The organism is Bordetella sp. 02P26C-1, from assembly GCF_009763255.1.
GTDB lineage: Bacteria > Pseudomonadota > Gammaproteobacteria > Burkholderiales > Burkholderiaceae_B > Bordetella_A.
This window is the reverse complement of the sequence record NZ_WSJB01000001.1, coordinates 115,344-171,919: the sequence shown is the minus strand read 5'-3', so window position 1 is coordinate 171,919 and position 56,576 is coordinate 115,344. Positions and strand designations below refer to the sequence as shown.

52 protein-coding genes and 1 riboswitch (2 of these 53 cut by a window edge) are annotated in these 56,576 nt (G+C 61.8%); of the genes, 28 read left to right on the top strand and 24 right to left on the bottom strand.

Features of this window, described 5'->3' with window-relative positions; translation table 11 throughout:
* On the bottom strand, positions 1-56 hold the start of the coding sequence (gene phaP / locus GOQ28_RS00770; protein WP_160355032.1) for a TIGR01841 family phasin. It extends 523 nt beyond the left edge of the window; 56 of the gene's 579 nt are visible here — the first part of the coding sequence; the start codon lies at positions 54-56; its stop codon lies beyond the left edge, outside the window.
* A gap of 330 nt (positions 57-386) precedes the next feature.
* Here phaP and GOQ28_RS00765 point away from each other — a divergent pair, with 330 nt between their 5' ends.
* From GOQ28_RS00765 to GOQ28_RS00755, 3 genes are all read left to right on the top strand, one after another.
* Positions 387-1,364: a tripartite tricarboxylate transporter substrate binding protein BugD gene (locus GOQ28_RS00765; protein WP_160355031.1), complete on the top strand. Its 978-nt coding sequence runs from the start codon at positions 387-389 to the stop codon at positions 1,362-1,364.
* A 159-nt stretch (positions 1,365-1,523) separates the two neighbouring features.
* On the top strand, positions 1,524-2,234 hold the full coding sequence (locus GOQ28_RS00760) for an RNA ligase family protein (RefSeq protein ID WP_160355030.1): 711 nt from the start codon (positions 1,524-1,526) through the stop codon (positions 2,232-2,234).
* A complete protein-coding gene (locus tag GOQ28_RS00755; protein WP_442862068.1) occupies positions 2,231-3,370 on the top strand; it encodes an AAA family ATPase in 1,140 nt (379 codons plus the stop codon). The genes GOQ28_RS00760 and GOQ28_RS00755 overlap by 4 nt, the downstream gene beginning before the upstream one ends.
* Before the next feature lie 51 nt (positions 3,371-3,421).
* On the opposite strand, the gene GOQ28_RS00750 is transcribed toward GOQ28_RS00755, so the two are convergent.
* The 3 genes from GOQ28_RS00750 to GOQ28_RS00740 all read right to left on the bottom strand — a co-directional run bounded on the left by GOQ28_RS00750 (position 3,422) and on the right by GOQ28_RS00740 (position 6,053).
* The gene (locus GOQ28_RS00750) at positions 3,422-4,282 is read right to left on the bottom strand and encodes an IclR family transcriptional regulator (protein ID WP_160355029.1); all 861 of its coding nucleotides are present in this window, start codon (positions 4,280-4,282) and stop codon (positions 3,422-3,424) included.
* 150 nt (positions 4,283-4,432) lie between these two features.
* Complete coding sequence (locus GOQ28_RS00745; protein WP_160351944.1) at positions 4,433-5,230, bottom strand: competence/damage-inducible protein A; 798 nt, start codon at positions 5,228-5,230, stop codon at positions 4,433-4,435.
* Between the two features lie 19 nt (positions 5,231-5,249).
* On the bottom strand, positions 5,250-6,053 hold the full coding sequence (locus tag GOQ28_RS00740) for an EI24 domain-containing protein (protein WP_160351943.1): 804 nt from the start codon (positions 6,051-6,053) through the stop codon (positions 5,250-5,252).
* A 64-nt stretch (positions 6,054-6,117) separates the two neighbouring features.
* Here GOQ28_RS00740 and GOQ28_RS00735 point away from each other — a divergent pair, with 64 nt between their 5' ends.
* Positions 6,118-6,507 carry a thioredoxin family protein gene (locus GOQ28_RS00735; RefSeq protein WP_160351942.1) on the top strand — a complete coding sequence of 130 codons (390 nt, stop codon included), beginning with the start codon at positions 6,118-6,120 and terminating at the stop codon, positions 6,505-6,507.
* 54 nt (positions 6,508-6,561) lie between these two features.
* On the opposite strand, the gene GOQ28_RS00730 is transcribed toward GOQ28_RS00735, so the two are convergent.
* The 3 genes from GOQ28_RS00730 to GOQ28_RS00720 form a co-directional block, all read right to left on the bottom strand.
* Complete coding sequence (locus GOQ28_RS00730) at positions 6,562-7,977, bottom strand: DEAD/DEAH box helicase (RefSeq protein ID WP_202109579.1); 1,416 nt, start codon at positions 7,975-7,977, stop codon at positions 6,562-6,564.
* Between the two features lie 150 nt (positions 7,978-8,127).
* Entirely contained in the window at positions 8,128-8,463 is a 336-nt protein-coding gene (locus tag GOQ28_RS00725; RefSeq protein WP_160351941.1) for an AzlD domain-containing protein, read from the bottom strand.
* A complete protein-coding gene (locus GOQ28_RS00720) occupies positions 8,460-9,131 on the bottom strand; it encodes an AzlC family ABC transporter permease (RefSeq protein ID WP_160352036.1) in 672 nt (223 codons plus the stop codon). The genes GOQ28_RS00725 and GOQ28_RS00720 overlap by 4 nt, the downstream gene beginning before the upstream one ends.
* A gap of 423 nt (positions 9,132-9,554) precedes the next feature.
* Between GOQ28_RS00720 and GOQ28_RS00715 the strand changes: the two genes are divergently transcribed.
* From GOQ28_RS00715 to GOQ28_RS00705, 3 genes are read left to right on the top strand one after another with little or no spacing between them, the layout of a single operon-like run.
* Positions 9,555-9,767 carry a zinc-finger domain-containing protein gene (locus GOQ28_RS00715; protein ID WP_160351940.1) on the top strand — a complete coding sequence of 71 codons (213 nt, stop codon included), beginning with the start codon at positions 9,555-9,557 and terminating at the stop codon, positions 9,765-9,767.
* A 34-nt stretch (positions 9,768-9,801) separates the two neighbouring features.
* Positions 9,802-10,224, top strand: coding sequence for a YybH family protein (locus GOQ28_RS00710; protein ID WP_160351939.1), 423 nt, complete (start codon positions 9,802-9,804; stop codon positions 10,222-10,224).
* Between the two features lie 5 nt (positions 10,225-10,229).
* A complete protein-coding gene (locus GOQ28_RS00705; protein ID WP_202109534.1) occupies positions 10,230-11,339 on the top strand; it encodes a YheT family hydrolase in 1,110 nt (369 codons plus the stop codon).
* Between the two features lie 92 nt (positions 11,340-11,431).
* Here the strand turns inward: GOQ28_RS00705 and GOQ28_RS00700 are convergent, their stop codons facing one another.
* Positions 11,432-12,946, bottom strand: a complete 1,515-nt coding sequence (locus tag GOQ28_RS00700) for a M48 family metalloprotease (protein WP_160355028.1) — start codon at positions 12,944-12,946, stop codon at positions 11,432-11,434.
* A 64-nt stretch (positions 12,947-13,010) separates the two neighbouring features.
* Between GOQ28_RS00700 and galU the strand changes: the two genes are divergently transcribed.
* Positions 13,011-13,844: a UTP--glucose-1-phosphate uridylyltransferase GalU gene (galU, locus tag GOQ28_RS00695; protein WP_160351936.1), complete on the top strand. Its 834-nt coding sequence runs from the start codon at positions 13,011-13,013 to the stop codon at positions 13,842-13,844.
* Between the two features lie 36 nt (positions 13,845-13,880).
* On the opposite strand, the gene GOQ28_RS00690 is transcribed toward galU, so the two are convergent.
* From GOQ28_RS00690 to GOQ28_RS00680, 3 genes are all read right to left on the bottom strand, one after another.
* Positions 13,881-14,729: a cytochrome c oxidase assembly protein gene (locus tag GOQ28_RS00690; RefSeq protein WP_160355027.1), complete on the bottom strand. Its 849-nt coding sequence runs from the start codon at positions 14,727-14,729 to the stop codon at positions 13,881-13,883.
* Positions 14,730-14,898: 169 nt separating this feature from the next.
* Positions 14,899-15,249, bottom strand: coding sequence for a hypothetical protein (locus GOQ28_RS00685; protein ID WP_160351934.1), 351 nt, complete (start codon positions 15,247-15,249; stop codon positions 14,899-14,901).
* Positions 15,250-15,747: 498 nt separating this feature from the next.
* Positions 15,748-16,737, bottom strand: a complete 990-nt coding sequence (locus GOQ28_RS00680) for a sodium:calcium antiporter (protein ID WP_160355026.1) — start codon at positions 16,735-16,737, stop codon at positions 15,748-15,750.
* Positions 16,738-16,779: 42 nt separating this feature from the next.
* Positions 16,780-16,950, bottom strand: a riboswitch (yybP-ykoY riboswitch).
* 123 nt (positions 16,951-17,073) lie between these two features.
* On the opposite strand from GOQ28_RS00680, the gene GOQ28_RS00675 reads away from it, so the two are divergent.
* On the top strand, positions 17,074-18,411 hold the full coding sequence (locus GOQ28_RS00675; protein ID WP_160355025.1) for an aminopeptidase P N-terminal domain-containing protein: 1,338 nt from the start codon (positions 17,074-17,076) through the stop codon (positions 18,409-18,411).
* 51 nt (positions 18,412-18,462) lie between these two features.
* On the opposite strand, the gene GOQ28_RS00670 is transcribed toward GOQ28_RS00675, so the two are convergent.
* A complete protein-coding gene (locus tag GOQ28_RS00670) occupies positions 18,463-18,915 on the bottom strand; it encodes a TM2 domain-containing protein (protein ID WP_160351931.1) in 453 nt (150 codons plus the stop codon).
* A gap of 36 nt (positions 18,916-18,951) precedes the next feature.
* Here GOQ28_RS00670 and GOQ28_RS00665 point away from each other — a divergent pair, with 36 nt between their 5' ends.
* The 6 genes from GOQ28_RS00665 to ruvA all read left to right on the top strand — a co-directional run bounded on the left by GOQ28_RS00665 (position 18,952) and on the right by ruvA (position 24,438).
* Positions 18,952-20,118 carry a UbiH/UbiF/VisC/COQ6 family ubiquinone biosynthesis hydroxylase gene (locus GOQ28_RS00665; RefSeq protein WP_160355024.1) on the top strand — a complete coding sequence of 389 codons (1,167 nt, stop codon included), beginning with the start codon at positions 18,952-18,954 and terminating at the stop codon, positions 20,116-20,118.
* A gap of 79 nt (positions 20,119-20,197) precedes the next feature.
* Positions 20,198-21,223, top strand: a complete 1,026-nt coding sequence (gene dusB / locus GOQ28_RS00660) for a tRNA dihydrouridine synthase DusB (RefSeq protein ID WP_160352035.1) — start codon at positions 20,198-20,200, stop codon at positions 21,221-21,223.
* A 35-nt stretch (positions 21,224-21,258) separates the two neighbouring features.
* Positions 21,259-21,498 (top strand): helix-turn-helix domain-containing protein, encoded by a 240-nt coding sequence (locus tag GOQ28_RS00655; RefSeq protein ID WP_160351929.1) that lies wholly within the window; start codon positions 21,259-21,261, stop codon positions 21,496-21,498.
* Between the two features lie 55 nt (positions 21,499-21,553).
* Positions 21,554-23,143, top strand: a complete 1,590-nt coding sequence (gene purH, locus GOQ28_RS00650; RefSeq protein ID WP_160355023.1) for a bifunctional phosphoribosylaminoimidazolecarboxamide formyltransferase/IMP cyclohydrolase — start codon at positions 21,554-21,556, stop codon at positions 23,141-23,143.
* Positions 23,143-23,697, top strand: a complete 555-nt coding sequence (ruvC, locus tag GOQ28_RS00645; protein ID WP_160355022.1) for a crossover junction endodeoxyribonuclease RuvC — start codon at positions 23,143-23,145, stop codon at positions 23,695-23,697. Before purH ends, ruvC begins: the two co-directional genes overlap by 1 nt.
* A 168-nt stretch (positions 23,698-23,865) precedes the next feature.
* A complete protein-coding gene (ruvA, locus tag GOQ28_RS00640) occupies positions 23,866-24,438 on the top strand; it encodes a Holliday junction branch migration protein RuvA (RefSeq protein ID WP_160351926.1) in 573 nt (190 codons plus the stop codon).
* On the opposite strand, the gene GOQ28_RS00635 is transcribed toward ruvA, so the two are convergent.
* Positions 24,439-25,404 carry a threo-3-hydroxy-L-aspartate ammonia-lyase gene (locus GOQ28_RS00635; RefSeq protein WP_160355021.1) on the bottom strand — a complete coding sequence of 322 codons (966 nt, stop codon included), beginning with the start codon at positions 25,402-25,404 and terminating at the stop codon, positions 24,439-24,441.
* Positions 25,405-25,537: 133 nt separating this feature from the next.
* Here GOQ28_RS00635 and ruvB point away from each other — a divergent pair, with 133 nt between their 5' ends.
* On the top strand, positions 25,538-26,599 hold the full coding sequence (gene ruvB, locus GOQ28_RS00630; protein WP_160351924.1) for a Holliday junction branch migration DNA helicase RuvB: 1,062 nt from the start codon (positions 25,538-25,540) through the stop codon (positions 26,597-26,599).
* Positions 26,600-26,611: 12 nt separating this feature from the next.
* Here ruvB and recQ read toward each other — a convergent pair whose 3' ends face one another.
* Positions 26,612-28,426 carry a DNA helicase RecQ gene (recQ, locus tag GOQ28_RS00625; RefSeq protein WP_160355020.1) on the bottom strand — a complete coding sequence of 605 codons (1,815 nt, stop codon included), beginning with the start codon at positions 28,424-28,426 and terminating at the stop codon, positions 26,612-26,614.
* An 80-nt stretch (positions 28,427-28,506) separates the two neighbouring features.
* Positions 28,507-30,000 (bottom strand): fimbrial protein, encoded by a 1,494-nt coding sequence (locus GOQ28_RS00620; protein ID WP_236844167.1) that lies wholly within the window; start codon positions 29,998-30,000, stop codon positions 28,507-28,509.
* Positions 30,001-30,291: 291 nt separating this feature from the next.
* Here GOQ28_RS00620 and GOQ28_RS00615 point away from each other — a divergent pair, with 291 nt between their 5' ends.
* Entirely contained in the window at positions 30,292-30,993 is a 702-nt protein-coding gene (locus GOQ28_RS00615) for a response regulator (RefSeq protein WP_160351922.1), read from the top strand.
* Positions 30,994-31,006: 13 nt separating this feature from the next.
* Entirely contained in the window at positions 31,007-32,422 is a 1,416-nt protein-coding gene (locus GOQ28_RS00610) for an ATP-binding protein (RefSeq protein WP_160355019.1), read from the top strand.
* A 56-nt stretch (positions 32,423-32,478) separates the two neighbouring features.
* On the opposite strand, the gene GOQ28_RS00605 is transcribed toward GOQ28_RS00610, so the two are convergent.
* The gene (locus GOQ28_RS00605) at positions 32,479-33,507 is read right to left on the bottom strand and encodes a cytochrome d ubiquinol oxidase subunit II (protein WP_160355018.1); all 1,029 of its coding nucleotides are present in this window, start codon (positions 33,505-33,507) and stop codon (positions 32,479-32,481) included.
* A complete protein-coding gene (locus GOQ28_RS00600) occupies positions 33,504-34,847 on the bottom strand; it encodes a cytochrome ubiquinol oxidase subunit I (protein WP_160355074.1) in 1,344 nt (447 codons plus the stop codon). The genes GOQ28_RS00605 and GOQ28_RS00600 overlap by 4 nt, the downstream gene beginning before the upstream one ends.
* Before the next feature lie 119 nt (positions 34,848-34,966).
* Here GOQ28_RS00600 and GOQ28_RS00595 point away from each other — a divergent pair, with 119 nt between their 5' ends.
* The 6 genes from GOQ28_RS00595 (at position 34,967) to GOQ28_RS00570 (ending at position 41,692) form a co-directional block, all read left to right on the top strand.
* Complete coding sequence (locus GOQ28_RS00595) at positions 34,967-36,730, top strand: glutamine--tRNA ligase/YqeY domain fusion protein (RefSeq protein WP_160355017.1); 1,764 nt, start codon at positions 34,967-34,969, stop codon at positions 36,728-36,730.
* Between the two features lie 8 nt (positions 36,731-36,738).
* Positions 36,739-37,572, top strand: a complete 834-nt coding sequence (gene minC / locus GOQ28_RS00590; RefSeq protein ID WP_160355016.1) for a septum site-determining protein MinC — start codon at positions 36,739-36,741, stop codon at positions 37,570-37,572.
* Positions 37,573-37,688: 116 nt separating this feature from the next.
* Complete coding sequence (gene minD / locus GOQ28_RS00585) at positions 37,689-38,504, top strand: septum site-determining protein MinD (protein ID WP_160351916.1); 816 nt, start codon at positions 37,689-37,691, stop codon at positions 38,502-38,504.
* 3 nt (positions 38,505-38,507) lie between these two features.
* On the top strand, positions 38,508-38,777 hold the full coding sequence (minE, locus tag GOQ28_RS00580) for a cell division topological specificity factor MinE (protein WP_160351915.1): 270 nt from the start codon (positions 38,508-38,510) through the stop codon (positions 38,775-38,777).
* Between the two features lie 93 nt (positions 38,778-38,870).
* Complete coding sequence (locus GOQ28_RS00575) at positions 38,871-39,107, top strand: hypothetical protein (protein WP_160351914.1); 237 nt, start codon at positions 38,871-38,873, stop codon at positions 39,105-39,107.
* A 242-nt stretch (positions 39,108-39,349) separates the two neighbouring features.
* Positions 39,350-41,692 carry an ankyrin repeat domain-containing protein gene (locus GOQ28_RS00570; RefSeq protein ID WP_160355015.1) on the top strand — a complete coding sequence of 781 codons (2,343 nt, stop codon included), beginning with the start codon at positions 39,350-39,352 and terminating at the stop codon, positions 41,690-41,692.
* A 176-nt stretch (positions 41,693-41,868) separates the two neighbouring features.
* Here the strand turns inward: GOQ28_RS00570 and GOQ28_RS00565 are convergent, their stop codons facing one another.
* The 4 genes from GOQ28_RS00565 to GOQ28_RS00550 form a co-directional block, all read right to left on the bottom strand.
* On the bottom strand, positions 41,869-42,093 hold the full coding sequence (locus GOQ28_RS00565; RefSeq protein WP_160351912.1) for a glycine zipper 2TM domain-containing protein: 225 nt from the start codon (positions 42,091-42,093) through the stop codon (positions 41,869-41,871).
* Positions 42,094-42,238: 145 nt separating this feature from the next.
* The gene (locus GOQ28_RS00560; protein ID WP_160355014.1) at positions 42,239-42,772 is read right to left on the bottom strand and encodes an isochorismatase family protein; all 534 of its coding nucleotides are present in this window, start codon (positions 42,770-42,772) and stop codon (positions 42,239-42,241) included.
* A gap of 9 nt (positions 42,773-42,781) precedes the next feature.
* Entirely contained in the window at positions 42,782-44,455 is a 1,674-nt protein-coding gene (ettA, locus tag GOQ28_RS00555) for an energy-dependent translational throttle protein EttA (RefSeq protein WP_160351910.1), read from the bottom strand.
* An 88-nt stretch (positions 44,456-44,543) separates the two neighbouring features.
* Entirely contained in the window at positions 44,544-45,476 is a 933-nt protein-coding gene (locus tag GOQ28_RS00550; RefSeq protein ID WP_202109578.1) for a DMT family transporter, read from the bottom strand.
* A gap of 222 nt (positions 45,477-45,698) precedes the next feature.
* Here GOQ28_RS00550 and GOQ28_RS00545 point away from each other — a divergent pair, with 222 nt between their 5' ends.
* A complete protein-coding gene (locus GOQ28_RS00545; RefSeq protein WP_442862067.1) occupies positions 45,699-46,325 on the top strand; it encodes a hypothetical protein in 627 nt (208 codons plus the stop codon).
* 314 nt (positions 46,326-46,639) lie between these two features.
* Here GOQ28_RS00545 and GOQ28_RS00540 read toward each other — a convergent pair whose 3' ends face one another.
* Together GOQ28_RS00540 and GOQ28_RS18705 are read right to left on the bottom strand one after the other, a co-directional pair.
* The gene (locus GOQ28_RS00540; RefSeq protein WP_160355013.1) at positions 46,640-47,575 is read right to left on the bottom strand and encodes a glycosyltransferase family 2 protein; all 936 of its coding nucleotides are present in this window, start codon (positions 47,573-47,575) and stop codon (positions 46,640-46,642) included.
* Between the two features lie 250 nt (positions 47,576-47,825).
* A complete protein-coding gene (locus tag GOQ28_RS18705; RefSeq protein ID WP_005016451.1) occupies positions 47,826-47,954 on the bottom strand; it encodes a hypothetical protein in 129 nt (42 codons plus the stop codon).
* A gap of 305 nt (positions 47,955-48,259) precedes the next feature.
* Here GOQ28_RS18705 and uvrA point away from each other — a divergent pair, with 305 nt between their 5' ends.
* The 3 genes from uvrA to GOQ28_RS00525 are packed head-to-tail and all read left to right on the top strand — an operon-like array spanning position 48,260 to position 55,990.
* Positions 48,260-54,049, top strand: a complete 5,790-nt coding sequence (gene uvrA, locus GOQ28_RS00535) for an excinuclease ABC subunit UvrA (protein ID WP_160355012.1) — start codon at positions 48,260-48,262, stop codon at positions 54,047-54,049.
* A gap of 6 nt (positions 54,050-54,055) precedes the next feature.
* Positions 54,056-55,297 (top strand): aminodeoxychorismate synthase component I, encoded by a 1,242-nt coding sequence (locus GOQ28_RS00530; RefSeq protein WP_160355011.1) that lies wholly within the window; start codon positions 54,056-54,058, stop codon positions 55,295-55,297.
* 57 nt (positions 55,298-55,354) lie between these two features.
* Complete coding sequence (locus GOQ28_RS00525) at positions 55,355-55,990, top strand: aminotransferase class IV family protein (RefSeq protein WP_160355010.1); 636 nt, start codon at positions 55,355-55,357, stop codon at positions 55,988-55,990.
* Positions 55,991-56,074: 84 nt separating this feature from the next.
* On the opposite strand, the gene GOQ28_RS00520 is transcribed toward GOQ28_RS00525, so the two are convergent.
* A protein-coding gene (locus GOQ28_RS00520) for a tRNA threonylcarbamoyladenosine dehydratase (protein WP_160355009.1) crosses the window boundary here: on the bottom strand, positions 56,075-56,576 show its 3' portion. 347 nt of this gene lie beyond the right edge of the window; the window shows 502 of its 849 coding nt (coding positions 348-849); its start codon lies beyond the right edge, outside the window — the gene reads right to left on this strand; its stop codon occupies positions 56,075-56,077.

The following is a 56,576-nucleotide window of genomic DNA, read 5'->3' as shown; positions in this document are numbered from 1 at the left end:
AACGCGTTCAAGGCGGAAAGTTGGCGGTCTAGGACCTGTTGGGGGATAGCGTTCATGGTGGTCTCCGGTGAGCCGGGCGAGCCCGGCTATAGCTATTCGTTACGACGGATAGGGCTAAACGTCTTCGGAACCAATGTGAAGCTAAGGCCGGCGACGTTTGTTGCGCTGCACAAAATCCTATTCTACGGACTTAAATCGGGGTGTCAAGCACTTTTGATGCAACGCACAAATGCCAGCGGGGCGCCCCGAGGGAGGCAGTACGGGTAATCCCACGTGACTTGAGACCTATTGTTTCTTAAACTGAGCTGCCACCGAAGAACTTTACAAAAATCCCTCTCGGTTTACGCACTATGAATGTCGCCTACCCGGCGACAACAGGAGACTTCATGACATTATTGCCCCGTACGCTCACGGCTTTGCTTGCCGCCAGCGCGCTTTTCGCAGCCGGCGCTGCACAAGCCGAATACCCCGAGCGCCCCGTGACCATGATCGTCCCGTTCGCGGCCGGTGGCCCCACCGATAACGTGGCCCGCTCGCTGGCCGAAGCCATGCGCCCGACGCTTGGCCAGAGCGTGGTGGTGGAAAACAAGACCGGCGCGGGCGGCACGATCGGCACCTCGACGGTCGGACGCGCCGAGCCCGATGGCTACACGGTGCTGCTGATGCACCTGGGATACAGCACCGCGCCCTCGCTATATAAGAATCCCGGCTATGACCCGGACAAGACCTTCGCCCCGATCGGGCTGGTGGTCGACGTGCCGATGACCATCATCGCCCGCGAGGATTTCCCGCCCAACAACATCAACGAATTGGTCGAATACATCAAGGCCAATAAGGACAAGATCTCGCTGGCCAACGCCGGTATTGGCGCCGCCAGCCACCTGTGCGGCACCATGCTGGTGGACGCGCTGGGCGTGGATTTGTTGACCATCCCCTACAAGGGCACGGCCCCAGCCATGAACGATCTGCTGGGCAAGCAGGTCGATCTGCTGTGTGACCAGACGACCAACACCTCGCAGTACATCGCCGCCAACAAGGTCAAGGCCTATGCGGTCACCAGCCTCAAGCGCGTACCCACCCTGCCGAATCTGCCCACCATGGACGAATCGGGATTCAAGGGTTTCGAGGTCGGGATCTGGCACGGCATGTGGGTGCCCAAAAACACCCCGCAACCCGTGGTGGACAAGCTGGTCAAGTCGCTGCAAGCCGGCATGGCGGATCCGAAATTCAAGGAACGCATGGCGGGTCTGGGCGCTGAAGTCCTGAATGACGAAGCAAATCCGCAAGCCTTGGACGCAAAGGTCAAACAGCAAGTCCCGCAATGGGCTGAACTGTTCAAGAAAGCCAAAATAGAAGCTCAGTAAGCAACAATGGCCGACTGCCCGGCCCGGCGGTCTTGCGTGGGATAAGCACTGCGCAAGACCGCCGGGCCGGGTTGTGGTTTCTGAGTCGCGCCCGCGCGACTCCGACCGCCTGGAGATGGAACCCGTTGGTCGTAACGGTAACAAAGTCATGAGCCCATCATGACTATGTCTCCATTCAAATATCCCACCACGCCGCATCTGCCTACCTCCCCGGGGGCGCAACGGGATGACAGGCGCCTGCGCACCGATGCCCATTTCAGCGACCGTCGGGTGATCCTAACGGTCAAAATGGACGGCGAAAACACCTCTCTATATCGTGAGGGCTTTCATGCGCGTTCGGTCGACAGCCGGCATCATCCGTCGCGCGATTGGTTGGCCCGGTTTCATGCGTCGATGGCGTATCGCATTCCCGGCGACATACGCATTTGCGGTGAAAATCTGTATGCGCGTCATTCCATCGCCTATAGCGACTTGCCCAGCTATTTCATGGGTTTTTCGGTGTGGCGCGGTCAGACGTGTTTGGACTGGGACACGTCGCTCGACCTAATGACGAATTTAGGGATTACTCCCGTGCCGCTGCTCTATGACGGGATTTACGAGCGAACCGCTATCCAGCGATTAATAGCGGGCCTCGATCTCACCCGGCAGGAAGGCGTGGTGATCCGCGTGGCAAGCGCTTTCGATCTGAAGGACTTCGGCGTGTCCGTCGCCAAGTATGTGCGACCTGGGCATGTGCAAACGGATAGTCATTGGATGCACGCGCCGGTTGTGCCTAATCGACTCAAGGATACGCGCGGCGATAAAGCGCCCACACAACAGGATGGCGCCACGGTTAGCGCGCCATCCGCAACCATCGGGCTGGCATCATGATGATGTGGCAGGACATCCAGAGCCTCGTGCCACCACCCGGCAAGCCCGCTGATTTCAATGATTGCCTGGCTGCCTTTCCCCAATTGGAATTTGCCAAGCTGGCCGAGCAGAATCCGCTTTATCACGGCGAAGGTAATACGTGGATTCACACCATGTTGGTGGTGGAAGCGTTGCTCGCGGACCCTTCCTACCAGCAAGCCAGCCGCGAAGACCGAGAGATCGTGTTTCTGGCGGCCTTGCTTCACGACGTAGCGAAGTACAGCACCACCATAGTCGATCCCACAACCGGCCAGCCGAGCCAGCCCGGTCATTCTCGCAAGGGCGCCATCGACACCCGCATCGCGCTCTGGGAAGCCGGTGCGCCATTCGCTATCCGCGAGGCGGTGTGCAATCTGATCCTTGCCCATCAAGTACCGTTTTTCGCGATGATGGGATCGCGCCGGAAGAAGTCTCCGCAATTCATCGTGCACGAGCTTTCCTGGCAAGTCAGTGTTCCGCTCTTGGGGATGCTGGCGCAAGCCGATATGCGAGGCCGTGTTTATGCGGGCCAGCAACAGGTGCTGGACAATATCGAGCTGTTCCGGGAAGTCGCGCGGGAAGAAGGCTGTTATGGCCTGCCGCGATCTTTCGCGGACGCTCACACGCGCGTGAGCTATTTCCGTGGGGCGGATGTGCATCCCGATTACCCCCTCTTTCAGCGGCCGGGCTCCAAGGTCACAGTCATGAGCGGCTTACCGGCGACGGGCAAGGATACCTGGGTGGCCCAGCATCGCGGCGGCCTGCCGGTGGTGTCTTTTGACGAAGCGCGCCGCGAGCTCGGGCTCAAGCATGGCGAGAATGACGGCAAAGCAGCTCACTACGCCCGTGACCAAGCCAAAGCGTTGCTGCGCGCGCATCGGCCTTTCGTCTGGAACGCGACGCATCTGTCGCCACAGATGCGCGATAGAACGCTGGATCTGCTGTTTGCGTATGACGCCGAAGTGGAATTGATCTACCTGGAGCAGCCACCTGCCGAACTGTTTCGACGCAACTCGCGGCGTGACTCCTCCCTGACCAATAAGACACTGCGAGCCTTGACGCTGAAATGGGAGCCGCCGCTACTGACGGAAGCCCATCAAGTGCATTACCTGACCTGAGCACCCGCGCTGCGGGCACGGCGATGTATCCGCCCCGCTACTGATGAGCCATCAAGAGGTACGCAGCAGCTGCGGCGTCAACCCGGAGCCTGCCGCGCTGCGTTCGTTGGCGGCCAGGGGCTCATACCCCAACGCCTCAGAAATCGAGCGAGCCGATTCCACCAAGGCTTGAATCCACTCGTCTTGCAGACGTTCAGCCGGCGCCGAGATCGACAGACCAGCAACGAGCTTGCCAGTGTCATCGAAAATACCGGCGGCAATACAACGCACGCCGAGCTCGAGTTCTTCGTTATCGCGCGCGTAACCATGACGCCGCACCAAGGCAAGCTCGCGTTCGAGTTTGTCGATGTCGGTCAAGCTATTACGCGTGTTGCCTGCCAAGCCGGTACGCATGGCATAGGCGCGTACCAAGCGGCTTTCCAGCGTAGACAAAAATAGTTTGCCGGTCGAGGTCAGATGCAGGGGCGCACGCCCGCCAATGGCGCGCACCACCTGCATGCCCGAGCGCTCGCTCCACGCACGGTCGATGTAGACGATCTCGTCGCCCTGCTGCACGGACAGGTTGATGGTCTGCCCGGTCAGGCGATGCAGCGCGCGCATGGCCGAGATTGCAGCTTCCCGTACATTGAGCCGACCTTTGACCAGCGAGCCCAATTCCAGCAGGCGCATGCCAAGCTGGTACAGACCATTGTCGACGCGCTCTACATAGCGGCCGACCACCAGATCATTCAGGATGCGGTGCGCGGTCGAAGCATGCAGGCCAGTGGATAGCGCCAGCTCTTTCAGGGTGACCGGGTCGGAATGCGCGGCGAGCGCGTCCAGCAGACGCATTGCCCGTTCAATCACCTGAATCGCGATTGGAGACTGGCTCGTTGACCGTTCGTTATCGGGGTCCGACACATTCGCTGTCATGGCATCGTTCACAAAGAGAGAAATGGCATCCAGGGGCTGCCGCTCCGCGCTCTATGATGGTGCAATTGCGGCGATGCAGCATTTTTGGATTTCCCGTATTGTGAAATTTTGTGGGCCGTTTGGCAACTCGGTGGTGCGCGGTGAGCCAAATCAGGGCGTCAATCGACCGCCCAGGCGCAACACCTCCGCCCGCAAGAACGCCAAGGCCTCGGCCGCCTGAGCGGGGTCGCCCTTGACGCCCAGCTCGATATGCGGGGTCTGGCCCACACTGGGCAGACTGAATGCGCTGACTTCCGTCCAACGTTGCTCCAGTGCCTGCATCACCGGCGCGATGCGCGACTCGGGCAGACCGAACGCCAGGAAGGAATGTTCGACGTGAGCGTCCGCATGATGCAACGCGGCATAACGGGTATCCAGTGTCCATTCCAGCATGGGCCACGCCATCACCGGGAAACCGGGCAAGAACGTATGGTCGCGGATAAAGAAGCCGGGAATACGGTTGTAGGGATTCGGGACGATTTCGCATCCCTGGGGAAACACCCCCATCTGGAGCCGTTGCTGGTTTTCGGGAGCCGCCATGTCGGCTGGCGCCTTGCCTTCCTGGGCCATTTCGGCCACGCGCAGCGTGATGGCTGCTTCGGCTTCGGGATGCAGGGCCAGCGGCAGATCGAGCGCGGCGGCGGCCGCCTGGCGGGTGTGATCGTCCGGGGTCGCGCCTATGCCGCCACAGCAGAACACGATGTCTTGCGTCGCAAAGCTGCGGCGCAAGGCGGCGGTCAGGGTCGCCCGATCATCCGGCAGAAACTCGGCGCCGGATAAACGCAGGCCGCGCGCGGACAGCAGTTCAATGCATTTGGAAAAATGTTTATCTTGACGGCGTCCGGACAGGATTTCGTCGCCCACGATCAGCATGCGGATCGAGCGGCTTGCAGGCAAAGGTGAGGTCATGGAGGGAGTCGCGACAGAGTCAGGCTGGAAGGACACGTTCTTCTCGCAAACGGCGCAGGGCTTCCAACCCATAATGGGCGTTGACCAGCCCAGCATACACGGGGAGGATAATCCAGGCTGGCGGCAGCAGATTGATCAGAGAGCAGATCAGGCCGATCACCCAGAAGCCGATATTATGACGTTCCAGCAAGATTCGCCGTTCTTCGGGGCTGGCGTGTTCGACAATGGCATCGACGCGCATCATGCGCGAAAACGCAAACGCCCACCAGAAAATCGACAGTACGACTCCCATGGGCGGTATCAGCCAAAACGGCAAGGTGAGCAGCCAGCCTGCGGCAAACACAGCACTGACCCAGATCGCATTCCACACGCTATAAGCCGTGGCGTTACGCCCCTGGCGCGACACGCCAGCATATTCGCGCGCGCTCACATGGCGCAGTACCAGCGGCATCACGAACACCGCGGCAATCGCCAGGCCCAGTATGCCGGATACCGGCAAGAGAATCGCGGCCGCGATCACCGGCACCAGATAGAGCTTTAGCGAGAACAGGCCGATGCCAACCAACCAGGCATCGACATCGTTGACCATTTGCCATTGCGAGGCCTGCACACTGAGCCATTCTGTCAGCGGCGTCCAGAATAGCCATAGCAGCAGCAAGGCGCCCAACAGGGCAATGACGAAAGGCAGCAACACCGCCATCAGCATGTTCGGATGGCATTGAGAGACCAAGGCGCGTTTGAAGGCTTGCGCCACGCCGGCCGTGCCGGAGGCGGCACGCTGGACGGAAGAAGAGACAGCGTACTCGGGACGAGGTGGAATCATGTCGCGGACCCGCGGGTTTACATGCCGGGTATCATAGTCTCAAACCCGTTACGCTTTCATCGACATGGCTTTACTTGAACCCGGTTCAGACACGGCTGCCTTGCGCAGCGCTTTGCAGGTCCTCCCCGCCGACGGATGCCTGGTTGCCTGTTTCTGCGCCGCATGGTGCGACACCTGCGCGCAATACCGCCCAAAATTCGCCGCCCTGGCCGAGCAGTACCCCGAGCGCGTGTTCGTGTGGATCGACATCGAGGATCACCCAGAGCTGTTGGGTGATGAGGACGTGGAAAATTTCCCGACGCTGCTAGTGCAGTTCGGATCGCGCGTGCTGTTTTATGGAACGATGCTGCCGCACATCGGGCATCTGGAAAGGCTGTTGGAAAGCCTCACGCCGCAAAGTCCGGCCGTGCAGACGCAGTTGCCGGATCTGCCTACAGCGTTATTGAGCGTCTAGCGCGTAGCGTTATCGGGCGGCCTTTGGGGGCCGCCTCGCTTGCTATACAGAAAGTTAAGCGCCGCTAGGCTTGCCGCGTCCACCCAACAGAACCGCGAGTTGACGCTTCGGCGTGCTGGGCCGCTCTTCGGGCTGGGCTTGCACCGCGGACGTGGCGGAAGGCGACGGCTCGTACGGTTTGTAGAAGAAATCATCCGCCGGCTGACGTGACGCGGTCTGACCGTAGCCGCTGCTGCGGCGATCGCGGCTGCGCGGCTCGCGCGTGTGGCTGCGAGCGACCAAGGCCTGCGGAACGTCCAGCTGGCCGCGCGGCACGGGGTGTTTGGTCAGCTTTTCGATATCCAGCAGATAACGCTCTTCTTCGGGGGTGAAGAACGCGATGGCCTCGCCCGATGCGCCCGCACGGCCGGTACGACCGATACGGTGAACATAATCCTCGGCATTGTGCGGCAGATCGTAGTTGATCACGCAGGGCACGCCCGCGACATCCAGCCCGCGCGCGGCGACATCGGTCGCCACCAGCACTTCGAGTTCGCCGGCCTTGAACGCCTCCAGGGCCTTCATGCGATCGGCTTGGCTCTTGTCACCATGAATGGACTCGGCCCTGACGCCATCGCGCTCGAGTTCACGCGCCAGACGCGCCGTACCGATCTTGGTGTTCGAGAACACGATGACCTGCTTGAGGCCCTTGGACTTCACCAGATGCACGACCGCGGCGCGCTTGGCGTCGCTCGGCATTTGATAGGCGATCTGGGTCACCGTATCGGCCGTGGCGTTACGCGCCGCGACTTCGATTTCGACCGGTTGGTTCAGATAGGTACGGCCCAGTTTGCGAATCTCGTTGCTGAACGTGGCCGAGAACAAAAGCCCCTGGCGCTGCGCCGGCAACAACCGCACGATGCGATCGAGATCGGGCAAAAAGCCCATATCCAGCATACGGTCGGCTTCATCCAGTACCAGAATGCCGACCTGGCTGAGGTTGACGGTTTTCTGTTCGACGTGATCCAGCAGGCGACCCGGCGTGGCCACCAGGATCTCGCAACCGCGGCGCAAGGCCTCTTTTTGCGGGCCGATATCCACGCCACCAAAGACCACGGCCGAACGCAGCGGCGTGTGTTTGCTATAGCGTTTGACGCTTTCATAGACCTGATCGGCCAGCTCGCGCGTCGGCGCCAGGATCAATGCCCGCACCGGATGTCGGGCAGGCGATGCGCTGGTATTGGCCAGCGGCATCAGGCGGTGCAAGATGGGCAGCGTAAACGCCGCGGTCTTACCCGTGCCGGTCTGTGCCGCCCCCATCACATCCCGACCCGATATGACTGCCGGCAACGCCTGCGCCTGAATTGGAGTCGGGGTGGTATAGCCGGTATCGATCACCGACTGTAGCAACTGTGGATGCAGCCCGAAGTCGGCGAATGTCGGTGCGGGAGTATCAGAGGTGGGGACTGCGGATTGGGTAGTGTCAGTCATCAGGATGGGCAGATGCCGGGGCAACGAAAAAGAACAAAACGAGAAAGTGCAGCTAAGCCCGGATTGCTGTGGATAACTTTATTTTAGCGCAACCGGCCATACTACCAGAGTTGCGATAGCAAAAACACATCGATCGGGACCGGATCAGGCTCAACCGGCCAGCCAGCGCAAGCCCCATAACGAGACCATGCCAACCACGATCACCAGCACGGCGCTGCGAAAGCGTAAGAACACCAAAATGCTCGCGATGGCGGCCACCAGCCGGTAATCGAACGCCGGGCCGGTGTCCGCCTTCCAGGGCATCAGGTCAGGCACCAAGATGGCGGTCAGCGCGGCGGCGGGCGCATAGCGCAATGCACGCCGCACGACATCGGGCAGGGGCAGATAATCGCCAAACACCATATAGCCGGCGCGGGTCAGCACGCTGCATACGGTGAGTAGCGCGATGGCACTATAAACGTAAATTTCGGACGGCCAGAGATTCATTTGGCGCCTTTCTTGAAAAATCGTTCGGCCAGCATCCCGGACACGATCCCGGTCACGACGGCGGCGACCAGCCCCAGGCGCAGCGGCAGCAGTTGCCCCACCCACGCCACGATCCCCGCGGCCAACATGGAAATCAGCATGGGCTTGGAATTGGCCAGCGGGATGGTGATGGCCAGCAAAGCCAGCACGGCGGCAAAATCCAGCGACCAGTCCGTGGGGACGATCCCGCCCAGATAGATGCCGACGATGGATGCAGCCTGCCACGTGAGCCAGCCCGGCACGATGGTCCCAAGGAAGAACCACAGCTGCTCGCGCGTACCCCGGTCGGCGTCATCGCCGTACTTCGACATGAAAAATACAAACCCCATATCCGTCGTGAAATAGCCTAGCCCGAGCCGACGAGGCCAGGAGAGATGACGAAAATAGGGGTGCAGCGCCGCGCCGAAAATAATAAAGCGCAGATTCACGACAAAACCCGCCATGAAGATCAACCATAGCGGCGCGCCGGCGGCGATAAGCGGCAAGGAAGTGAGCTGCGCGGATCCGGCATACATCATCAGCGTCATGGCCAGTGCCATGGACTCGGTCAGGCCCGACTTGACCATGGCCACGCCTGTGACCATGCCCCATGTCCCGGTGGCAATCAGCGCCGGCACGACGGTACGCACACCTTGGCGGAATGCCACCAAACGCTCCTGCCGGATCAATTTTGAATCAATGTTGGAACCGCTGACGGACTCACGGGGCACGGCAAAACCCTAGTAGGAACACACGGGACGGCATGGAATTCATCGGCGATAGAATCCCGCACGCCGCAGCATGGGCGCATCGTCCGATGTCGTAGGCCGACACCCGACGCTAAACCGGGCATTGTACCTCTGCTGCTTGATACAATAGCGCCTCTTGATAGGGGAACACTATGTCGATGGCGGATCGCGACAGCTTTATCCGGTACGACCGTACGCGCTTGGCGTGGCGTGACACCACCGTGGCGACGCGTCCCCTGCACGGCAACGCAGGTTTCCCCCTGACGGAACTTTTCGTAGGGTTCCCCTCTCTGGTCTCATAACTCGTCTTTTTCAGGAAAACTCATGACCGCTGCCGCCTCTGCCGCCGCGCCCGCCCAGGATATCGTTGAAGTCGGCGCTGAAGACCTGCCCGTCTATTGCCCCGGCCCGAAGGCGCCGCTCTGGAGCATGCACCCGCGCGTGTTCCTGGACGTCACCCATACCGGATCGGCCCGTTGTGCTTACTGTGGCACCGAGTATCGGCTCAAGCCCGGCACCGTGGTGCGCGGTCACTGAGACCGTCGCGTCTTAACCTGCCCGCTCCTCACTCATGTTCGCCACGCCCGAAGAAGCCGAACAAGCGTTTTACGAAGCGCTTGAGCAAGCCGACACTGTCCGCCTGATGCAAATCTGGGCCGACGACGAGGAAGTCATTTGTATCCATCCTGGCGGTTTGCGCGCGGTGGGGCAAGCGGCCGTCCATGAGTGCTGGCAGCAGACACTGGCGCCCGGGCCGCTGCGTATCCGTCCCCTACGCGTTCAAGCGCTGCAAACGATGATGTGTTCGGTCCACACCGTGGTGGAACAGGTCACCATAAACGGCCGGGGAAGCACGCAGTACGCCCATTGCTACGCCACCAACGTCTATCACAAGGGCCCCACGGGCTGGCGCATGGTGCTACATCATGCCTCGCCCGCGCCCGCCGAGGCCGAGGTGCTGGACTTGTACGACGTGCCCGAGCGGCTGCATTAGGACGGATGGTTCGCGTGTCCATCGCCCGTCTCGATACATCGCCTTGTCCCGTTCCCGCCTGGCTCCCCGACCGTCATAGCCAGACGATTTATGCTGCCTTTTTTGCGCAGCATCACAGCATTGCGTTCGTACGCCAGCGCGTAGAAACACCGGACACGGATTTCATCGATATCGATTGGACCGGGCCGGGGCTGTTCCCGCACAAGCGCGCGAACGGTCAGCCAATCGATTCGGCTTCGCCCGTCGTGTCGGGAAAGACGGCCGCAGCGCGTTGGATTACCGATGAAGACTGGCTGTCTTTGCCGCAAACGCCGGACACGCCGGCGCTATTGTTGTTCCATGGCCTGGAAGGCGGCAGTCTGAGCCGGTATGCGCAATCCATCGCGCATCATTTCCGGGCACGTGGCTGGATTGTCGCGGTCGCGCATTTTCGCGGCTGCTCCGGCACACCCAACCGGCTGGCGCGCGCCTACTATTCGGGGGACTCTACCGAGGTCGGTTTTATGCTGGATACCGTGCGGGCTCGCATTCCGCACGCGCGCTGGCATGCCGTGGGGGTCTCGCTGGGGGGCAATGCACTACTGAAATATATCGGCGAGCAGCAGAGTCAGGTGTCATGGCTGGCTGCTTGCGCGGGCGTGTCCGTACCGCTGGATCTGGTGGCGGGCGGCAATGCGCTTTCGCATGGCGTATTCAACCGGCGCGTGTATACCGCTTATTTCTTGAAGACCATGAAGCACAAGGTCCTGGAAAAAGCGCGGCGCTTTCCCGGCGCCATCGACGTGATGCGCATTGCCCATGCGCGTGACCTGCGCGACTTTGATGATGCCTATACCGCGCCGATGCACGGATTTCGCAATGCGCTGGATTATTGGACACGCGCGTCCAGTAAACCGTGGCTGGCGAGCGTGGAGATCCCGACGCTGGTGTTGAACGCGCGAAACGATCCGTTCATGCCAGAGAGCGCCCTGCCCTTGCCGCGCGAATGCTCGAGCCATGTGCTGCTGCATCAGCCTGCTCAGGGCGGCCACGCGGGCTTTCCGACGGGCGCATTTCCCGGCCATCTGAACTGGTTGCCGCAGCGGCTGCAACGGTTCTTCGAAACCGGTCAATAGCGGCTCAGCAGTGCGCGGCCGTCCGGGCCCCTATTCGGACGACCGCCCGATCTTTATCCTGATAACGGTCACGCTGGCCTTTTCGAGCCCTATCAGCCTTTAAATCGTTCAAGCAGTTCGCGCTCCTGAGCAAGGCGTTCCTTCACATCGCGAATCTGCACGTCGATCTGCGATTGTTCGTAGAAATCCTTGGAGAGATTGCGCGCTTGCTGCAGCTGCGCCTCGGCTGCGGCGTAGGCGCCGGTCAACACGTAATAACGCGCCATGTCTCGGCGTGCTTCGACGGGGTGCCCGTTGCGCTCTTCGCTATAAGCCAGCATCTGGTAGAGCCCAGGCTCATCATCGCCCCATTGCTTGATGCGCTCGCGCAGATAACTCTGCGCCTCGGCGTGGCGACCCACGCCTTGTAGTGCCTGTGCGTACGCAATGCCCAATGCGCGCTGCTGCGGCCAGCGTTTGATGGCCGCGGCGGCAAGCTGCAGCGCCTGTGCGCCGTCCTTGCGCGCCGCCGCCAGATCAATCGCCAGCCGCGCGAGCTGGGGCGAACTGCGCCCGCCCGCCTCGGCTTGTTCCAGATACCGCTGGGCCTCGTCGATTTGATTGCGTTGAAATGCCTGCAGCGCGAGCCCGTAGAAGGCCGCTGATTGCTGTACCCCCGTCAAACGGCGTGCGTCGTCCTGCAGCACTTGGGTCGCCGATCGCAGGCTGACGGCGTCACGCCCTTGAATCACGCGCATCTTGGCACGTATGTACCAATAGTCGTCGCTGTCGGTGTATTTTTCCGCAGGCAGATTGCGCACCCGGTTTTGGATATCGGACATCCGCTCAATCGACAAGGGGTGAGTGCTGGCCCACGCCCCACCCCCTGTACCCTCGTTCAGACGCGAGGCGCCCATCAAGCGCGAGAACATGCGCACCATTCCATCGGGATCGTAGCCGGCCCGGGTCAGCATCGTGAAACCGGCGCGATCCGCCTCGCGTTCGGCGTCGCGCGAAAAGCCCAATTGCTGGTTGATTGCAGCCGCCTGCCCGAACGCGGCGACACCCACGGCCAGGTTTCCGCCCCCGCCCGCCAACGCGGCAAGCAGCGCCGCGGCCAGACTGGCCATCATCACCACACCGCTCTGATTCTGTTGCGTCATGCCGCGGGCAATGTGACGCTGCACCACATGGCCGATTTCGTGAGCGAGCACGGAGGCAAGCTCCGCTTCGCTCGTCGATTGCACAATCAGGCCGCTATTGACCCCGATGAATCCCCCGGGCATCGCAAACGCGTTGATCTGCGGGTCGCGCACGCCAAACATCTCGACATCGGGCACCGCGCCGGGCGCGAAATTAGCCAGCTTGCGTCCCAGCGTGGTCAGGTACTGTGTGACTTCCGGATCGTTGATGAAGGTGGGATCCCGCCTGCCTTGGGCCATGATGGCCTCGCCCAGTTGACGTTCCAGCGCGGGCGATAAATCGGCCGAGGACGCCGCTCCCATGGAAGGCAAGCCTACAGGCTGCGCGACGGCCGGAGCCAGCGGAAGCGCCACGGCCAAGCCCAACAAGCCAGCCAGGCAGCGCATCACAAGCGGTTTGCGAAAATTCGAATAGCGGCGGTTCATGGCAATATGATAGCTATGAGCCGTAAAAGTTTTCATCAAACAATGAATATCAGCCGAGGCAGACATGCGTCCCATTCGTAAAGCTGTTTTTCCCGTCGCCGGACTGGGCACGCGTTTCCTTCCTGCCACCAAGGCGATGCCGAAAGAAATGTTGCCTGTCGTGGATAAGCCTTTGATCCAATATGCGGTCGAAGAAGCGGTCGCGGCGGGGGTAACCGATCTGATTTTTGTCACGGGCCGAAATAAGCGCGCCATCGAAGACCACTTCGACTCGGCACCCGAACTGGAATCGGAATTGGAACGCAAGGGCAAGCATGACCTGCTGGAATTGGTGCGCAATATCCTGCCTGGCCACGTTAACTGCGTCTACATCCGCCAACCGGCGCCGCTGGGCCTTGGGCATGCCGTCCTGACCGCCGCGGCCGCCGTGGGCCGCGAGCCATTCGCGGTGTTATTGGCAGACGATTTGATCGATGCCGAAACCCCAGCTCTGACTCAGTTGATCCAGGCCGCCTATGCGCAGGATGCCAGTGTGGTGGGTGTGCAGGATGTGCCGCGCGAAGACACCAACAAATACGGGATCGTGGCCGCCGAGCCCATCGACGATCGCTCCGCGCTCGTGTCGCACATTGTCGAAAAACCCAGCCCCGACCAAGCACCGTCGACGCTGGCCGTGGTGGGTCGTTATGTGCTGGAGGCCGAGATCTTCGATCATCTGCGCGCCACGCAGGCGGGCGCCGGCAATGAAATTCAATTGACCGACGGTATTGCGTCCCTGCTGAAAGAACGCCGGGTCATCGCTCACCGTTATGAGGGAAGACGCTACGACTGCGGCAGCAAGGCCGGGATGTTCGAGGCGACCGTGACGCTTGGGCGTAAGTACCACGGCCTGATCTGAGATGGAGGGCCGGCCGGTATCAGGGGCCGCCCGAGATCACGGACTCGCCTGCGAGTAACGCACGGCACGATCCTCGGGACGCAGTCTGCCTTTGCCGGACAGTCGCATCAGGGTGCCTAGCGCCACCATCAGCCCGATGACTTCGACAAAGGCGGCGGGGATCCACATCGTCAATCCGCCTATCATCTGATCGGTCTGCGCGGACATGCCGATGGCACGTCCGCAGAGTTCGAACAGCGGATAGATATCTCTTTCCGTAAACGTGATGATCGCCCCGGCCACCATCTGTGGCGCCATGGTGAGCACCGGCGAAATAACGCGTCCGCCGGGACTCATGGCCGCGGGCGGGCTGGGACGGCGATCCAGAATCAGATTCCAGTACATGAACCCACTGATCACTACCGACCAATTCATCAAACGATACAGGCGCCAGTCCAGCATGGAATAAAACTGCACCGTCGGCAGCAACCACACCAAGACCAGGAAAACGAAAAGCGCCGGTACGAAATAGGAGTTGGTCAGCACGCCGACCAGGACGCGCCCCCCTCGGGTCTGGAGAAAATCTCGCAAGCGCCTGCGCCAATGCAAGGGCAGGCCGGCGCGCATCGCGGACCCGGGGAACGCCGCCATGACCAGTAGTGGTCCAAGGTGATGCAGCACCAAGTGCTGAATGCGATGAATGAAGAACATCCGCTCGGCGTAATAGTCGACCCGCGTGTGGAGCGACAGATACAGCAGCACCAAGCCCGTCCAGAACAGCCATTGCCGGGCGAGCGTCACGCGATGGACCCGTCTGCCGCGCAAAAATAGCACGATAGCCACGCCAAACGCGGCCAGCAGGGTTGGGGAGAACTCCCAGGGGACGAGCCAAGCGAGATGATCCATGCCACCATCCGTGATGCTCGACGAGGGACGGGCTGGCCCGTGCGATGCGAGCGACGAACCATTGTAGAGCAGTGCCGAGGAGAGGTGCGGCCGGCTAGGTGCGGCCGCCAAGGCGCGGCCAGTGAGACGCGGCTCGGGGAGGCCCGGCCGCGGCACTCGTGGTGTTGCGTCAGGCGGCGACAGCGGCGTTCGTCGAACGCGCCGAGGTGCCGAAATGCACCCGCCGCACAGCGGGATGGGCCTGCAGGCGGCGAGCCTGAGACATCAGCTCCGGACGCAGCTCCGGAGGACAATTGACCGTGATGCAGGCCGAGGCGTAGTCCGCATCGCGCCCGGTTTCGATCTGGAACTGGGATACATTGAGCCCAGCTGCGCCGAAGTCGGAGCAGACTTGCTTGCGCACATCACCCAAGGCGTCGCGCGGGCACTCGAGCGTCAATCGGGATGTTCCTTGGCGACGCGTGAGCGCGCTGTTGCGGTCCACACCAGCACGACGCAGGAATAGATCAAATAAACGCATGGCAGCCTCCCGTCAAAGGTCGAAGCATTCAGGCGAATACGCACGCGTCTAGACAGCGGCACTCGATTGGCATGCGCACGCACGGCGCGGCCTACGAGCCTGCAGTCAGACAGCGGCGGTTCTGGCGGTTTTGGTGGGGAGACGCGACAAAGAACTTGTCACGGTACACCGCACCCTGCACTAACAGGATGCGGCAGAAGGAGATTCTGCTGGAGATCCTGTCAGGCAGCGACGTCGATAAAAGATCGACTACTGTCGCCGGAATCGGTATTCACAGAACGAACTCCGAATGTTGTAAACAAAACGATTTTACGCGAACTTGGCGGGTCAAACAAGGGTTTTCCCGAAAGTTTGCGTCAGGATGTGACGGCTTGGCTGGGCCGGGTGGGATGGCCATGCGACCATGCAAGTCAGCCGGCTCCTGACGCCTAGCTCCCCACCATTGCTCTCCGACCCCTGACCTCTGCCCTCATCTTTGGCCCGTGAGCCAACAGCTCATTAGACGAGGAAATACCAAGCCAGATACAGTGCGAACACGCCATAAAGCGCGCCGACGCCTGACAGTACGCCTACGCTCATGCTCGCGCGACGAAAGCGCTGCCAGAGAATGCCGATCGACACCAACGTCAATAGGCCCGCGGCAAGCAATGGCGCGTCCAGCAGCCATGGGGTCATCGCGATCCCCAGCGCACTGGGAATGGTGGCCTGAATCATCATCGCGCCGGAAATATTGGCCAGCGCCAAACGTTCCTTGCCTTGTCGCACCCAGATCAGGGCATTCATGATTTCCGGAAGCTCCGTCGCCACCGGCGCGAGCAGCAGCGCGGCTACGTGGGGCGACGCTCCCAGCGCGACGCCGATGATCTCGATCTGATTGACGAAGACATGCGAAGCGCCGGCAATGACCAGCAGCGCGAAAAACGTCTGGGCACATGCCCAGGCCATGCTCGGGCTATTGTCGTTCGGACGTATCTTCAGCGGTTCGAGGTCTTCGCAGTCCGCGCAAGCTTCGTCATTGGAGAGTTCGCGCTTGACGTACAGGGCATAGACGCCGACGAACAAGATGCCCAGCCAAGGCTTCCAGGCGAAGGCGAGCAAACCCAGACCGACCTTGAAGATAAAGATGCCCATGAACCAAGCTTGATCGCGGGCCAGACGTGGCTGGTCCGCGTTGATACAGGAGACACGATGCATGCGCCAGATGGCCAAACCGACGACCGCATAGGCCAACGTCGCCAACACCAGCGGGCCACCCATGGCCGCGCCGACGCCAATGTCTTTTTGTTCAGGCGATTCGCCAAACACCACGGCCATGAAGGTCACCGCGCTCTCTGGCAAGGCAGTACCGAAGGCCGCGAGAACCGTCCCGGTGGCGGTGGCGCCGAGATTAAGACGATGGCCGACCCATTCGATGCCGTTGACGAAGAATTCGCAGGCGAAATAAATGGTCAGGGCTGATAGAAAAAACAGCAACAGCGTGAGAATCATGGTGCAACGCCGGACGAGCAGATACCAAAGGCGCGACAACGCGGCTCGCCCGGCCAGGTGAACGCGTTGCGGCCAATGGTCTCGCCTGGCGAATCCAGCGGGCGGATGGCTCCGCGCCGGAGGCCGTCAGCGCCATGGGGTGAAACACCACCAAGCTTGTTGACGCTGACTCCTTTGGGGATCAAAGGATGGCTACTCCCCAATGACAGTGGCCCGGATTGTAGCAGGATGTGTGAAAGGAATCGCCGCCATCCGTGCTGGCGTCCCCGGAATGTCGAACGCGGTGCACATAGCGGAGTAAAGTGCAATCATTCTGGACTCTTGCGTCGGATCGACATGAACCATCCTGCAGATATCAGCCCCTTTATCACTCGTCGCGAACGCCTGTTGGACGAAATGCGTGCGGCCGGCGGCGGGATTGCGATTGTCCCCACGGCGCGCGAGGCCACGCGTAACCGGGATGTCGAGTATCCCTATCGGCATGACAGCAATTTCTATTATCTCAGCGGATTCACGGAACCGCAGGCGTGGCTGGTGCTGGTGGCGGGCCAAACCGATCGAACGATTTTGTTTTGCCGCCCGAGAAACCTCGAGCAGGAAATTTGGGAAGGTTACCGCTGCGGCCCGGACGATGCGGTGGCGCGATATGGCGTGGACGAGGCGTATTCGATCGACGAGTTGGACAAGCGAATGCCCGAGTTGCTGCTAGATCAGGCCGCGCTATACACACCGTTTGCCGCAGATCAGGCCACCGAGGCGAAGCTGCGCGAATGGCTTAAACAGGCCGAGCAACTGGGCCGTGGACGGCGCCAGCCTCCCGCGCAGCTGCAGGATTTGCGCCCTATCTTGGCCGACATGCGCCTGATCAAAGATGCCAGCGAACTCGCCGCGATGCGACAGGCTGCCCGTATTTCCGCCGCCGCGCACCGGCGCGCGATGCGGGCGACGCGGCCGGGCATGCGCGAATATCAGTTGGAGGCCGAGCTGCTGTACGAATTCCGGCGGCAAGGCGCGCAGGCGCCCGCCTATCCCAGTATTGTGGCGGCGGGCGAAAATGCATGCGTCCTGCATTACCTCGCGGGGGATACCGTGCTGCGCGATGGAGACCTGGTGTTGATTGACGCGGGGTGCGAGTACGACAGCTATGCTGCCGACATCACGCGTACGTTTCCGGCGAATGGAAAATTCAGCGGTCCGCAACGCGCGCTTTATGACCTGACACTGGCAGCCCAGCAGGCGGCAGTAGAGGTCACGGCGCCGGGACGCCCGTATGATGACGCGCATCAGGCCGCGGTTCGGGTATTGGCGCAGGGGATGCTGGACGAAGGACTGTTGACCGGCTCGCTGGATGGCGTGATCGACTCGGGCGCGTATACGCGGTTTTACATGCATCGAACCGGTCACTGGCTTGGCATGGACGTGCACGACGTGGGCGATTATCGCGAAGGCGATGCGATTGGCATGGACCGGCCCTGGCGGACGTTGCAACCGGGGATGGTGCTTACCTTGGAGCCCGGCATCTATGTCCGTGCGGCCGATGACGTTCCGACAGCTTTCCACAATATCGGCATCCGGATCGAGGATGATGCCTTGGTGACGCCGGATGGCTGCGAGTTGCTCACGCGCGGTGTGCCGGTGTCGGCGACCGAAATTGAAGCGCTCATGCGGGAATAACGTTGATTCCGACGATGCGGGAATGGCGGCGGGAGCCTCGACAGATCGGGGCTACAGCACGTATCCGTCAAGCCACCCGAGCGCGGTCCACGTGTACACCACCACCATCGCGATGGCGAATATGGTGGCGATCGAGCCGATGAGCGTGCCAAAGAGCGCGACCAGCACGGGGCCCCAGCCGGTACGCGTAACCCGCCCCTGACCGGGATGGTAGAGCCGGTCGAATTTCTCGTCGGACATCAGACTGAAGACGACGCCTTCGATAAACCCGTCGACCATGGGAATAAAGACCAGAAAAAACGCCGGGTTGTCGAACCACACCGGAAATTGCGTCGCCGCGACCAGACAGCAGACCGAAGCGAGCGTGACGAGCCACGCGTAGCGGCGTCCCAGATACCACCAATGCGCGCCCAACCAGCCTAGAAAGCAGGCCAGCAATCCCAGCACGACTTTGTTGCGCCGGCGGTCTGCGGACTGAGAAGCAAGCGTAGTAGCGGAGGTCATGAGGGAATTGTAGGGTCTGGGCGCTAGAATGGAAGTATGACTCAGCCTGCATACGATATCGCCATTTTGGGCGCTGGCCCGGTCGGCCATGCCCTGGCGCTGCTCCTGGCGCGCCAATGCCCGGATCCACAACGGATCGCATTGCTAGCCGGCACGCCGCCAGCCGCAACGGGTCCCGCGCGTGAGCCGGGCCAAGACCCGCGCGTGTTGGCCATGAATCATGGCAGTCGGGTGTTGCTGGAGTCGCTTGGCGCTTGGCCAAGCCGGGCAGCGGATATTCGCCATGTGCATGTTTCGCAGCGAGGCCGGCTGGGTAGCACGGTCATTCACCACACGGATTTCCAGGTGCCGCGCCTGGGCAGCGTGGTGCCTTACGCGGCTCTGCACGCGACGCTGCACGCGGCGGTGGCCGATAGCGGCGTGACCGTGCTGCAAGGCCCCTCCGCGCAAATGGTGAATCAGGATGGCGCGGGCGTGGAGATTCGCCAAGGCGACACGCACTTTCGCGCCCGCCTGGCGGTGCAGTCGGATGGCAGCAGCGGCACGGACCTGCGACGCGAATACGACCAGCACGCAATTGTCACCACGGCGTATGCCACCCTGCCGCGCGCTGGCTGGGCGTGGGAGCGTTTCACGCGCGAGGGACCGCTGGCGCTGTTGCCGCATCCGCTGGATGCGCGGGCCTATTCCGTTGTGTGGTGCAACGCCCCGGAGCGGGCCGCCGCGCTGTCGCAGTTGGACGAAGCTGCGTTCTCGGCCGCGCTGACCGAGGCATTCGGCACGCGGCTGGGACGGCTGTCGAGCCAGGCCGCACGACATGTGTTCCCGTTGGCGCTCAATGCCCGGCGCACGCAGGTGCAGGGGCGACTGGTGGCCATTGGCAACGCGGCGCAAACCTTACATCCCGTGGCGGGCCAGGGTCTGAACCTGGGGCTGCGCGACGCGGCGCGGCTGGCACAGGCGCTGGCCGCGTGGTCGAACACGCCCGAGGAAAGCCCGAATCCGCTACTGGCCCAGTTCGCCAATGCCCGACGCGCGGACCGGCTGATCACGGGCGGTTTGACCGATTTGATGCCGCGCGCTTTCGCCACGGGCTTGGCACCCGTCGAACATGCGTGCGGTTTAGGATTGCTGGCGCTGGATGCGGTGGCGCCGTTGCGCGCTCCGTTGGCCCGGCATCTGCTGCAGGGATTGCGCGTCTGATCGGGCTAGGCGAAGACCGAAATAAGGGCCGTATTCGACCCCAAAAAATGCCCCACTCGCCGTCGGTTAAAATGTGCGCATGCGCATCGGCCCGTGGACGCTTCCCAACAATGTTCTGGTCGCCCCCATGGCGGGGGTGACGGATCGCCCTTTCCGTCAATTATGCAAACGGTTGGGCGCGGGCTATGCCGTGTCCGAGATGGCGGCGAGCAATCCCCGCCTGTGGGATAGCGTCAAGACCTCGCGCCGGCTGAATCATGAAGGCGAGATCGCGCCCGTGGCGGTGCAAATCGCCGGCGCCGATCCGGCCATGATGGCCGAGGCGGCCGTGTTCAACGCCCAGCGTGGCGCGCGCATTATCGATATCAACATGGGCTGTCCGGCGAAGAAGGTCTGTAATCTGGCCTCGGGTTCGGCGCTGCTGCGTGACGAGGATCTGGTGGCGCGCATCCTGGATGCGGTGGTCGCCGCCTGTGCGCCCTTGGGCGTGCCGGTCACGCTCAAGACCCGTACCGGCTGGGACCGCGAACACCGTAACGCATTGCGCGTGGCCCGTCGCGCCGAGGAAGCCGGCATTGCCGCCCTCGCGCTGCATGGGCGCACACGCGCGGATCTGTACACGGGCGAAGCCGAGTACGACACGATACGCGCGGTCAAGGCCGAGATTTCCATTCCCGTGGTGGCTAACGGGGACATCGACTCCCCGCAAAAGGCCCGCTATGTGCTGGACTATACCGGCGCCGACGCCGTGATGATCGGGCGTGCCGCGCAGGGCAATCCGTGGATTTTCCGCGAAATCGACCACTACTTGCGCACGGGCGAGACGCTGGCGCCCCCCTCTTACGAGGAACTGCGCGATCTTTTGCTGGAGCATCTGGATGACCACTACCGTTTTTACGGTGAACACACCGGTGTACGCTCGGCACGTAAACATATCGGCTGGTACGTGGAAGGTCTGCCCGGCGCAGACGACTTCCGCGACCACATGAATCAGATCGACAACACTCGCGATCAATGGCGAGCGGTGTCGGACTGGTTCAACCAACTCGCTCTTAGCGGTCCGGCACACCCGGCACCGGCTGAGCAACCGCTGATGGCGGCGTGATCCGCCTCCCACCTCTACCTATAAATCTGTACAAAATGAGCAAGAACGATGTCCTGGAAGATTGCGTGCGCGCCAGTCTGGCGCGCTATTTCGAAGATCTGGGCGACTCCGAACCCCACGATATGTGGGAAATGGTGATGCGCTGCGTCGAACGCCCGGTGCTCGAAGTCGCATTGGAACGTTCGGGCGGCAATCAGTCGCGCGCTTCCGAGATTCTGGGCATTACTCGCAACACGCTGCGCAAGAAACTCCAGGCGCACAACATCCAGCCGTAATCCTCGCCCGCGCGTGCCTCGGCCCTGAACGCTTTCCTCGTTATCAACCGTCAACATGAAAATCGAAACTGCCCTGCTCTCGGTGTCCGACAAGACCGGCATCGTTGAATTTGCCCGCGCGCTGGCCGCGCGCGGTGTCCGTCTGCTCTCGACCGGGGGTACGGCTCGCCTGCTGGCCGACTCCGGCCTGACCGTCACCGAAGTCGCCGCCCACACGGGTTCACCGGAGATCCTCGATGGTCGCGTCAAGACGCTGCACCCGAAGATCCACGGCGGCCTGTTGGCGCGCCGTGACAGCGCCGAACATTTGGACACCATTGCCGAGCATGGCATCGACCGCATCGACATGCTGGTGGTCAACCTGTATCCGTTCCGCGAAACCATTGCGAAGCCGGATTGCACGTTTGCCGATGCCGTGGAAAACATCGATATCGGTGGCCCGGCGATGCTGCGCGCGGCTGCCAAGAACCACGGCACGGACGCCGGCGGCGTCACGGTCGTGATCGACCCGGCCGACTATTCGCGCGTGCTGCAGGAAATCGATCAGACCGGTAGCACCTCCTACGCGCTGCGCCTGGAGCTGGCTGCCAAGACCTATGCGCACACTGCCTCGTATGACGGCGCGATCGCCGCGTACCTGACCAGCCTGACCGAGCCCGCTCCTGCCCAGGAAGCCACGCCCGCCCGTGCCGATTTCCCGCGCACGCTGACGGTGCAAGTGCAGCAGGTGCAGGAACTGCGCTATGGCGAGAACCCGCATCAGAAAGCGGCCTTCTATGTGGACGCCAAGCGACCCGCCGGTCTGCTGGGCAACTATCGTCAGCTGCAGGGCAAAGAGCTGTCCTACAACAACATCGCCGACGCGGATGCGGCGTGGGAATGCGTGCGCAGTTTCGACGCGCCGGCTTGCGTGATCGTCAAGCACGCCAATCCTTGCGGCGTGGCCATCGCGCAAGACACGCTGCATGCCTATCAACAGGCGTTCAAGACCGACCCGACCTCGGCCTTCGGCGGCATCATCGCGTTCAACCGCCCGGTCGATGCGGCCACCGCGGAAGCCGTCAGCAGCCAGTTCCTGGAAGTCCTGTTGGCGCCCGCGTACGACGGCGCGGCGCTGGCCGTGTTGGCCGCCAAGAAGAATGTGCGTGTGCTGGAAGTGCCCATGGGCGCCGGCCAGAACGAGTTCGACATCAAGCGTGTGGGCGGTGGCTGGCTCGTTCAGACGCCGGATGCTTTCCAAGTGCCGCGCGACGCGTTGAAGGTGGTGACCAAGCGTCAGCCCACCGAGCAGGAAATGAACGACCTGGCATTCGCCTGGAAGGTCGCCAAGTACGTCAAGTCCAACGCCATCGTGTTCGTGGGATGCGGGATGACGCTGGGCGTGGGCGCGGGTCAGATGAGCCGTGTCGATTCCGCGCGCATTGCCTCGATCAAGGCAGCAAACGCCGGTCTGTCGCTGCAAGGCTCGGCCGTGGCGTCGGATGCGTTCTTCCCGTTCCGCGATGGTTTGGATGTGGTGGTCGCCGCTGGCGCGACTTGCGTGATCCAGCCGGGCGGCAGCGTGCGCGATGACGAAGTGATTGCCGCCGCCGATGAACATGGCATCGCCATGGTTCTGACCGGCACGCGTCATTTCCGTCACTGATGCGCGTCCTCGGCATTGATCCCGGCCTGCGGCGCACCGGTTTCGGTGTGATCGATGTCGAGGGTATGCGGCTGCGTTATGTCGCGAGCGGCACCATCGTGGTGCCGCCGGCGCTGTCGCTGCCGGAACGCTTGAAAGTCATACTGGACAATCTGCGTCAGGTGGCGCGCGAGACGCAGCCTGACGTGGCGGCGTTGGAAATCGTGTTTTTGAATACCAACCCGCAATCCACACTATTGCTGGGACAGGCGCGTGGCGCGGCGCTGTGCGCGCTGGCCGATAGCCAGTTGGCGGTGCATGAATATACGGCGCTGCAAATCAAGAAAGCCGTGGTCGGCACCGGCCGCGCGGCAAAAGAACAAGTGCAGATGATGGTGCAGCAATTGTTGTCGTTGGATGGCACGCCCGCGCCTGACTCCGCCGATGCGCTGGCCTGCGCGATTTGCCATGCCCACGTGGGGCCGTTGCAAGCGCGATTGAGCAACCTGTCCGAAGCGGCGATCATGGTTGGCAGTGGCCGTGCGCGCGTGCGTGCCGGACGGGTCGTTGGCTGATGACCGGTAAGTTGGTACGGGCGTAACGGTTGCGTAAGCCGCAACCGCTCACGCCGCACGATATGTCGGCGAGCCTGACGTAATCCGGTGGATGATCCCGCGTAGAATGGCCGCAAGCCGTGCGACATTGCGCACGTTTCCTATTTTTTGTTTGCTGGCTTTCGCACCATGATCGGACGCATTACTGGAACCTTGATCGAGAAACAACCGCCCACCCTGTGTGTTGACGTCAACGGCGTGGGTTACGACATCGAAGTTCCGATGAGCACCTTGTATGGATTGCCGGAGCTGGGTTCACGCGTGACCCTGTACACGCATCTGACGGTGCGCGAAGACGCGCATATTCTTTACGGCTTTGCCAGCGCGAATGAACGCAGTGCGTTTCGCGAGCTGATCAAGGTCAGTGGCATCGGCGCGCGGACGGCACTGTCGGTGTTGTCGGGTCTGTCGGTCAGCGAACTGGCCCAGGCCATTACCTTGCAGGAATCCGGCAGGTTGACGCGAGTGCCGGGTATAGGCAAAAAAACCGCCGAACGGCTGCTATTGGAAATGCGCGGCAAGCTCGGCGCCGATCTGGGCACGACGGTTCAACCGGTGCCCGATGCGCAATCCGACATTCTGAATGCGCTGTTGGCCCTGGGTTATTCGGACAAGGAATCGCGCACTGCGCTGAAAGCCCTGCCCGAAGGCACCAGCGTGTCGGATGGTATCCGGCTGGCGCTTAAATCCCTGGTGCGTTGATTAAGCAGCCAGCAGCTTGGCGTAGGCGGCCAGATCCACGTTGCCGCCACTGATGATCACGCCCACGCGCTTACCTTGCACCGGCACGACCTGATCGAGCGCGGCGGCCGAAGCCAGGCAACCTGTCGGTTCCACCACCATTTTCATGCGTTCGGCAAAGAACTTCATCGTGTTGACGAGCTGCTCGTCGGTGACGGTGACGATGTCTTTGACACCGGCTTTGATGATGGCGAAGGTCAAATTGCCCAAGTGCGTCGTGACGGCCCCGTCGGCCAGCGATTTGGGCGCGGGAATGCGGACGATCTCGCCCTTGCGCAGCGATTGCTGCCCGTCGTTACCGGCCTGGGGCTCTACACCATAGACTTGGCAATTGGGGCTCAGCGCCTGAGCGGCCAGCGTGGAACCGGCCAACAAGCCACCGCCGCCAAGACAAACGAACAGCAGATCTAGCTCGCCGACTTCTTCGAACAATTCCTTGGCCGCCGTGCCCTGCCCGGCGATGACGTCGGCATGATCGTAAGGCGGGATCAGCGTCGCGCCGGTTTCCTCTTGAATGCGGCGCGCGACGGCTTCGCGGTCTTCGGTGTAGCGGTCGTAGGTCACCACGTGACCGCCATAGCCTTCGGTTGCCGCGCGTTTAGCGGCGGGGGCGTCCAGCGGCATGATGATGGTGGCGCGCACGCCCAGTTCCCGCGCGCCTAGCGCGATGGCCTGGGCATGGTTACCCGAGGAAAACGTGACCACGCCCGCGGCGCGCTGTTCTGGCGTCAGGCGGGCGATCGAGTGGTAGCCGCCCCGGAACTTGAACGCGCCCATGCGCTGGAAGTTCTCGCATTTAAAGAAGATCTCGGCACCGGTGCGCGCGTTGGCGGTGGTGGAAGTCAGCACCGGCGTGCGATGGGCAACGCCATTGAGGATTTCGCTGGCGCGGACGACGTCTTCGTAAGTAGGCAGTACGGCTGACATGAGGCTTCCTGGGAGCAGTTAACGCAACTTGCCATGATATCTGCAGTTCGGCCGCGTGGTGTACGATGTCCAGTCGCTGGCGCGGTTTTTGATTTTGACCGTTTGCGCCGCGACAGCCCGCATATTCTGAATTATGGCCATCCAGTCTGACTCGCTCTCTTCCCTGCCCTCCGCCCCCCGCTTGGTGACGCCACAACCGGTTTCGCCCAACGAGGAATCGATCGAACGCGCGTTGCGCCCCAAGGCGCTGCAAGAGTATGTCGGTCAGCAGCGCGCGCGTGAACAGCTGGAGATCTTTATTTCCGCGGCGCGCAAGCGTGGCGAGGCTTTGGATCATGTGCTGCTGTTCGGCCCGCCGGGGCTGGGCAAGACGACGCTCGCGCACATCATCGCGCATGAGATGGGGGTGCAGTTACGCCAGACCTCGGGACCGGTATTGGAGCGGCCGGGGGATCTGGCAGCGTTGTTGACGAATCTGGAAAAAAACGATGTGTTGTTCATCGACGAGATTCATCGACTCTCGCCCGTGGTCGAGGAAATACTGTATCCGGCGCTGGAAGATTTTCAGATTGATATTTTGATCGGCGAGGGTCCCGCCGCGCGTAGCGTGAAGCTGGATCTGCAACCGTTCACGCTGGTGGGTGCAACCACGCGCGCGGGCATGCTGACGAATCCGTTGCGAGACCGATTCGGGATTGTCTCGCGCTTGGAGTTTTATAACGCCGACGATTTGACGCGCATTGTCACGCGTAGTGCGGGGCTGCTCAATGCCGAGATCACACCGGATGGCGCCGCCGAGGTCGCGCGCCGGGCGCGTGGCACGCCCCGTATTGCGAACCGACTGCTACGCCGCGTGCGCGACTATGCCGAGGTGAAGGCCCAGGGCGTGATCGATGCGGATTCCGCAGGGCGGGCGTTGGCGATGCTGGAAGTCGACCCGCAGGGTCTGGATCTGATGGACCGCAAGCTACTCGAAGCCATCGTGCATAAATTCGACGGTGGCCCGGTTGGCGTGGATAGTCTGGCCGCCGCGATTGGCGAGGAACGCGACACGATCGAAGACGTAATCGAGCCGTATCTGATTCAGCATGGGTATCTGCAGCGCACGCCGCGTGGCCGTACGGCGACCTTGACGACCTGGCGGCATCTGGGCCTGACGCCGCCGTCACAGAGCGCGGATTTGTTTAGCAAGTAAGGAAGCAGCCGCTTATTCCACGAGGCGCAAGATATCGTTGCCGTAGGCTTCGAGCTTGCGCACGCCGACACCGCTGATATGCCCGAGCTCGTCCATCGATGACGGTCGCGCCAAGGCGATTTCTCGCAACGTCGCGTCGTGAAAAATCACATAAGCCGGCACGCCGTTATTCTTTGCCACCTCGCCGCGCCAGTTACGCAGCGCATTGAACAAGGGCATGGCCTCGGGCGGCAGATCAATGACCGGGGCGCGGGTGCGCCCCGTGGATTTGGAGCCGCGCGCTTTGCGTTCCGGTTCGCGGCGCAGCATCAGCTGGCGCTCGCCTTTCAAGATCGCGCGGCTGCCTTCGGTCAGGGCGAGCGTGCCGTAGCCTTCGTGGTCCACGGCAAGCAGGCCTTGCGCCAGCAGTTGGCGTAACACTCCCCGCCAAGCGTTTTCCGACAGATCGGCGCCCACGCCGAACACGCTGAGCGATTCATGATCGTGCTGACGCGTGCGGTCGGTGCTTTTGCCGCGCAGGATGTCGATGATGTGCCCCGCGCCATAACGCTGGCCGCGTTCTTTCCAAAGACGGTAAACGGCCGACAACACTTTTTGCGCGGCGACCGTGCCGTCCCAAGCTTGCGGTGGATCGAGACAGACATCGCAGTTGCCGCAGGCGCTGATGGTCTGACCAAAATAAGCGAGCAGGCGCACGCGACGGCATTCGACCGTCTCGCACAGGCCGAGCATCGCGTCGAGCTGCTGCCCCAGGCGGCGACGATAAGCATCATCGCCCTGCGACTCGTCGATCATGCGGCGCTGTTGCACAACGTCCGATAAACCGTAGGCCAGCCAGGCAGTCGCCGGCAAGCCGTCGCGCCCGGCACGCCCTGTTTCCTGGTAATAGCCCTCGACCGACTTGGGTAGATCGATGTGCGCGACGAAACGCACATCGGGTTTGTCGATCCCCATGCCAAAAGCAATCGTGGCCACCATCACGACCCCGTCTTCGCGCAGGAACCGCGACTGATTGTCGGCACGCACCGTGGTGCTAAGCCCGGCGTGATACGGCAAGGCGTTGATGCCATGCTGACAGAGAAAGTCCGCCGTTTCTTCCACGCGGGCGCGCGAGAGGCAATACACCACGCCCGAATCGCCCTCGTGCTCGTTCTGGATCAAATCGAGCAACTGCCGCCGTACTTCGTTTTTTTCAACGATGCGATAGCGGATATTCGGCCGGTCGAAGCTGGCAACGAAGTGTTCGGCCTGATCCAGCGCCAGGCGCTGGGCAATCTCGACGCGAGTGGCCGCCGTCGCCGTGGCCGTCAACGCAATGCGCGGCACATCGGGCCAGCGCTCGTGCAGCATCGACAGGCCCAGGTATTCCGGACGGAAATCATGCCCCCATTGCGACACACAGTGCGCTTCGTCGATGGCGAACAACGCAATGCGACCGCGTTCCAGCAACTGAAGACAGCGATCGGTCAACAGGCGCTCGGGCGCCACGTACAGCAGATCGAGCTCGCCATTGATAAAGGCCTGCTCGACCTCGCGTGCGACGCGCCAGTCCTGGGTGGAATTGAGAAACGCGGCGCGCACGCCCAGTTCGGTCAGCGCATCGACTTGGTCCTGCATCAAGGCGATCAGCGGGGACACCACGATGCCCGTGCCTTCGCGCACCAGCGCCGGCACCTGATAGCACAGCGATTTGCCGCCGCCCGTGGGCATGAGCACGAGCGCGTCCCCACCTCTGATCACATGATCGACGATGGCCTGCTGGTCGCCGCGGAAGGATTCGTAACCGAAAACGCGCTGCAGGACTTCCTGGGCGCGCGGGTCAGACATGGGGGTGGGCAGAAAACGTCATGCGGGGATTTTAAGCCGCATTGATATCGGCGGGGTTTAGGGTGCGCAAAAACGTCCCGCTACCAGTGCAACCAGCGTCCGCGCATAAAGGTGTCCACCGGCATCGTGATTCCGGCGCGCATCTCGTAATCACCCGTGACCACGTCGCGGTCCGCGCCCAAGGCCAAACGGACGCCTGGCGCGACGAAACGGCTGTGTTCCAACCCGAAGCGCTGTTCCACGGCGATGCCGCTTTCCCGGGTGCCGGTGTAGGTCCCGGTGAGCGTCCCGCCGCGCAACGGCACGCCTGCGGCGATGGTGTTTCGCATGGTGGGAGAGGCCGCGGCGCCATTGCGATACACCGACAGATCGCCAAAGCCGGCATCAATCTGCTCGTTGGTCACGGCAAGGCTGATAGATTCAGACAGATTCACGCTGTAGCCCAAGCGATAACGCCAGGCGTCAGACTGATCGAATTCACTGCGCGTCACGCCCAACCGGAACGTTCCGATGTCGCCTGCGGCATAGGTGGTGCCCAGGCCACGAGTGGCCATATCCGGGGCGGTTTGCACCTGACTTTCCACGGTGAGCGCGGGCGTCAGGCCATACCGGAATGACCCGCTGCCAGCCGTAGCGCCATAGTCGATGGCCCCGGCCGAGGCAGAGGTGTCGGTGTAGTTCAAGCGGCCGACCGACGAGGAAAACGCGAGGTCACCTTGGGATAGCACCTCGGACTGGGCATTCCAGCCCGATGACAACTGCAGGCCGCCAATCGGCGCGGTGCTGCCCCAGACGGGCGCGTTGGCCGTCAGGTTGCCCAGGGCTACCGTGGGCCCCACGGTGTCGCGATAGGTCCAGCCGCCGCCGTTATAGGAAAAGCCATATTGCGAGCCAACTGTGGAAAACCATGCATGCGTCGTCGACCGGGTTTGGGTCACGATGACCACGGGCTCATGCAGGCCCGCATCGCTGGTCTCCAGACCGAAGCTGTACGTCTGCGGCGGGGTGGGCGAGACATCCGGGAATACGTGTGCGCATTCAACCGGCAGCGGGGCTGGCTGAGCGTCCGCGACCTGCGTGCCGTCGGGCTCCTGTGGCGTCGTGGAACCGCTTTCGAGAGCACTCACGCTACTCAGTTCGCTGTCTCCGTTGCCAGCGCTCTTGGGCGGTGTTTGATTGTCGCTTGGCGATTGTCCATCAGTCAGTACTGAAGCGTCGGTAAGCCCCTCCGAGGGTCGCATATCGCAAGGCAGGGGATCGAAGGGCAAGGGGTCGAGTGAAAGCTCCTGATAGGGCACCTCGGCCAGCGGCTCCACGGGCATTGATTGGGTCGGCGACAGCACGCCGATGCCTTCCTGGGCGGCACGTTCGATGACGGCGCGGTATGACGACGTGGCACCAGCCTGAGCCCGCTGGGCGCGCTGTACATTTTCGAAAGCGGATGCCCCCAACACCTTCAGCGGCGCACACGACGCGATTGCCAGCACGGTCCACAGCGATAGCGCGCGCCGCGCGCCACATCGCACGGGCGAACTTATTGCCTCCGACCACGCAAAAACCCGAAACCCAGACATTGGTAAAGCATAACAGCGGCAAAACGGCCCCTGGCCGGCGCGCCGGTGAAATCCTAATCTAACCCACACAGAATATCGATGCGCGCTCCTACGCAGCAACCAGCATACCGATAGATTGGCCAGAGCAACGCAAAGTCGAGAACCGGTATTTTAATCCTCGGGGATTGACGCACCTCGGACACCGTTGCCCAGCTGCGCGATTGCGGCCCGGACCCCGCGCGGTATTCGCGCTATATTTCAATTCGTTTCGACCCCCTTGCCCGTTGCCGGTTCCCCGGCCACTATGGCGACATGGACACGCCTCATACCAAGCTGCTGGTCGTCGATGACGACCCCGCGTTGCGACAACTGCTCGCCGATTATCTGAATCGCCACGGTTACGACACCTTGCTGGCGCCCGATGCCAGCGACCTTGCTGCCCGCATCGCCCGTTATTCCCCCGATTTGCTGGTGCTCGACCGCATGCTCCCAGGCGGCGATGGCGCCGATGCCTGCCGCCGTCTGCGCGAACAGGGTGAAGACATACCCGTCATCCTGCTGACCGCGCGCGATGAAGCCGTGGACCGGATCATCGGGCTGGAAGCCGGCGCAGACGATTACGTGGGCAAACCGTTCGATCCGCGCGAGTTACTGGCCCGCATCGAGGCGGTGCTGCGCCGCAAGCGCGGACCGTCGGCCTTGACCAAGGATGCGCCCGTCACGTTTGGCCCGTTTACGTTCGACCCGGCGTTGCGTCAGTTGCTGCGCGACGGCGAAGTGGTCAAGCTGACCGGTGGGGAAATCAATCTGCTCGAAGCACTGGTGCGCAATGCGGGCAAACCGCTGTCGCGCGAGCGCCTGCTGGCGCTGGCGCGCGACGACGACAGCGGCGAGCGCAACGACCGCGCCATCGACATCGCCATCCTGCGCCTCCGGCGCGCGATCGAGGAAGACCCGAAGCAGCCTCGCTGGATCCAAACGGTCTGGGGAATCGGCTATCGATTCGCGCCCTGAACGGTTCTCTCGCATGCGTCGCCTTGCTCAATTCCTCTTGCCGCGCTCGCTACATGCGCGGCTGTTTTTGCTCGTGCTGGGCGCGGTGTTGCTGACGCAAGCGGCCACACTAGCGACAGTTTCGTACTACCGCGACAAGTTTTTCGATGAAGTGGCCATCGGCTATATCGCCACGACCATACGCACGTTGCGCGCCTCTTTGTCGCAAGTCCCGGCGCAAGACCGCGCGGAATTCGTCCGTAATGCCTCGCAGAATCAGTGGCGGCTGTGGTCGCGCACATTGCCTCCGGATGCCCAGCTGCAGCGCCCTTATCGCCCGCCCCCAGGACCGTCCGGGCGCCCACCCGGCGATGGACGAGCCGATGCGCATGCCTCGAACGACCCGCTACGGCGGGAGTTGCGTGGCCCGATCCGGGAACTGAATGCCCGCTTGAACGACGGCACGCGCGTTGCCCTGTCGCACGGACCGGAGCCGGAAATTTTCATCTCATTGGCGCGCAACCCGGACAGCGAAGACGCCCCGCGTTTGCGTGAATGGCTGGTGATCCCACTCGAACGGCTGGACCCGTCGTTCAGTACGCCGATGATCGCCGTCTGGCTGGGTGGGCTGGGCTTTATTTTGTTGTTGGCGGCCGGTTTTTCCTGGCACATCACGCGTCCATTGACGCGGCTGGCGCATGCCGCCGATCAGTTGGCCGCCGGTCAGCCGCAGCGCGTCGATCCCTCCGGGCCACAGGAAACACGCGCACTGGGCGAGCGTTTTAACGCCATGCTCGACGCCCTGGCGGAATCGGACTCTGTGCGCCGCACCTTGTTATCGGGCCTGCCCCACGATCTGAAAGGCCCGTTGTCGCGCATGTGGCTACGGGTCGAGATGGCCGACGATCCCGCCCTCAAAGAGGGGCTGCGCAAAGACCTCCAGGATATGCAGCGCATGGTCGATCAGTTCATCGGCTTCGTACGCGGCACGGATCCGACGGCCTATCGTTATGCGCCGCTGGCCTTGCCCGATTGGTTGGCCGATCATGTGGCGGGATGGACCAGCACCGGCACCGCCATCACGCTGGACATGCCGGACGAGCCCATGAACATTCAAGCCGACGCGGTGGCACTGGGGCGCTTGCTGGACAATCTTATCGGCAACGCCTTGCATCATGGCGCCGCACCCATCGACATCAGTCTGCGTAACGAAGGCCAATACGCGGTGCTGGATGTGGCCGATCACGGGCCTGGCATTGCGCCCGAGCGGCGAGCGGAAGCCTTACGGCCATTCGCGCGCCTCGACGATGCACGCACGCGCACCGGAAACGTGGGACTGGGGTTGGCGTTGGCCGAAGCGATCGCGCGCGCACACGGCGGCACGCTGACGCTAGCGGAGGCCGCCAGCGGCGGACTGTTGGTGCGGATCACATTCCCGCTACAGGGTTGATACTGTGACACGCGGCGCGCCTTGCCATCTCGGCCAGGCGCGTCACAACGCCACGTTTAGCCGCGCTTGGCCTTGCCGAATACCGACCGGTAGGCCCACAGGTTAAACACTAAAACGACTGGCAATCCCACTACGGCGGCGGCTAGCACCAAGCGCATCGATTCCACGGCGGCGGTGCCATCCCAGATCGTCATATCGTCCAGAATCAGATAGGGAAACAGGCTATAGGCCAGCCCCGCCAGCATCAGCCAGTACAGCAAAAGGCACAGCGCGAAGGGCACCCAATGTTGGGAAGGCTCTGCTTGCGGCAGGCGCGCCAATCGCATCTCCAAGCCCGAGAAGCAAAGCAGCATGATGGCCCAGACGGTCGCCACGACGGCAAAGCCCGTCGGGTTGCTCCATTTATAAAAGATACCGGCATTGGCAAGGCCCAACATGACCGAAGCGGCCACCATGCCGACCGCCGTCCACCGTATCGCATGACGGCCCCACGCCGCCGCCCGGCGCTGCAGATCGCCATCAACCCGCATTACCAGCCATGCCGCGCCCAGCAGCACATAGGCAGCGATGACGCACAAGCCCATGACCACGGTGAACCAACCATAGCCTGCCTCGGTTTGATAGCCGGTTGCGATGCGCCCCAGTATCAATCCTTGGCCGAATGCGGTAGCGACCGAACCCAGCCAGAACGCGAAGACCCAGCGCGGTTTGAGTTCATCGCGCGCGCGGATACGAAATTCGAACGCGACACTACGCAGCACCATGCCCATCGCCAGCAGCGCCAAGGGTCCGTAGAGTTTGCCGAAGATCACGCCCCAGGCCAGCGGAAACGCCGCCGCGAAAAGCCCGATGCCCAATAGAGGCCAAAATTCGTTGGCATCGCGCCAGGGGCTCAACAGACTCATCAACCGGCCGCGGTCTTCCGTTGGCGCCAGCGGCAAAAGAATACCCACGCCGATATCGAAGCCGTCGAGCAGGACCCCACCCAGGATCAGCAAAAACAGCATGCAGATAAACACCAGCGGAATCCAGAATGTCGGATCGTTGGCGCTCACGCCCAACGAGGCGGCAAGCATCTCGATCATGACGACTGACCTCCGGGTTTGCGCACAGGCACCACGCCATAGCGCGCGGCATGAAACAGCATGCCGTTAAACGCGGCGATCAACACCGCATAGAGCACACCGTAGCCCACCAGGCCCAGCGCCAACTTGGTGGTGCTGGTCGTGCCCAGGATTTCAGACTGCGTGATGGCGCCATTGACCGCATACGGCTGCATGCCGACCATGGAAAAGATGCCGCCGCACAGCACGACCAGTCCGCCTGAATACAGCATGCCGACCAGCAGGCGTAACGATCGTGGCGAGAGCGCGCTGGGATCCAAGTGCCGCCGCAAGGTTCGCAAACCGCACCACCAGGAAACAAGCCACATCAAGGCGCCCAGCAGCAGCATGACGCGCAGCGACCAGAACGTGAGTCCGACTGGCGGACGCATGCCGGAAAATTTATCGAGGCCCAGATAACCGCTCTTGTCATCGTGCCCGAGCCATGCGGCGCCGAATGCATAAACAGGCCAGTCGTAGTGCTGTTTCTTCGCGCTGCTATCGGGGATGCCGATCAGCGACCAACTCGGCTCCGATCCGCTATGCCAGAAGCCGGCGGCCGCGGCCGCCTTGGCCGGCTGATGCTCGGCCATCACCTTTGCCGCGCCATCCAAGGCGGGAAATTGCAAGGTGGAGGCCACCATCGCCACGACCAGCGCAGTTTTGAACGTGCAGCGTTCGCCGTCCTGCAACGGGCGGCGCAGCGCCTGCAGCGCGGTGATGCCCAACATCAGGAACGCGGCTGCCAAAGCGGACCACAGCACCATGAGGCTGAGATTCCACGGCAAGGAGGGATTGATGATGATGGCGCCCCAGTCCAGCACCCGGTAACGCGCATCGATCAGCGTCGCGCCGGCCGGCGTCTGCACCCACGACTGCAGCACCAGCATCCAAAATAGCGCCGCCGACTGCCCCACGGCCACCATGAAGACGGCGAACGTGTGCGCGGTGTTGGATACGCGCCGTTGGCCGAACAGCATCACGCCCAGAAAGCAGGATTTCAGGATAAAGACCGACAGCACGCCAAAACTGAGCAGTGGCGCGGCGACATTACCGATTTTCTCCATCAGCCCGGGCCACAAGCTGCCCAGCTGGATGAGCACGGGCAAGGCCGACGCAAACGCCAACACGAACGCGAGCGCGAAAAAACGCACCCAGAACCGATACGCGGCCGTCCATCCCGGCGCACCGGTCGCGTGCGCGCGCAGCTTGAAAAACAGCAGAAACCACGCCAGCGCGAACGCCAGCGCCAGGAACAGCGCGAGGAAGCTCAGGCTGGCCGTAAACTGAATGCGGGCCAGCAATAAGGGGACAATATCCATGATGGCCGGTAGTGTAGAGCCTGTTTTCACATCCGGGGACCCGGGATAACGCAGGCATTGGTGAGCGAACGTGGCAAAATTGATCCTTTGCTGCATGCCCTCTTGATTACACTCATAGCATGACCACCGCTTCCAACACGCCTGCCGCCACCAATTTTCTGCGCAACATCATCGACGATGACCTGAAGGCCAACCGCTATCAGGGCAAGCGCTGGGCTGGCGTGCCCGGCCCGGCCTCTGTGCAGGCCCAGGGCCAGCCGGACCCCGCCCGCATCCGCACCCGTTTCCCGCCGGAGCCCAACGGCTACCTGCATATTGGCCACGCCAAGAGCATTTGCGTCAATTTTGGTCTGGCGCAGGAATATGGCGGCGTCTGCCATCTGCGCTTTGACGACACGAACCCTGAAAAAGAAGACCAGGAATACGTCGACTCGATCATCGAGGCGGTGAAATGGCTGGGCTTCGACTGGAAAGCCGACGGTAACGAGAACCTGTATTTCGCCAGCGATTATTTCGAATTCATGTACGAATTCGCGCAGGCGCTGATCCAGGCCGGCCATGCCTATGTGGACGAACAGTCGCCGGAACAGATACGCCTGAATCGCGGCACCCTGACCGAGCCAGGCGTGGACTCGCCCTGGCGCAACCGCCCGGCCGAGGAATCCTCGCGCCTGCTGGCAGAGATGCGCGATGGCAAGTATCCCGACGGCAGCCTGGTGCTGCGCGCCAAGATCGACATGGCTTCGCCCAACATCAACCTGCGCGATCCGGTCATGTACCGTGTGCGTCACGCCACGCACCATCGCACGGGCGACAAGTGGTGCATCTACCCCATGTACAGCTGGGCGCACCCCGTCGAGGACGCGCTCGAAGGCATCACGCACAGCATTTGCACGCTGGAATTCGAAGACCAGCGTCCGTTCTACGACTGGATCCTGGCGCGACTGGCCGAACTCGGCAAACTGGCCGAACCGCTGCCGCGCCAGTACGAATTCGCCCGTTTGAACCTGAGCTACATCGTCACCAGCAAGCGCAAACTGCTACAGCTGGTGCGCGAGGGTTACGTGGACGGCTGGGACGATCCGCGCATGCCGACCCTGTTCGGGATGCGCCGCCGCGGCTATCCGCCCTCGGCCATCCGCCTGTTCTGCGACCGGACGGCCGTGTCGAAATCCGATTCGCGCATCGACTACAGCCTGCTCGAACAAGCCGTTCGCGACGAGCTCGACCCCGTCGCGCCGCGCTCGGTGGCGGTGCTGGATCCGCTAAAGCTCATCATCACCAACTATCCGGAAGGTCAAGAAGAGCTCTGCACCGCCCCGCGCAACCCGCACGATCCGGAGGCCGGCAAACGCGAATTTCCGTTCTCGCGCGAGCTGTGGATCGAGCGTGATGACTTCCGCGAAGAAGCGCCGAAGAAGTATTTCCGCCTGTTCCCCGGCAATATGGTTCGTCTGAAATACGGCTATGTGGTGCGCTGCACGGGCTTTACCAAGGACGAATCCGGCCAGATCACCGAAGTACATGCCGAATATCTGCCCGACACCAAGAGCGGCACCCCAGGCGCGGACAGCGTCAAGGTCAAGGGCAACATCACCTGGGTCAGCGCCAAACACGCGGTGCCGGCGCAAGTGCATCTGTACGACCGTCTGTTCGCCGATCCGCATCCGGATGCCGGCGACAAGGAATTCCTCGACTATCTGAATCCGAAGTCGCGTGAAACCGTGAATGCCTGGCTGGAACCCGGCACCATCGCCGCCCCTGGGGCGACCTGGCAGTTCGAACGCCTGGGCTATTTCACGGCCGACAGCAAAGACTCCACGCCGCAAGCGCCGGTGCTTAACCGCGTCGTCACGTTGCGTGACTCGTGGGCCGCGGCCTGAGCGACGCCATGACTACAGATTCCCTAGCCCTGGATTTCAAAAGCGCCACGCTCTATGCGATCCGCGTGGTGTTGCATAGCGCTGACCTCAAGCAGCTGGTCGCGGCGCTCGAGCAACGCATGGCCGACGCGGGCAGCTTTTTCGAAAACGAGCCGGTGGTGATCGACGCGAGCCGCGTCGCAGACCCGATTGACTGGCCCGCGCTGTTGGCCGCCCTGCGCGAGCACAACCTGCCCTCGATAGGCGTAGTTGCCGAAGGCGCGAACCTCGCTGCGGCGAAGGCAGCTGGGCTGGCGCCGGTGGAGCTGTCCACGCCCGTCAGCAGGCCCGCGCCCGCCGTGGAAGTCGCGCCCGCGAATCATGTTGCCACCCCGGTGCCCGCTGTCGCGGCAAGCGCGTTAGAAACCAAACCTACGCCGGCCCCGGCCGCCACCACGACCGAGGACACGGCCACGGCGACGCAAGCGAAAGCCGCCTCGGCCTCGCAAACCGAGCACGCCGCGCCCAGCACGGCGATGGTGATCACGCGCCCGCTGCGTTCCGGTCAGCGCGTGTACGCGCGCCACACGGACCTCGTCGTGATCGGCATGGTCAGCCAGGGCGCGGAGGTCATCGCCGATGGCAACGTGCACGTGTACGGCCCGTTGCGCGGCAAGGCCATGGCGGGTGCGCGCGGCGATACGTCGGCCCGCATTTTCACCACACAGCTCGACGCCGAGCTGCTGGCCATCGCCGGGGTGTACCGCGTCGTGGAAGCCAAACTCGACAGTTCGCTGCATAATCAGCCCGCGCTCGTATCGCTCGATGGCGAAACGCTGCGCGTCGATGCGCTGAAAAAATGATTTTGTGACGAAAGGCCGCCCGTTTTAAACACGACCGGTCTCATCTTGTAAGAAGCCTTTTATGGCTTTTTGCTTTACGATAACGCGATTTATTCGAACATAAGGGTTAAACAGTCATGACACGAATTGTTGTGGTGACTTCCGGAAAAGGTGGCGTTGGCAAGACCACCACGAGCGCCAGCTTTTCCTCCGGTCTGGCCATGCGCGGCCATAAAACCGTCGTCATCGATTTCGACGTCGGCCTGCGCAATCTGGATCTCATCATGGGCTGCGAACGCCGCGTCGTGTATGACTTCGTCAACGTGATCCAGGGCGAAGCCTCGCTCAAACAGACGTTGATCAAGGACAAGAACCTCGAGAACCTGTTCATCCTGCCCGCCTCGCAAACGCGCGACAAGGACGCGCTGACGCAAGAAGGCGTGGGCAAGGTCATCGAAGAACTCAAGCAAATGGGCTTCGACTACATCGTGTGCGATTCCCCCGCCGGTATCGAGGCGGGCGCGCTGATGGCGGCCTATTTCGCCGATGACGCGCTGGTCGTGACCAACCCGGAAGTCTCCTCGGTGCGCGACTCCGACCGCATCCTGGGCATTCTGTCGGCGAAATCGCGCCGCGCCATCGAAGGCGACGAACCGATCAAGGAATTCCTGTTGTTGACCCGCTATAACCCGAAGCGTGTCAATGATGGCGAAATGCTGTCCCTGACCGATATCGAGGACATCCTGCGCATTAAGCTGATCGGCGTGATTCCCGAGTCCGAAGCGGTGCTGCAGGCCTCCAACCAAGGTCTGCCGGCCATTCACCTGCGCGAAACCGACGTCGCAGAAGCCTACAAGGACGTGGTGGCGCGCTACCTGGGTGAAGAAAAACCCCTGCGCTTCACGGACTACAAGCAACCCAGCTTGCTCAAGCGCCTGTTCGGAGGGAAGTAAGCAATGTCTTTCCTGTCGTTTCTGCTTGGCCAGAAGAAGACCTCCGCGAACGTTGCCAAGGAGCGTCTGCAGATCATCCTGGCCCACGAACGCACTGGGCGCGGTACGTCGCCTGACTATCTGCCGCAACTGCAGGCAGAGCTGATGGCCGTGATTTCCAAGTACGTGAACATCAATCCTGAAGACATCAAGGTACAGCTGGAACGTCAGGACACCCTCGAAGTGTTGGAGGTGAAAATCGAAATGCCTCAGAAGGAAGCCAAAGAGGCTTAAGCCTCTGGCGACAATCGAAGCGCGGTGGAGGCCGCACCAGGCCTCCGTCGTGCAGTCCCCCTGCCTGTCCCCCTAAAACCCGGAACCAACACGATGAAGCCCTTGCGCCCCGCCCTGCGTTTCGCCGTTCTGGCAGCGACCGGCATCATGCTGGCCGCGTGCGCCAACGGGCCATCCCGTCAGCCGGATCCGGTGGACTATCGCGCCGACCCCACGCCGCCCGACCACACGCAGTCTGGCCAGCGCCTGACCATTCAGGCCGGTGAAGGCGAGAAACTGAACCTGCCCTGGTTTGTGCAGGACGCCGAGAATTGGGTCAATAGCCGTTAAACAACGGTTAGCAGCCCGCGCCAGCCAAGCTTCTCCTTACGCGCGACGGAACTCGCCCCCAGTAGCCGTTACAAAGCCATCAGTCACTGTGCCTGATGGCTGCCCGCTTTCCAGCGCAGGTTTCCTCCTTCATCGAAGCCGGCGAACCAGTGACGTCTCTCCGATTGGTAATCCACAAGCGTTGACCCTGCGGTCAGCGCTCATGGATCCATGCGGCCACTGTTTCTCCAAAGCGTCGATTTATGAGACCTGTTTCGCCTTGCGCATCCCCTTTCGTACCCGCCGTCACGCCCGGCAGCGTTCGCGAAGATACACCTCCTGATCCGGGAGCGCTCAAGGCTCTTGAGAAGGCCCTGGCTAGCGACGACGTCGCGGCTTTCTGGGAATTGTCCGGACCCCTCTTCGCGGAGTCCGCGAACGGGCTTTTCGATAACGGGGAAAATATCCTCCATGTGGCGGTCAGACGCGGCTGCCGCGCTATCGCCCTCGACATTGCTCACCGAAATCACCAATGGGGGTTCGACCTGGTCAACACACGCAACGACGAGGGCCGTACTCCATTGGAGCATGCCGTCGCCGGGCTTCGCGACGACCCTGATCTCGTGCAGGCCTTGCTTGAGACCGGCGTACACGGCAGACTCGAGGACGCGCTCTGCGCGGCCGCACAAAATGGACACGTACTAGCCGCAAAACGATTGGTTGAAGCGGGCGCCAACCCTACGTCGGCCATGGTCGATTTCCTGCACTTCGACTCTCATCCCGGCGGTCGTGCCGAAGGGTTGGCCATGCTACGGTCGTTGGGGGCAAACCTGTCTGATGGCCTGTCTTTAGCGGCCAGGATGGCACATACCAATGCCGTCAGAGCATTGCACCTGCTAGGTGCCAGCGGGTCCGCGCTGATCTTGGCCCGCTTCAAAAATGGCACTTGCACTGTCCAGGAGTTGTCGACCTTGGTGATGGGAGGCGCGGATGTGCAGACTGTGCTACGTGAGCTGGTTCACGCTGACGCGCTGGAGGACGCGCATAGGCTCATCGCCGTCGACACACGAGTGAATGGACGACTATCCGATCCGACATCGCCCGCTGCGGTTGCCACCTTGTTACAGCTTATCGAACTTAACGATGAGGTCGGCATAAGCCGCCTGCTGAAACTGCTCGAAGGGCAAATCAGCGATACAACGCTGTGGGCCAAGCTGTTGATCTGCGGCGATGTCGTGACCTTGCGAAGGTTATATCAGGCCGGGCTCAAGCAGCCCAATAACAGCGTGCTGAGAAGTCTGCTGGCAGAAGGCCGCGTCACGGCCCTGACAACATTGATGGAAGCCGGCATGGCGCCGTGCACGCTGCTCAAGAATTTGGGACCCGCCTGGCGTAAAGACCGCGATGCCATCGCCACGTTGCTGGCCGCTTACGTACCGCCTCACCAGCTGAGCGAAGGTGATCCGTCGGTCGCCAAGATCATCAACGCTTTGCGTGAACGTAAGTTCGAAGTTGATCAGCTCCCCGACCAAGCCCGACGGAAGGTCATAGCAGATACCTGCGAGGAGGGAAAACCGGGAGAAGCGGCATGGCTGCTAAAAAGCTACCGCGCTCTAACCGATTTAAGGCGCATCCTCATGACGCATCGGGGCGCCGGAACCACGAAGCTGCTTGAAACGGGCTTGGGATCGCCACATGAAATGATCGGAGAAATCATGACGGGCTGGAGGCACGGCGTCCTCGATAAAGCGACACTGTACGGCTTGGTCGTCCCGATGCGCGAATCCGGATTATGGGGAATCGACCCCTTGACACCCTATATTTTTGATTTCGTGAAGAATGGCGATCTCAAACGGGCCGAGCAAATGTTCTCGTCGGTCAGCAAGGGCACCGGCGCCCTCGCCGAAGCGGCACAACGCAATGACCTGTCTTTGGCGAACCTCCTGCTGCACTTGGGTGCCGAAGGAGGCGGGGCTACGATCAAACAGCTGCTGCGAGACAACAAAGCCGAGGTCGCCGGGCGGCTGCTCGCCGCCGGTGTCAATATCCATGATGCGCTAGGCGATCTCTCGGACAGCGATGGACGATTACTAGAAGCGATAGGCGCAGACTGGCCGATGGGACTGCTGCGCGCGGCCCAGCACCTACAAGACACCCGCGCTTTTCGTTTGATACTCAAGAAGCCCGGCATTCTACTGGAAGCCCTGTTACACCTGGCGCATGATCATGAGACGCCGGTCGACTTCAAAGCCGCCCAAGTGGCATTCTTGACCCAAACCGCTCTTCGTTATTCCACAATTCGGGTTTCCTCGGTGATCAACCCTCTAGCCGAAGATACCGCTAACGATGCGAAATTACGCGCGCTGATCAACCTTGGTATTCCTACAGAAGACGCACTGATGACTTTAGCGCGGGACGGCAATCGCCTGGCGGCCCAACGCATGATCCTCGCCGGCGCCGATTTCATTGGGGCGATGCGCTCCCTGCATGAGAATGGGGAAAATGATGCTCGCTCTACACTAGGGCTGGCATTGACGGTTGTGAGGGACAAATTGGCCACGAAACGGCTCGCGAAGGCGAAGGGCAGCACCAATGCGACCATCTAACCGCCAGCGCACGCCATAGCTTGGACCGTGCCGCAGAGCGCGAACGCCCAATGAAAACACCCCAAAAACTGATTTTCATCCGAATTTTGGGGTGCTACGCAACAAATACTGCTCTGTCACTCTCTTGCGAGCAAGCCCCGGGCTCTGCTTTCCCGAGACGCACACGCTGCGGAGCATTACTTTCCGACTTGGTCCCCGATGATGCCGCCCAGTGCAGCGCCACCGACGGTACCCAGCACACCACCATTGGTGATCACGGCGCCAGCCAGACCACCGGCGGCCGCACCGCCGACCGTGCTCTTTTGACGACGGCTCATGTTGTCCCAAGATGAACAGCCGGCCATGGACACCGCCAGCATCAGAGCCAACCCAGCTTTCGAGAGAGTTTTCACGTTTTTCATAACAAGCTCCTATGCACGCTTCCAAGCACGTGCCATTTCGAGTTCTCAGAATCTCAAAAAGAAGAGGGGTTGACTGTGAGGGAAGCCCAGAAATTGTATCGATGGGTAGGACAAACCCTAAGACATCCCTGGGGAATGTTAGCTGCTATTTCACTAACCGTAACACCTGTTTGAACTGGGTGTGGTCACAAGACCCCATCCACTCAAAAAGGGCCATCTCTGTGGTGATGAGCGGGACGCCTGCGGCCTGGATGCGCCGCATCCCGATGTCGTAATCAAACTGGTGACGCGAACTGGCCGCATCCGCCACCAGCACGGGCCGCCAGCCGGCCGCCTGCAAGCCAAGTATCGTCTGCAATACACACACGTGCGACTCCCAGCCGGCGACCAGTATGGTCTTGCGCCCGGGCGGCAACCAAGCCTCGAAACCGGGCTCGCCAGCGGCGGAAAAGTGACGTTTGTGGAAAACCGACTGCACGCAGCCTTGCAACGAGGAAATCGTCGCGCCTAGCGCGTCGGCATTGTGTTCCGTCGCCAGCACAGGCACGCCCAGCAGCTGTGCGCCCTGAGCCAACACCCGCGCCCGAACCGCCGAGTCTTCCGCACGCATGATCGCGGGCATCAGGCGTTCCTGCATATCCACAATCAATACGGTCGAGTCGGCGGCATCGAGCAGCATGGCGTTCCTTTACTTCAGAGCTTTATAGCGCAGACGGCGCGGCTTGGCACCCTCTTCGCCCAGACGGCGCTTCTTGTCCGCCTCGTATTCCTGGTAGTTGCCATCGAAGAACACCACTTGCGACTCGCCCTCGAATGCCAGGATGTGCGTGGCGATACGGTCCAGGAACCAGCGATCGTGGCTGATGACCATCACGCTGCCCGGGAATTCGAGCAGCGCGTCTTCCAGCGCGCGCAGGGTTTCGACGTCCAGATCGTTTGACGGCTCGTCCAGCAGCAACACGTTGCCGCCCGCCACGAGCGTCTTGGCCAGATGCAGACGACCGCGCTCACCGCCCGACAACTGCCCGACCTGTTTGTTCTGATCCGCGCCCTTGAAGTTAAAGCGGCCCAGGTAAGCCCGCGAAGACATTTCGAACTTGCCCACGGTGATCAAGTCCGCGCCATCCGACACGGCGTCAAAGACTGACTTGTTGTTTTCCAACGAGTCGCGCGATTGATCGACGAAAGCCAGCTGCACGGTTTTACCCAGCTCGACGGTACCCGAATCCGGTTGCTCGCGGCCAGCGATCATGCGAAACAGCGTGGACTTACCAGCACCGTTGGCGCCGATGATGCCGACAATCGCGCCCGGGGGCACTTTGAAGCTCAGGTCATCGATCAACAGACGATCGCCATAAGCCTTACTGACGTTCTTGAACTCGATGACTTCGTTGCCCAGGCGCTCGCCCACGGGAATAAAGATTTCCTGCGTCTCGTTGCGCTTCTGGTATTCGTAGGAAGACAGTTCCTCAAAGCGCGCCAAACGGGCCTTGGCCTTGGCTTGACGGCCCTTGGGATTCTGACGCACCCATTCCAATTCTTTCTTGATGGTCTTTTGGCGCGCGGATTCCGAGGCTTCTTCTTGCTTGAGGCGGTTTTCTTTCTGCTCCAGCCACGAGCTGTAGTTGCCCTTCCATGGAATACCATGTCCGCGATCCAGTTCCAGGATCCATTCGGCGGCGTTGTCCAAGAAGTAGCGATCGTGAGTCACCGCGACCACGGTGCCGGGGAATTTATGCAGGAATTGCTCCAGCCATTCCACGCTTTCGGCGTCCAAGTGGTTGGTCGGCTCGTCCAGCAGCAGCATATCGGGCTTGGACAGCAGCAAGCGGCACAGCGCTACGCGACGCTTTTCACCACCGGACAGATTGCCCACCGTGGCGTCCCAAGGCGGCAGACGCAGCGCGTCCGCGGCGATTTCCATCTGATGTTCGATATCGTCGGCACCGCTGGAGGCAGCGGCGGCGATGATGGCTTCGAGTTCAGCCTGCTCGGCGGCCAACGCGTCGAAATCCGCGTCCGGCTCGGCATAAGCGGCGTACACCTCATCGAGGCGTTTTTTCGCCGAGACGACCGCGCCCAGGCCTTCTTCCACGGACTGGCGCACGGTGTGTTCGGGATTGAGTTGCGGCTCTTGCGGCAAGTAGCCGATATTCAACCCCGGCATCGGGATCGCTTCGCCCTCGATCTCCTTGTCCACGCCGGCCATGATCTTCAGCAGTGTCGATTTGCCCGAACCGTTCAGGCCCAACACGCCGATCTTGGCGCCGGGGAAAAACGAAAGAGAGATGTCACGCAAAATCTGACGCTTCGGCGGCACGATTTTGCCGACGCGATTCATGGTGTAGACGTATTGGGCCATGGGCTCGTGAAAATTGACGAATCACAAAAGAAGCCTCGATTGTAGGCCGGAAAGAGGGCTGCGGGCGCCGGTCAGTCTGCCGGTCAGTTCAGGTGCGCTTGGACGGTTTCTCGCCGCGCTGCTGCTTTTTCCCGCGCGGACGCCATTGCGCCACGCTAACGCCGGCCAGCGCCATCACCCCGCCGATGATGTGATAGCCGTGCGGCACCTCGCCCAGCGTAAAGGCGGCAATGGCAACCGTGCCCACAGGCATCAGATTAAGAAAAATACTCGCCCGATTCGGCCCCAGATACCGCACGCCCTGCATCCACAAATACGGTGCAAACAGCGACGGAAAAATCCCCGCGTACAACACCAGCGGAATATTGTCCGCATTCAGCGGCGATGCCGGTCCCATCAAGAACGTCGGCAGTTGAAACAGAATGCCGAACAGCACCTGCACATACAAGGACTGCCACACGCCGATCGGCAAGGGCCAGCGCCGCAGCAGCACGCCATAGAGCGCATACGACAGCGCAGCCACGCCCATCAACGCATCCCCGACGCTGCCGCTACCTTCCAACAACTGCAGCGGATTGCCTTCGCCCAACAACACGCCCAGGCCGAACAGCGACAACGCCCCGCCCGCGATCGCCGTCCACACCGGCCATTCGCGCAGCACGATGCAGCCCAGCGCGATCGTGATCAGGGGCACCATCGCGGTGATGATCCCCATATGCGTAGCCGTCGTGGTCGCCGCAGCCACATACGTCAGCCCCTGGTAAATCGCCATTCCCAGCGCGCCGAGCACCGCCAGCTTGCCCAGGTGCGGTGCGATCTTGCGCCAATCTCGCAGCACGCTCAGCAACAAAAACGGCGTCAAAATAGCGCCCGCCAGCACCCAGCGATAAAACCCGATCGAAGCCGGCGCGATGACATCCGCCGCCATCTTGGTCACCACCATATTCAGCGACCAGATCAACGCCGCGAACAGCGGGAACAGCATATGGCGGGCGGAAGGAGCAGGACTGGCGTTCGACATGACTACATTGCGCAAGCAAAGGCGCGATCATAGCGCTTACGGCTTTTGCCTGCCCCGGTGGGACTGCCGGCCCCGACCGCACTGACGCGGCAAAACTTGAACCCTGCTGGAAACGCGCGACAATAACGCTTTACGCACGCCGCCTTGCGCACTTGGCGCGCACGTCGGCCAGCGCCACGTCAACGGCCCCCGATCGTCGGCGCACTGTCTCCAGGATTCACCATGACTGCCTCTACCCCTGCCGCCCCGTCCCCGCGTTTCACTACGCAAGAGCTGGACATGCTCGCCAAAACCGCCGATGCGCTCAGTGCGTACCTGGGCAAACCCGTTCTGGCCGAAGTCGTCATGGGTGAAGAAGGCACTGAATGGGTGAGCTTTGGCATCCCCGTGCAGCAAGGCGCCAAAGATGACGACCAGCCCCACGTGCAATTAGGCGGTCCGGACGCGCAGGTCCTAGGCAATCGCGGCGGCCTGGACCCCGCCGATAACGACACCTACGACTGTCTGTACCTGTGGGCGATTCAGATCACGTTGAACGAAGGCGAGCGCTTTGTGAAACTGGACCAAAACGGTGAAGAAACCGCATGGTCCGACGATTTGAACGACATGTTGCCCTTCGCGCTGACGGACGAGCCGTTGCCAGAGGACGATGATGACGAAGACGAGGATACCGAGGACGACGACGAGCAGGAAACCGATGCAGACGATGAAGCAGCACCCCTCACCAAGCAGCCGCCCCAATCGTTAAATCCTGCCTCCAACAAACACAACCACGCTCACGACGAAAACTACGACTGCGGCGCTCACGGCACGCCCCCAGTCAACTCCAACGGCCACACGCTGCACTAGAGCAGTCTGCCCCGGCCCGGCCTGGTTCGGCCCGGCTCGTCACACCGCACCGCCCAAGTGGGCCGCCGCATGCCAATACCTGCCAACGCCGCAGGCAAAACCGCAGGAAAGCCCCTCGCAACCTGAAGCAATGCGCGAGCCACCCCGCTGCCCTCCCAGCACCCGACGCCCGGGACGCCTAAAGAACGGCAACCGCAACCGCACACGATCAGCACGCCGCTAACACCACCCGAGTACCCACCGCGCAGCCCAGCAAGCACCACAAACCCGGCAACCGAACACCCCTTCCCGTCGTAGTCACGCGGACGTAGCCCTCAAGCCACCCCCCGCCGCTGATCCCGCCGATACAACGCATACCCCACCGGATACATCACCCCCACCAACACCCGAGCCGCGACATTCCGCAACGGATAATCCTTCAAAGCCGTAGCCACCCCCGAATGCTTTAAATCCAGCCGAAACCGAGTAAACCGCGCCGCCGCCATCAAAAATTCCTTAGGCCGGAATCGAAACCACTCCATATGGTGCTCGAGAATATTCCAGGCCAGCAGATACAGTCCCTGCGCATTACTCCGCACCGACACCGCCCCTTGGCTGATCCCCTCCGGATTCGGATGGTAAATCCGCACCACGCGATTAATGAATCGACTCTGATACCCCGCCCGCGCAATCGCCCACCAGATCAAGCTTTCCGGCACAAACCCCGCCACATTCTCCGGAAACGGAAACCGCCGCAGCACATCCGTGCGCATCGTGCCAAACTTCTCGCCCCTGACCCGATGCCGGAAATACAGATCCACCGACGTCGCGTCATACACGTCCTGCGGGAACTTATCCCCCACGATCGCCCCATCCGGCCGCGCACAGAGCCCGGTCACCCCGACATAATGCTCGCGCTGCGCTGGCGCAATACTGTCCCAGGCCTCTTTCAAGATATCCAGCGAATCCGCCGGAATCTCGTCATCGCTATCCAGCGCGACGATGAACTCGCCCTGCGCCTCGCGCACGCCACGATTGAATGCCGTTTTCTTATGCTGATTCTTTTGCCAGATATAGCGGATAGGAAACGGCGCCTGGGCCTGCCAGGCCTGTACCGCTTCATGCGTGCGATCGGTCGAGCCGTCATCCACAATCAGCCACTCGAAATCCCGGCACGTCTGGGTCAACAGCGACTCGTAGACCCGATGTAACGTACCCGCTCGGTTATACGTGGGCGTCAGGACGGTGAAAGTAAATCGGGGCGCGCTCATACAGTAAGAATCCGGACCCGCGCGACGCTGCGCCGCGCGCCAACGAGAGTGAGAGAGGCCCCAGTGTAGGAGATATCGCAGACCCCGCCATACGCCAACCCGACCATTGTGCAAACAAATTTTTCAAAGCTTGCCACGCTGCTACGCGTGCAGCCGACGATCTCCCGCGGCGATCCCGCCTGCGTCCAAAACCAGCAGGCGAAAAAAAACCACCGGCAGCACCGGTGGTTTTTCATCAATCGCGTCGAAATTACACGCGCTTGATCTTTTCCAGCATCTTGAAAACGCCCTTGGGAGCGTTGACGAACAAGCGCTTGAAAGACTTGCCCAGGCAACGGCGTTCCAGGGTGTTACGACGCACACGTTTGCGCTCAGCCATGATGATCTCCGGTAAGGTTCGATGGTGCCCAAACCCGCCCGACGTTCCCGTCATTCGCCGCATACACGACAGATAACGAGGGCCACAGGCTGGTGGCAGAAATTGGAATAACTCAGCATTTTAGCCTTAAACGCGGGCATTAAACAAATCCGCCCCGGGCCCAGGGCTTGCGCTCCGACGGTCAAGACAAGCGGTGAGATTCGCGCTAACCTACAACACTGTTTAAATATACAGATGATTTAGCGATATCCTCTCGCTTGCGAAATCAAACCCTGTTTCGCTTCATCCACGCTGCATCCCCCGCTATGAGCTCTCATATACGCATCGTCGGCGCCCGCCAAAACAACCTGAAAAACTTGGACCTGACTCTGGATACCGGAGAACTGGTCGTCATCACCGGCGTATCGGGATCCGGCAAGAGCTCATTGGCGTTCGACACGCTGTATGCCGAAGGGCAGCGGCGCTATGTCGAAACCTTCTCGCCTTATGCGCGCCAGTTCCTCGATCGCATGGACAAGCCGCAGGTCGACCGCATCGAGGGCATTTTGCCCGCGATTGCCATCGACCAGACCAACCCCGTGCGTAGCTCGCGCAGCACCGTGGGCACCATGACGGAGCTCAACGATCATTTAAAGCTACTGTTCGCGCGCGGTGCCAAGCTGTATTGCCGGGGCTGCGGCACGGTCGTGCGCCGCGATACGCCGGAATCTATTGCCGCGACGTTGGAACAACGAGCGCAGGCGTTTGGCGATCCCCGCATGGTGATCACATTCCCCATCGCCGTGCCCGCCAATTTCGGTGAAGACGAGGTACGCGGTTTTCTGGAGCAACAGGGCTATACCCGCGTCCACGCCGAAGAATCGCGCGCTGTCACCACGCCGCCTGCAAAAAGCGGCAAGAGCACACGTAAATCCAAGAGCGCCGTCACGCCCAGCGCCAGCGGCGATGCGCGCCGCATTCTGCATGTCGTGCAGGATCGATTCCGCTACATCGGCGCCGAGCGCGAGCGCGTGATGGAAGCGCTGGACACCGCGCTGCGCATGGGCGGCGGACATATGGCCGTGCATGTGCTGGACGACGAAGGCGCCGATGCCCACGTCTGGCGATTCAGCGACCGCCTGCATTGCGCGGACTGCGATATCGAATACACGGATCCGCTGCCCAGCAGTTTTTCGTTTAACTCGCCGCTGGGCGCTTGCGAAGCATGCCGGGGTTTCGGGCGCGTGATCGGCATCGACGATGGCCTGGTCATTCCCGACGAGAATAAAACGCTGCGCGAGGGTGCGATCAAGCCATGGCAGACGCCTTCTTATAAAGAGTGTCAGGACGATCTGTGCAAGTATGCGCCGCGCGCGGGCATCCCGCTCAATGTGCCATGGAAAGCACTGACACCAGAACAACGCGACTGGGTCATGAACGGCGACCCGGATTGGAAAGGCGGCAACAACGCCTGGAAAACGCAGTGGTATGGCGTGCATCGATTCTTTGCCTGGCTGGAGTCGCGTGCGTACAAGATGCACGTGCGCGTGCTGCTTTCGAAATATCGCAGCTATACCCCCTGCCCCACCTGCCGTGGCGCGCGGCTAAAGCCCGATGCGCTGTTATGGCGTTTGGGTAGCAAAGACAACGCCGATGCGGTGCTGCCGCCTGACGAGGGCCGTTATACCCGTTTCATGCCGGTAGGCGCGGCGTGGTCCCGCGAACAGCTCAATGACCTGGACGGCTTGTCCATTCATGACGTCATGCTGTTGCCGATCGAGCGCGTGCGACGCTTTTTCGACGCGCTGACGTTTGGCGGCGCCTTGGATGCCGCCGTGGATTTGCTGCTCACCGAAGTGCGCGCGCGATTGCGGTTTTTGTGCGATGTGGGTCTGGGCTATTTAACGCTAGACCGGCAAAGCCGAACCTTGTCGGGCGGCGAAGTACAGCGGATCAATCTGACCACGGCGCTTGGGACTTCACTCGTCAATACTTTATTTGTGTTGGACGAGCCCTCTATCGGTCTGCACCCGCGCGATATGCATCGCGTGGTGGAGGTAATGCATCGATTGCGCGCGGCGGGCAATACGCTGGTGGTCGTTGAACATGATCCGCAGGTCATGGTGGCCGCGGATCGCATCATCGATATCGGTCCGGGTCCCGGCGAGCGCGGGGGCCAGATCGTGTTCGACGGCACGCCAGATGCCTTGCGCGGTTCGGCAACCTTGACGGGTGATTATTTAGGTGGGCGCAAGCGTGTCGAAGCACCGCGCCCCATGCCCGTTGCCCCCAACACGCCGCGCCTGCTGCTCGAAGGCGTCACCGCGCATAATCTGCGTAACGTCTCTATCGAGCTGCCGCTCGGCCGTCTGGTGTGCGTCACTGGCGTATCCGGCTCGGGCAAATCCACGCTGGTGCAGGATGTGCTGTATCCGGCCTTGCTCAAGTTTCAAGGTAAGCCCGCCGAGTCTCCGGGCGCATTCGAACGCCTGCTGGGCGCGGAACAGATCGCCGATGTAGTGATGGTGGATCAAACCCCCATCGGGAAAACCGCGCGTTCCAATCCCGCCAGCTATGTCGGCGCGTTCGACGCGATCCGTAAGCTCTTCGCGCAAGCGCCGGTCGCGAAAGAACGTGGCTATACCGCCGGGACGTTCAGTTTCAATAGCGGCGACGGTCGTTGTCCCACCTGCGGCGGCACGGGCTTTGAACACGTCGAGATGCAGTTCCTGTCGGACGTGTATTTGCGCTGCCCCGATTGTGATGGACGCCGCTTCCGTCCCGAGGTGCTGCAAGTTCATATCGAACATCTAGGCAAACGCGCGTCGATCGATGAAGTCCTAGAAATGACGGTCAGCGAGGCGCTGGACTTTTTCAAGGGCCTGCGCGATGTGCAGACGGGGCTTGCGCCACTGGCCGATGTCGGTCTGGAATATGTGCGTTTGGGACAACCCGTGCCCACCTTATCGGGTGGCGAAGCGCAGCGCCTCAAACTCGCGGGCCATTTGGCCGAAGCGGCACGCAGCGGCATTTCCACGGCGAAGGTCGCCAAGAAAGGCAGCCTGTTCCTGTTCGACGAACCGACCACGGGTCTGCACTTTGATGACGTGGCGCGATTGATGCGCGCGTTCCGCAAACTGCTCGCGGCCGGACATACGCTGCTGGTCATCGAACATAATCTGGACGTCATCCGCGCGGCGGATTGGTTGATCGATCTCGGTCCCGAGGGCGGCGATGCAGGCGGCATGGTCGTCGGTGTCGGTACGCCGCAGGACCTCATGAATAATCCTGCTTCGTTTACCGGCGCGGCGCTGCGCGATTACGAGGTCAGCGTCTTGCCAGGTGATGGCGCGACGGCGCTCGTCCCACAAGACGTGACCTCGGCGGCCGCCCAAGCCGATCAAACCGCACTCGTACCCGCATTGGCCGAACCCGTCGCCAGCTACGGTGCTGAGTCCGCGGGCACGCCATTGCAATCGGTGATGCGCCGGCGCCGCCAGGCTCAGGCCATCGAGATTCGCAATGCGCGCGAACACAATCTGAAGAACGTCAGCGTCGAGATTCCACACGAGAAATTCACCGTCATTACCGGTGTGTCCGGCTCTGGGAAATCGACCTTGGCCTTCGACATTCTGTTCAATGAAGGGCAGCGCCGTTATCTGGAATCGCTGAACGCCTATGCGCGCGCCATTGTGCAGCCCGCAGGCAAGCCGGATGTCGATGCGATCTTCGGCATCCCGCCCACAGTCGCCATCGAACAGCGCACGAGTCGCGGCGGGCGCAAATCGACCGTTGCGACGATGACGGAAATTCATCACTTTCTACGCCTGTTGTACGTCAAGCTGGGTATCCAGTATTGCCCCGATTGTCAGATCCCGGTGGAACCGCAGAACGCCGATCAAATCGTCGCGCGCCTGCTGCGTGAGCACGCCGGTGAACATATCGGCCTGCTCGCGCCGCTGGTCACCGCGCGCAAGGGTTATTACACCGATCTCGCCAAATGGGCGGGTAGCAAGGGCTATACGCATTTGCGTGTGGATGGCGCCTTTATCCCCGTCAGTCCGTGGCCACGTCTGGATCGCTATAAGGAACATACGATCGAGCTGCCCATCGCCGATCTGGTCGTTGATCCCGAGAATGAATCCGCATTGCGTGATGCGGTCAAGCAAGCGCTGGAGCAAGGCCAGGGCGTGCTTAGCATGGTGTGGCCCGTCAACAAACTGCATGAAGCCCTGGACAGCGAATTGCAGCAGCAGCATTTTTCGGTGAAGCGGGCTTGCCCATCTTGCGGCGCGAGCTTCCCGGAACCGGATCCGCGTTTGTTCTCGTATAACTCCAAGCATGGCTGGTGCACGGGTTGCTATGGCACGGGCGTGCAATTGCAGAACTTCGACGAGGACCAAACCGGCGAGGAATCCGCATGGAACGCCAGCTACGATGGCGAAGTGCATGTGTGCACGATGTGCGACGGCCAGCGTCTTAACCGGGTAGCGCGCAACGTGCGCTGGCGCGATCGCTCGATTGCCGAGCTGGCGGCCATGCCGGTATCCGAAGCCCACACCTTTTTTACCGGGCTGGTGACACGCGGGCGCGAAGGCGAGATCGCGCGCGACATCCTGGCGGAAATCCGTGGCCGGTTGAACTTCATGAAAGAAGTCGGCCTTGACTATCTGGCCTTGGATCGCGCCGCGCCCACGCTGTCTGGCGGCGAGGCGCAGCGTATCCGGCTGGCGGCGCAATTGGGCTCGAATCTGCAAGGCGTGTGCTATGTGCTGGACGAACCCACCATCGGCCTGCATCCGCGCGACAACCGCATTTTGTTGGACGCGCTCGCGCGTCTGGAGGGCAATGGCAACACCTTGGTCGTGGTGGAACACGATGATGACACCATACGCCGCGCTTCGCACATCATCGATATCGGGCCAGGCGCGGGCGTGCGCGGCGGCCGTGTTGTCGCGCAGGGCACGGCGCAAGATCTGATCGATGCCCCCGAGTCCGTGACGGGCCGCTATCTGGCCAAGCCGCTGAAGCACCCGCTCAACGGGCGCCGCGCGGTCGACGCCGACACGCCGATGATCCAGATTCATGGCGCGCACCTGCACAACTTGCGGCAAGTGGATGCACGCTTGCCCATCGGGCGGTTAAGCGTGGTGACGGGCGTATCCGGCTCGGGCAAGTCCACGCTGGCGCGTGAAGTGCTGCTCGATAATCTCGCGCTGGCCGTGGGCAAGGACGCCACCCCGCGTTGGCAAGGTTGCGCGCGCATCACGGGCTGGGAGGCGATCGACCGGGTGTTGGAAGTCGATCAGACGCCTATCGGCAAAACGCCACGGTCCTGCCCCGCCACCTATATCGGTTTCTGGGACGATGTGCGCCGCCAATTCGCGGAAATGCGCGAGGCGCGCATGCGTGGCTGGACGGCGGCGCGTTTTTCGTTCAACACCGGCGATGGCCGCTGTCCGATCTGCGAAGGGCAAGGCATGCGCACCATCGAAATGAACTTCCTGCCGGATGTGAAGGTGCCGTGCGACGCGTGTCATGGCGCGCGCTTTAATGCCGATACGTTGTCGGTGCAGATGCGCGGCAAGAACGCGGGCGAAGTGCTCAGCATGGAGGTCGACGATGCGCTGGAGTATTTCGCCGCGCACACCAAGATCCGCCGTCCCTTGCAATTGATGCAGGATGTCGGCTTGGGATATTTAACACTCGGCCAACCCTCGCCCACGCTGTCGGGCGGGGAAGCGCAACGGATCAAGCTCGTGACCGAGCTTGCCAAGGCGCGGCTAACGGAAGGCGTCATCACCACGGGCCGCGCCTCGCGCGTGCCGCATACGTTGTATGTGCTGGATGAACCGACCGTGGGCTTGTCGATGGCGGATGTGGAAAAACTGATCCATGTGCTGCATCGCCTGGTCGACGCGGGCAACACGGTGGTGGTCATCGAACACAACCTGGATGTGATCGCGGAAGCCGATTGGCTGCTTGACCTGGGCCCGGAAGGCGGCACGGGTGGCGGTCAACTGGTGGCCGAGGGTTCGCCCGAGCATGTCATGAGTTTGCGTGACCGTTCACACACCGGCCGTGTACTGGCGGAATTTTTGGCGCAGCAAGGCTAAAGCATCATGCACTGTCGTTTTGAAGATCGCGTGACCGGTCGGGCACGCGTACTACAGGGGCTGCGCGAGCGTATCGAGGTTCGCGATGCGGCAGCGCTGCCGGGCGCGCTGGAGGCCATTGAGCGCGCCCGCCGCGCGGGGAACTGGGTTGCGCTGTTGCTCGACTATGAGTTGGGAGAATGGCTCGCGCCCGAAACCACGCTGGCCCCGCCCACAGGCGGGCCCGCCACGCGCGAGGAGAACAACGGGGCGTCGCGCTTGACTGCGCTGGTGTTCGATCACATGGTAATCGAGGCACCGTGGTCCGCCGCGCAGCCGCCGTCCGCCTCAGGGCGAGGCGACCTGAGCCCGGATCACGGCCTTCCCACTGCCGGATACATCAGCGGGATCACGCCACGCATGGCGCGCTCCGATTACCTGCGTCACATCACGACCATCCGCGAACTGATCGCGGCGGGCGAGCTTTATCAGGTCAATTTCACCCAACCCTTGGATGTCCAAATCCAGGGCGATGCCCGGCACGTTTATCAACGCATCGCCGCGCGCCACCCCGTGGCCCATGCCGCCTATATCGAAGACGGCGACCGCAAGGTGTTGTCGTTTTCCCCCGAGCTATTCGTACGCCGAGAAGGCAGCCAGCTGACCGTGCGGCCCATGAAAGGCACGGCGCCCCGCCATTCCGATCCGGCCGAAGACACGCGGCTATGTCAGACGCTGGTGGCCAGCGTCAAGAATCGGTCGGAAAACCTGATGATCGTGGATCTGTTGCGCAACGATCTGGGTCGCCTCGCGCGTCCCGGATCGGTGCGGGTGCCCGCGCTCTTTACGTTGGAAGCCTATCCGACCGTGTGGACCATGACGTCCACGGTGACAGCCGATGTCCCGGACGCCACCTTCGGGCAGATCCTGCAAGCACTGTTTCCTTGCGGATCCATCACCGGCGCGCCCAAAGTGGCGGCCATGCGGCGAATCCGCCAGATGGAGATCGCGCCGCGCGGCCTGTATTGTGGGGCGATTGGCTGGCTGGCGCCCGATGGCGATTTTTCCTTGAACGTCGCGATCCGCACGCTGGTCGTGGATGCCTCTGGCCACGGCGTTTACAGCGTGGGCGGTGGCATTGTGTACGATTCGGATCCTGAACTAGAGTGGCAGGAATGCCTGTGGAAAGCGCGCATCTTGCGAGATGGCATGAACGCCGAAAGCTCGGGCGCTATGGCCGACCTCGAGCGCGCCAACGGCCCGCTGTAGGCGTGGCCGTACCACGGCACTGCCAGCGTTCCTCCCCCTCGCCCACGGAGAATTCCCATGTCGCCAGAGCTGATCGAAACCATGCGCGTGCAAGCCGACGGCTCCATCCCGCTGTTGTCGCGCCATCTTGCCCGCTTGCAGGCCAGCTGCACGGCCTTGGGCTTTGTGTGGCCCGGCGTCCCCGATCTGGAGCGCGATGCCTACGAAGCGATTTCGATGCTGGGCACCACGGGTGTGCATCGGTTGCGCCTGCTGCTGGATCGTAGCGGCAAACGCACGATCCAGGCGGCACCGCTGCCGCCCTTGTTGGGCGCTCAGCACGTGATGCTGTCCGATACTGTGCTGGATGCCGATGAACCCTTGTTGCGTTTCAAGACGACTTACCGTCCCTGGTACGCGCAAGCGGCCAGCTGGCTGGAAAGACATCCCGATGTCTTCGACCTGCTGTATCTGAACGCGCGCGGCGAACTCTGCGAGGGCAGCCGCAGCAATGTGTACTTGCTGCTGCGTGGGGTCTGGTACACACCGCCTGTTAGCGTGGGATGCTTGCCGGGGGTACAGCGCGCGGAATTGATCGAGCGCGAGCAGGTCCACGAACGGACGTTGACGATGGAAGACCTGCACAGCGCGGATGGCATACGCATCTCTAACGCATTGCGCGGATGGCTGGATGTCTCTTGGCGCGCGGGTTAGACCGGGTGCAAGGGGTGGGTTTGGTCTTTCCTGCAAGCGTCGTGGAGGATGGGCCCCAGTGTTGCGGCCTAGGTTTCAAGCCGCCTACGCCTTCCCACTCAGCACAATACGCAGGACTTCATTGGCGACCGCCATGCCCATCACCGCCGTCACGGTGACGACCGAGCCGTAGCCCGCGCAGGACAAGCCCTGAGGCGCCGGCGACTGTCCGGCCGCCCCCACGTCATCGGTGATCTCGGCGGCGCGAGTCCAGGCGGCGGGCAAAATCGCCGGCTGATCGAACCACAGCGCGCGCACGCCCATGCGAGGCACGCGTTTAAGCGCTTTGCCGCGTGCGTCGCTCGCCTTGGGGAATCCATGCTGACGGCGCAGCTGATTACGCAGTTTGGCTAGCAAGGCGTCATTCGTCGCCTGCGACAGATCACCCGCTCGCAAGGCCAAGGGATCGGTTTTGCCTCCGGCTCCGCCACACAGCAGCATCGGCATACGTTGCTCACGCGCATGCAAAACCATGGCGATTTTCGCGGCCGCCTGATCCGTGCAGTCGGCCAGGACGGAATACGGCTGGGCCAGGATCTGTCTGATA

Bases quoted from the DNA above. Each gene is read 5' to 3' on its own strand.
- GOQ28_RS00765 (WP_160355031.1), top strand. From the start codon at position 387: ATGACATTATTGCCCCGTACGCTCACGGCTTTGCTTGCCGCCAGCGCG.
- GOQ28_RS00760 (WP_160355030.1), top strand. From the start codon at position 1,524: ATGACTATGTCTCCATTCAAATATCCCACCACGCCGCATCTGCCTACC.
- GOQ28_RS00755 (WP_442862068.1), top strand. From the start codon at position 2,231: ATGATGATGTGGCAGGACATCCAGAGCCTCGTGCCACCACCCGGCAAG.
- GOQ28_RS00750 (WP_160355029.1), bottom strand. From the start codon at position 4,282: ATGACAGCGAATGTGTCGGACCCCGATAACGAACGGTCAACGAGCCAG.
- GOQ28_RS00745 (WP_160351944.1), bottom strand. From the start codon at position 5,230: ATGACCTCACCTTTGCCTGCAAGCCGCTCGATCCGCATGCTGATCGTG.
- GOQ28_RS00740 (WP_160351943.1), bottom strand. From the start codon at position 6,053: ATGATTCCACCTCGTCCCGAGTACGCTGTCTCTTCTTCCGTCCAGCGT.
- GOQ28_RS00735 (WP_160351942.1), top strand. From the start codon at position 6,118: ATGGCTTTACTTGAACCCGGTTCAGACACGGCTGCCTTGCGCAGCGCT.
- GOQ28_RS00730 (WP_202109579.1), bottom strand. From the start codon at position 7,977: ATGACTGACACTACCCAATCCGCAGTCCCCACCTCTGATACTCCCGCA.
- GOQ28_RS00725 (WP_160351941.1), bottom strand. From the start codon at position 8,463: ATGAATCTCTGGCCGTCCGAAATTTACGTTTATAGTGCCATCGCGCTA.
- GOQ28_RS00715 (WP_160351940.1), top strand. From the start codon at position 9,555: ATGACCGCTGCCGCCTCTGCCGCCGCGCCCGCCCAGGATATCGTTGAA.
- GOQ28_RS00710 (WP_160351939.1), top strand. From the start codon at position 9,802: ATGTTCGCCACGCCCGAAGAAGCCGAACAAGCGTTTTACGAAGCGCTT.
- GOQ28_RS00705 (WP_202109534.1), top strand. From the start codon at position 10,230: ATGGTTCGCGTGTCCATCGCCCGTCTCGATACATCGCCTTGTCCCGTT.
- GOQ28_RS00700 (WP_160355028.1), bottom strand. From the start codon at position 12,946: ATGAACCGCCGCTATTCGAATTTTCGCAAACCGCTTGTGATGCGCTGC.
- galU (WP_160351936.1), top strand. From the start codon at position 13,011: ATGCGTCCCATTCGTAAAGCTGTTTTTCCCGTCGCCGGACTGGGCACG.
- GOQ28_RS00690 (WP_160355027.1), bottom strand. From the start codon at position 14,729: ATGGATCATCTCGCTTGGCTCGTCCCCTGGGAGTTCTCCCCAACCCTG.
- GOQ28_RS00685 (WP_160351934.1), bottom strand. From the start codon at position 15,249: ATGCGTTTATTTGATCTATTCCTGCGTCGTGCTGGTGTGGACCGCAAC.
- GOQ28_RS00680 (WP_160355026.1), bottom strand. From the start codon at position 16,737: ATGATTCTCACGCTGTTGCTGTTTTTTCTATCAGCCCTGACCATTTAT.
- GOQ28_RS00675 (WP_160355025.1), top strand. From the start codon at position 17,074: ATGAACCATCCTGCAGATATCAGCCCCTTTATCACTCGTCGCGAACGC.
- GOQ28_RS00670 (WP_160351931.1), bottom strand. From the start codon at position 18,915: ATGACCTCCGCTACTACGCTTGCTTCTCAGTCCGCAGACCGCCGGCGC.
- GOQ28_RS00665 (WP_160355024.1), top strand. From the start codon at position 18,952: ATGACTCAGCCTGCATACGATATCGCCATTTTGGGCGCTGGCCCGGTC.
- dusB (WP_160352035.1), top strand. From the start codon at position 20,198: ATGCGCATCGGCCCGTGGACGCTTCCCAACAATGTTCTGGTCGCCCCC.
- GOQ28_RS00655 (WP_160351929.1), top strand. From the start codon at position 21,259: ATGAGCAAGAACGATGTCCTGGAAGATTGCGTGCGCGCCAGTCTGGCG.
- purH (WP_160355023.1), top strand. From the start codon at position 21,554: ATGAAAATCGAAACTGCCCTGCTCTCGGTGTCCGACAAGACCGGCATC.
- ruvC (WP_160355022.1), top strand. From the start codon at position 23,143: ATGCGCGTCCTCGGCATTGATCCCGGCCTGCGGCGCACCGGTTTCGGT.
- ruvA (WP_160351926.1), top strand. From the start codon at position 23,866: ATGATCGGACGCATTACTGGAACCTTGATCGAGAAACAACCGCCCACC.
- GOQ28_RS00635 (WP_160355021.1), bottom strand. From the start codon at position 25,404: ATGTCAGCCGTACTGCCTACTTACGAAGACGTCGTCCGCGCCAGCGAA.
- ruvB (WP_160351924.1), top strand. From the start codon at position 25,538: ATGGCCATCCAGTCTGACTCGCTCTCTTCCCTGCCCTCCGCCCCCCGC.
- recQ (WP_160355020.1), bottom strand. From the start codon at position 28,426: ATGTCTGACCCGCGCGCCCAGGAAGTCCTGCAGCGCGTTTTCGGTTAC.
- GOQ28_RS00620 (WP_236844167.1), bottom strand. From the start codon at position 30,000: ATGTCTGGGTTTCGGGTTTTTGCGTGGTCGGAGGCAATAAGTTCGCCC.
- GOQ28_RS00615 (WP_160351922.1), top strand. From the start codon at position 30,292: ATGGACACGCCTCATACCAAGCTGCTGGTCGTCGATGACGACCCCGCG.
- GOQ28_RS00610 (WP_160355019.1), top strand. From the start codon at position 31,007: ATGCGTCGCCTTGCTCAATTCCTCTTGCCGCGCTCGCTACATGCGCGG.
- GOQ28_RS00605 (WP_160355018.1), bottom strand. From the start codon at position 33,507: ATGATCGAGATGCTTGCCGCCTCGTTGGGCGTGAGCGCCAACGATCCG.
- GOQ28_RS00600 (WP_160355074.1), bottom strand. From the start codon at position 34,847: ATGGATATTGTCCCCTTATTGCTGGCCCGCATTCAGTTTACGGCCAGC.
- GOQ28_RS00595 (WP_160355017.1), top strand. From the start codon at position 34,967: ATGACCACCGCTTCCAACACGCCTGCCGCCACCAATTTTCTGCGCAAC.
- minC (WP_160355016.1), top strand. From the start codon at position 36,739: ATGACTACAGATTCCCTAGCCCTGGATTTCAAAAGCGCCACGCTCTAT.
- minD (WP_160351916.1), top strand. From the start codon at position 37,689: ATGACACGAATTGTTGTGGTGACTTCCGGAAAAGGTGGCGTTGGCAAG.
- minE (WP_160351915.1), top strand. From the start codon at position 38,508: ATGTCTTTCCTGTCGTTTCTGCTTGGCCAGAAGAAGACCTCCGCGAAC.
- GOQ28_RS00575 (WP_160351914.1), top strand. From the start codon at position 38,871: ATGAAGCCCTTGCGCCCCGCCCTGCGTTTCGCCGTTCTGGCAGCGACC.
- GOQ28_RS00570 (WP_160355015.1), top strand. From the start codon at position 39,350: ATGAGACCTGTTTCGCCTTGCGCATCCCCTTTCGTACCCGCCGTCACG.
- GOQ28_RS00565 (WP_160351912.1), bottom strand. From the start codon at position 42,093: ATGAAAAACGTGAAAACTCTCTCGAAAGCTGGGTTGGCTCTGATGCTG.
- GOQ28_RS00560 (WP_160355014.1), bottom strand. From the start codon at position 42,772: ATGCTGCTCGATGCCGCCGACTCGACCGTATTGATTGTGGATATGCAG.
- ettA (WP_160351910.1), bottom strand. From the start codon at position 44,455: ATGGCCCAATACGTCTACACCATGAATCGCGTCGGCAAAATCGTGCCG.
- GOQ28_RS00550 (WP_202109578.1), bottom strand. From the start codon at position 45,476: ATGTCGAACGCCAGTCCTGCTCCTTCCGCCCGCCATATGCTGTTCCCG.
- GOQ28_RS00545 (WP_442862067.1), top strand. From the start codon at position 45,699: ATGACTGCCTCTACCCCTGCCGCCCCGTCCCCGCGTTTCACTACGCAA.
- GOQ28_RS00540 (WP_160355013.1), bottom strand. From the start codon at position 47,575: ATGAGCGCGCCCCGATTTACTTTCACCGTCCTGACGCCCACGTATAAC.
- GOQ28_RS18705 (WP_005016451.1), bottom strand. From the start codon at position 47,954: ATGGCTGAGCGCAAACGTGTGCGTCGTAACACCCTGGAACGCCGTTGC.
- uvrA (WP_160355012.1), top strand. From the start codon at position 48,260: ATGAGCTCTCATATACGCATCGTCGGCGCCCGCCAAAACAACCTGAAA.
- GOQ28_RS00530 (WP_160355011.1), top strand. From the start codon at position 54,056: ATGCACTGTCGTTTTGAAGATCGCGTGACCGGTCGGGCACGCGTACTA.
- GOQ28_RS00525 (WP_160355010.1), top strand. From the start codon at position 55,355: ATGTCGCCAGAGCTGATCGAAACCATGCGCGTGCAAGCCGACGGCTCC.